Source organism: Paraburkholderia sp. BR10882 (genome assembly GCF_040948855.1).
Classification (GTDB): domain Bacteria; phylum Pseudomonadota; class Gammaproteobacteria; order Burkholderiales; family Burkholderiaceae; genus Paraburkholderia; species Paraburkholderia nodosa_A.
In genome coordinates, this window is record NZ_JBFPKP010000019.1 from 1 (window position 1) to 57,671 (window position 57,671).

Below are 57,671 nucleotides of genomic sequence, written 5' to 3' on the forward strand. Positions count from 1 at the left end.
CAGCAAATTCCATCAGGGACCGTCGGCGAGTGCCGTGCGAAGTCCGAATGCATGGCTGCAATCTTGACCTATAACCTGTCACGAACTGAGCGCTTGGCAAACTGGGGGCGTCCATGCATGGATCAAGGGCGCGAAAAACCCAGACAGGTATCTCATTCGTGATTGAGTTAGCGCGTCGGGGGGTATTCGTCCTTTCCGTGCATTTTCTGGCGGTTTGCACGAGAAAACGATTTCAGATCAACCAGTTGAAAAACCGTCAAGTTGCAAAAGCGTGTGAGGCCGCTCAGCCTAGCTACCAGCGGCTTCTAACGCCGTTACCGCCAGAAAATACACGAAAAGGACGAATACCCCGACGAGGCGCTCTCGTCGGTCGACGCGGAAAACGAAGCCATCATCCAGAAGGCGCTCGACCGGCTGACGCGTGGACGCACGACGCTGATCAGCGAGCAACAGATTCGCGACGCGCTGGAAGCGCTCATGGCGCAGCGCACGTCGATCATCATCGCGCACCGGCTCTCGACCATCCGCAATGCAGACACGATCCTCGTCGTCGAACAGGGCAGGATCGTCGAGGCCGGGCCGCATGGCGAATTGCTGATGCGGCAGGGGGCCTATGCGCGGCTCGTCGCGCATCAGGCGGGAGCGTTTGCGGCATGATGCAAGCGTGGTGCCGCCGTCATGTTGCACGGCACACGAGTACAGGACCGCTGCGCGCCCCGTGACCGACGAGGCGGCACAGGATTGCAAGGAGCCTATATGACGCTCGCACTGTTTACCGATTTCGGGGCCGACGACATCTATGTCGGGCAGGTCAGGGTCGCGTTGCTGCAACACGCAGCAACCGGCACCTCAATTATCGACGTGCTGCATGATGCCCCGAACTATGACGCGCAGGCAGGCGCGCATCTACTCGCGGCGCTGGCGCCGTGGTATCCACCGGATTGTGTCTTCCTGGCCGTGGTCGATCCGGGCGTGGGTAGCGAGCGGGATGCAGTCGTGCTGCAAGCTGACGGGCAGTGGTTCGTCGGGCCGGACAACGGGCTGCTCTCGGTCGTTGCGGCGCGTGCGGCTCGCACCCAGACCTGGCGCATCACATGGCGTCCCGCCGCGCTCTCCGCCTCATTTCATGGTCGCGATCTGTTCGCCCCGATGGCGGCATGGCTCAGCCGCGGCGAGTTACCTGCCGACAAGCTTGTTGAGACGACAGGGTTGCGCGTGCAACTGGCTGCGGGCAATGTAGCCGAAGTGATTTACGTCGATCACTACGGCAATGCGCTGACTGGGTTGCGGGCTGGCACTGTGCCGAGGTCCGCACGGCTGGACATAGCGGATGCCGTTGTCGACTATGCCCGCGTCTTTTCCGAAGCAATGGCCGGTCAGGCCTTCTGGTACGAGAACTCGATCGGGCTCGTCGAGATCGCCGTGAATCGCGGCAGCGCTGCGGCACAGCTTGGCGTACGCGTTAGAGATCCCGTCCGGGTGACCGCGGGCGATGAAACGGCAACATAGCGCCGGGAATCATGCGGGTGTCTTGTACGCTGAAATGCTGTTTGACCGTGAGTTACCCTTTCGCCGTGCAAACGCATCCGGTTGTCCACGCGTTGTCCGGATCGGTTGCAAGTGCTTTCTCCGTTTCTCCAGAAACGCTCCGCGTGCAATTTGCTGCTGGCGACGCAGCCGTCACAACCTCCGAGTCTTGTCTTCGGGTCGGAACCGCTTTCGGCTCCACCGCTCATGTCTGGAAATGCGAATAAAAACAAGCGCGTAGGGTAAATGAGAAAAATGGCATAAGCATTTGAAAACTTGATGGTAGGGAGGGTTGGAGGCGGCTTCGTAAACTGTGTATCAGACAACAACCTCTGTAGCAGAGGTTGCCGATACAACGTTTATTCAAGCAACTTGCCTCGCGCAGTGTCGACGCTGCGGGCCGATGGGTGTTGGTCTCATCGTGTTCCGCCGACCCTGCGCCGCAGCGCCTCAACGAGGGCCTCCCATGTCTCAATCCATCAATCTGGTTGTCGTCAGCGGCAGTCCTTATCGTCCTTCGCGCACCGGGACTTTGCTCGCCGCGCTGGGTGATTCTTTGGCCGGTGCACTTTCCGTGCGTACGCGTGTCATCGAAGTCGCCGACCTGGTGTCCGACATCGGCACGGCGCTGTCGCGCGACCAGCTATCCCCGCAGGCTGACAACGCATTGCGCGCAATCGAGCAAGCCGACGTGCTGCTGGTCGGCGCGCCGGTCTTTCGCGGCTCCGTCCCGGGACTCTTCAAGCATCTATTCGATCTTGTCGCGGTCGACGCGCTCATCGGCAAGCCGGTGCTGCTGGCGGCAACGGGCGGAAGCGCGAGGCATGCACTCGTGATCGATCATCAATTGCGCCCCCTGTTCAGTTTCTTCCAGTCGCTCGTGTTGCCCACTGGCGTCTACGCATGCACGGATGACTTCACCGACTACCAGATCACGGACCCGGCGCTGAAAGCGCGCATTGCGCTGGTGGTCGGGCAGGCGTTGCCCATCATCGCGGGGCTCTTTCCGCAGGCGAGTCTCGGGGCGCCCGAGAGTCTCGCTGCCTGACGCGTTCGGTCGATCCCATCATGTTAGCGAATACTGAATCCTTTTCCACGACCGCTTCGCAGTCAGTGCAGGAGTTGACGCAGCTTCTTGCGGCAAGCGCAATCGAGCGCGACGAACAGGGTGGAACGCCCAAAGCCGAGCGCGAAGCGATTCGCCGCAGCGGCCTGCTCGCACTCTCGATTCCCACGCAGTACGGTGGTCAGGGCGCAGACTGGGCGGCGACACTGGACGTCGTGAGGACGTTCGCGCGCGTCGATAGCTCGATTGCCCACGTGTTCGGGTTTCATCACTTGTTGCTCGCGACCGTGCGCCTCTTTGGCCGGCCGGAGCAGTGGGAGCGCTGGTTCGAGCAGACCGCCCGGAAGAACTGGTTCTGGGGCAACGCGCTCAATCCGCTCGATACACGCACCGTCGTCCAGCGGTTCGATGACTGGTACGAATTCTCGGGGAAGAAGAGCTTTTGCTCCGGCGCCATCGATTCGGAAATGCTCGTGGCCTCGGGCCTCGACGCACAGAGCCACAAGCTGCTGATCGGCGCGATTCCGACGTCGCGTTCGGGCATTACGCTTCACCACGACTGGAACAGTTTTGGACAGCGCCAGACGGACAGTGGCAGCGCGTTGTTCGAAAGGGTGCGAGTGGAGGAAAGCGAGCTTCTGCTCGAACCCGGGCCGTTGAGCACGCCTTTTGCCTGTCTCCGTCCGTTGCTCGCGCAACTGATTTTCGCGCACCTGTTCCTCGGTATCGGCGAGGGGGTGTTTGCCGAGATGAAACACTACACGCGGCACGAATCTCGCCCGTGGTTCCGGTCGCCCGCGCACGAGGCGGGCAAGGACCCGCATACGCTGCGGCACTACGGTGAAGCGTGGGTCGGGCTGGAGAGCGTCCGGTTGCTGGTGGAACAGGCCGTACGGTTGTTTGACGAGGCATGGTCGCGCGGTGACGCCCTCGATGCGAACGCGCGCGGCCGGGTAGCGGTCGCGGTTGCGACGGCGAAGGTCGCCGCGACCCGCGTCGGGCTCGATCTGAGCAGCGGGCTGTTCGAGGTTGCAGGGGCGCGCGCCACGCATGGCGCGCTACGGCTCGACCGGTTCTGGCGCAATCTGCGCACGCAGACGTTGCACGACCCGGTCGACTACAAGCTGCAAGAACTGGGCGACTGGGCCGTCAACGACGAGATCCCTGCACCTTCCTTCTATTCCTGAGTGGGCGCAATGCAAATCCTGTCGCATTGGCCGGGGGAGCCGGAAAGCAAGTCCGCACTGGTGGACTGGATCTTCGAGGACCCGCGCTCGAAAGCATTGCTGGCCGAAATCGAGCAGGTCGCGCCAAGTGAGGCGAGCGTATTGATCAGCGGCGAACCGGGTACAGGAAAAGAGCTGGTCGCGCGTTACATTCATAGCCGCAGTCTGCGTCGGCACGGCCCCTTCCTGACCGTGAGCTGCGGAGCATTTTCCGAAGCGCTGGTGGACGCCGAGTTATTCGGCCATGAAAGCGGCGCCTTCGCGGGCGCGTTCGGCACGCAGAGCGGGCGCTTCGAACAGGCGGACGGCGGCACGCTGTTTCTGGACGAGATCGACGACTTGCCGATGCTTGTGCAGACGAAGCTGCTGCGGGCGCTAAAAGACCGCGAGGTGATTCGTCACGGCGGTAGCAAGGGCATTCCCGTCGACGTTCGCATGCTGGCTTCCACTACGGCCAGGTTCGAGGAGCGTATCGCCGCGGGCCAGTTCCGGGCGGATCTCTACTATCGGCTCAATGTCGTCAACATGGAGGTCTTGCCCTTGAGCGAGCGGCGCGGCGATATCGTGCCGCTCGCGCGTTACTTCATCAAGGAATACAGCCGGCAGCTCAATTACTCGGGCGCGTCGCTTACACAAGACGCCGAACGCGTGTTGACCGATTTTGCGTGGCGCGGCAACGTTCGCGAACTCGAGAACGTCGTGCATCGCACATTGCTGATGTCGAACGGCGGCGAAATCGGCGCCGATGACCTGCGCTTCCCGGCGCGCCACAGCGGCACGCGTGCCGGGCACGCGCCGGGCGCCGCGCCCGAAGTCAGCTCACCCGCGCCCGCAACGCCGGCCTCGGGGCTCGACGCGCTGCGCGCGGCAGTGCGCCGGCTCTGCGACGAGGGCACCGGAAACCTTCATCAGGTGATCGAAGAGGCCGTGTTCAGCGAGGTGTTCCGTTATGGCCACCATAGCCAGAGCGAAGCCGCGCGTTTGCTGGGAATCAGCCGCAACGTGGTCCGGGCCCGTCTCGTACGATCCGGCGACATTGGCGAACCGCGGCGCGTCGCGCCTCAGTCAGAACCGGCATTGAAGAAGAGCGATGCATGAACCTCGAGATGTTCTGGTTCCTGCCAGCGCCCGGCGCGACACGCTATCCGGGGACGGCGCGTAGCCGCACAACACCTATCCAGGGAAACAGATTATGAGCCAACCTGCCAAAGCAGGACCGACGTTGTCGCACACCGGCCATCGCGTCATCGACATGCGTTGCCGGCCGGCGTATCTCCATGATTTTTTCGGCGCCACACCGGGCAGAGTGGAGAACGAGACTGCCCGATGGCTCAATTCCCGCGTGGGAACGCGCGGTGATCTGGAGCATTACGCGGCGTCGCGTACGCCCGAAGGCTTTCTGCAGCAGGTACGGGCCGCGGGCCTGGCGCACGCGGTGGTGGTTGGCCGCCACACGCCGGCTCAGCATCTGCCGAATGACCGGATTCACGAAATCGTGCATGGGCATGAGGAGCTGATCGGTATCGGATCGGTCGATCCTGTGTTGCAAGGCGAAACGCAGGCGCTCGAGGAGGTCGAACGCGCGGTCCGGATACTCGGGCTCGCGGGCATCGACATCGAGCCGGGCTTTGGCGAACCGGCGCGCTTTGCCGACGATCATGCATATTTCCCGATCTACGAACGGTGCAGCGAACTCGGCGTGCCGGTCTTTCTGATGACCGGGCCCACCACGCCCGACCCGCGCTTCAACGATCCAGGCCCCGTCGCGGCGGTGGCTCGCGCATTTCCACAACTTCGCATCGTGTGCTACCACGGATTCTGGCCCAACGTGCAGCAGGCGCTCGGATTGGCATTTCGCTATCCGAATGTTTTCCTCGTGCCGGACATGTACCTTTTCGTGGCGGGCAGCACGGCGTACGTGGAAGCGGCCAATGGCTTCCTGGGCGATCAGTTGCTGTTTGGATCGTCCTACCCATTCCGGCCGATTGACCAAAGCATTGAGGATTTTCTCGCAATCGGCTTTCGCGAAGATCGGCTCGAACGACTGCTCTATACGAATGCGTCGCAGCTACTGAAGGCTGGCTGAATCGATGTCGTTTGAGTGCTGAATAGCATACAAGAATTTGTTGCTTTGCTATCTCGTACTCCTGATTTATTAAAGAATCATCCAGGCCGGATTGTCGATCCGGCCGCTTTATCTAGGCTTGAAGAAAAATGACTACGGACACTCTCGAACCCACTCTGAAGGCGCAGGAACACAAGACGGTTCCGGTCATTGGTTCCGACGCTGAGGCGCTCGCCGTTGCGCGTGAGGTCGCCATCAAGCTCAAGGAGAATGCGGCATTGCGCGATCGCGATCGCAAGCTTCCGCACGACGAAATCGAACTCTTTTCCTCGACAGGACTCTGGGCGATTACGGCGCCAAAGGAATACGGCGGCGCCGAAGTATCGAACGTCACGCTCGCGCAGGTGATTGCGATCATTTCCGAAGCCGATCCTTCGATCGGACAGATTCCGCAAAATCACTTCTGCCTGATCGAAGACATCCGTCTCGAAGGCAGCGAAGCCCAAAAACGCTTCTTCTTCGACCTGGTGCTCAAGGGGACACGCTACGGCAACGCGTTTTCCGAGGCTGGCGGCAAAAACGTGCTCGATATCCAGACGAGAGTTCGCCGCGACGGAGACGACTACGTACTGAACGGCCGCAAGTTTTATTCGACCGGCACGATCTTCGCGCACTGGATTCCGGTGCTCGCGCTCGACGAGCAGGACCAGGCGGTGCTGGTTTTCGTGAAGCAGGGAGCCCAGGGCCTCACCGTCGTGGACGACTGGAGCGGTTTTGGTCAGCGCACGACGGCAAGCGGCACCGTGATCGCGGAGAACGTGCGTGTCAGCCCGTTCGAGATCTTCCATACGCAGCGCTCCTACGATCGTCCGACGCTGGCCGGACCGTTCGCCCAGATCACGACGGCCGCGATCGATCTCGGCATTGCACGCGCCGCGCTCCAGGACACGATCGAGTTCGTCCAGCAACATGCGCGCCCGTGGATCGACAGCGGTGTCGAGCGCGCGTCGCAGGATCCGCTGACGGTCGCGCAGATCGGCGACATCGTCTGGCGGGTGCATGCCGCCGAAGCGTTGCTCGAACGCTCGGGGCGCTTCGTCGATATCGCGAAGCGCGATCCCAACGAGGAAACGGTCGCGCAGGCGGCCATAGCAGTAGGTGAAGCGAAGATCGCGACAACCGAGGTGTCGCTGCTCGCCGCGAGCAAGTTGTTCGAACTCGGTGGCAGCAAATCCACGCTGGCCAAATACAACTTCGACCGCCACTGGCGCAACGCGCGCGTGCATACGCTCCACGACCCGGTGCGCTGGAAGTATCACGCGATCGGCAACTACTACCTCAATGACATCAGGCCTGCACGTCACTCCTGGAATTGAAGCGGATGAGCAAGGAAATCAGGCTCAACGCCTTTACGATCAATAGTCCGGGCCATCTTTCCGCAGGCCTGTGGCGACACCCTGAAGACCAGTCGCACCGTTACACGGACTTGCGTTACTGGGTCGAACTGGCGAGCACGCTCGAACGCGGCCTGTTCGACGGGGTGTTCATCGCCGACGTGCTCGGTGTGTACGACGTGTATGGCCGAAGCCCCGACGCGGCCCTGCTCAACGCGGCCCAGGTGCCGATCAACGATCCGCTGCAACTGGTTTCGGCCATGGCGGCGGCCACGCGCCATCTGGGTTTCGGTGTGACCGCGTCGGTATCGTTCGAGCATCCCTATCCGTTCGCACGCCGTATGTCAACCGCCGACCACCTGAGCGGAGGGCGCATCGGCTGGAACATCGTGACCTCCTATCTGGAAAGCGGCGCGCGCAATCTGGGGCAGGCGGCGCAGTTGACACATAACAACCGCTACGAGCTGGCGGACGAATACCTGGAGGTTTGCTACAAGCTCTGGGAAGGGAGCTGGGAACGCGGTGCCGTGAAGCGGGATGCTGAGCGCAGCATGTATGTGGATCCCCGGCAGGTTCACGAGATCGGACACGAGGGCAAGTTCTTCACGGTGCCCGGTTTCCATCTGAGCGAGCCTTCCCCGCAGCGCACGCCGGTGCTCTTTCAAGCGGGCGCGTCCGCGCGCGGCAAGCAATTTGCCGCGCGTCACGGCGAATGTATCTTCGTCGCAGCGCCAACGCGCGCCATCCTGCGCAGTCAGGTGGCGTCGCTGCGGGCGGAAACCGTGCGACAGGGCCGTCGCGCAGACGACATTCTGGTTTTCAACCAGATCACGGTGGTGCTCGCGCCGACCGATGGCGAGGCGCGCGCGAAGTTCGACGACTATCGGCGCCATATCAGCCGGGACGGCTCACTGACTCTGATGTCGGGGTGGACGGGCATCGACCTGAGCGGCTTCGATCCTGAACAGACGCTGGAGCACGTAGAGAGCAATGCGATCCAGTCTGCCGTGGAGGCGTTCACCACCGCAGACCCCGGGCGGACATGGACCGTCAACGAGATCGCCGACTACTGCGGGATTGGCGGCGACGGGCCCGTTATCGGCTCGCCCGCCACGGTGGCGGACGCTTTGCAGGCGTGGATCGAGGAGACCGATGCCGATGGCTTCAACATCGCGGCCGTCGTCAATCCTGGCAGCTTCACCGACATCACCGACCTGCTGGTTCCCGAACTGCAGAGACGAGGCGTGTACAAGCGCGCCTACCGCGAAGGGACGTTGCGCGAGAAGCTGTTTGGCCGCGAGGCTGGGCTAGCGGAAAGCCACTACGGCTCACGATTCCGTATCTGAAACCACACTCATTATCGTTCGTACAGGGAGCCTACCCATGACTTTTGAAGCGATCAACGCGCCGGCAACGCAACTGCCGGCCGACGGGCCACACACTGCCGGACTGCGGCGCAACTACCTGAATCTGCCCGAACTGATCGCGCAGTCTATCGGCCTCGTGGGGGTATCGGGCGGCATCGGCGTGCTGATTCCCGCTGTCTACACCACCGCCGGGAACGGCACCTGGCTTGCCTACCTGTTCGCCATCGTGGCTTTGCTGTTCTCCTCGTGGAGCATCTCGATCTTTGCGCGCGATTCCGCCTCGCCGGGTTCGTTGTATTCCTATGTGTCAGTTGGCATCGGTCCAATCTGGGGGGCGATTTGCGGATGGTCGCTGCTGATCGCGTATGCGGTTGCGGCAGCGGGCATCCTGCAAGGCACCATCAGCGCGTTCCTCGTGCTGGGTCGTGAGGTGGGCCTGCTTGGCAGCACGACCGCGCTCGCCACGACACTCGGTCTCACCGTCGTTACCGCATTCGCCGCGTGGTACATCACGTTTCGTGACATCCGACTGTCAACACGCTTTACGCTGCTGGTCGAGCTCGCAACGCTCGTGTTGATCGCGGGCGTCGTGATCGGCACGATCGCCATCAGCCACCATCCCGTGGATCAGGCTCAGGTCACGCTGCAAGGTGTGAAACCGGCTCAATTGCAGCTCGGCATGGTGCTGGCGTTTTTCAGCTTCACCGGATTCGAGAGCGCGACCGTGCTTGGCGCAGAGGCGAAGAACCCGTTCAAGGCGATTCCGCGCGCGGTGCTCATCAGTGTGGTCGGGCCGGCGATTTTCTTCGTGGTGGGCGCATACGGACTCGTCAGCGCGTTCCAGGGGCAGACACCGGCGCTCGATCACGTCGACGGTCCGCTGGCGGTGCTCGCGCACAGGCTCGGCGCAGGCTGGATCGGCGTGCTGATCGATGCCGGCGTGGCGCTGAGCTTTTTCGCCGCGTTCTTCTCGTCGATCAATGCGGCGGCACGCATCATCTATACGTTTGGCCGTCAGGGCGTGTTGCACAAGGTAACGGGGCGCGCGCATCAGACCAACGCCACGCCGCATATCGCGGTCGCGCTCGTTGCGCTGCTGTCGCTGGCGACGGCGCTGGTGTTTACGGCTCACGGCACCGCGCTGCTGGATTCGTATGGCTATCTGAGCTCGATTGCGACCTACGGGTGGTTGCTCGCCTATGTGCTGGTCGCCATCGGCGCTCCCTTGCATCTGCGTCGTCGGGGCAAGCTGAAGGCCGTGCACGTGCTCATCAGCATCGTCGCGGTGGTGCTGCTGGCGATTCCGCTCGCAGGCAGCGTGTACCCGGTGCCGGATGGCGTCTATGCGTCGCTTCCCTACGTGTTTCTCGCTCTGCTGGCCCTTGGGCTTGCCTGGTTCCTCGTGTTGCGCGCCCGTTATCCCGGGCGTTTGAGTGAGCTGGAAGACGACCTGCTGACGAAGTAAGGTTGCCGATCGACTTGGCCGGCGGCGTTGGGGTGCTTGCCAACGCCGGCCACGCCGCTCGGTTTCGCTATTACTGCATGCCGAACCACCGATAGAGACGCCGCGCGGCAGCGTCAAGCAAGAAGCCCAGCGCGCCGATCACGAGCACCACGGCCATCAGCTCCGAATAGGCGAGCCGATCGCGTGTATCGAGAATCAGATACCCGAGGCCCGAACTCACGCCCAGCATTTCGGCGGGGACGAGCACGATCCACAGCACGCCGATGGCGACGCGCACGCCGGTCAGTACATTGGCCGCGATGCCCGGCACGTAGATGTGCCAGAGCATTTCGGCGCGCGTTGCCGCGAGACTTTCACCGAGCTGCACCCAGCGCGCATCGATTTGCTGGACACCGGAAGCGGTGGCCATGACGATCGGCCATACCGCAGCGAAGGCGAGCAGAAAGTACACCGGAGGATCGCCCACACCGAGCGACATGACCGCGATCGGCATCCATGAGAGCGGCGAGATCATGCGCAGGAACTGCAGCGCGGGCGAAAGCGCCGTTTCGAGCGTCCTGACCCGGCCAATCAGAAAGCCGAGAGGCGCGCCGATCGCCAGCGCGAAGGCAAGGCCCACGCCAATGCGGCGCAGGCTCGCACCGATGTGCGTGAGCAGGCGGTCTTCGGTGACGAGTGCGGGCAGCGTCTGCACGGCGGCAATCGGCCCGAACTGGGCGGCGAGCGGATTGTGGCGCGCGAGCGCCGCGACGCCGAGCCACCAAAGCACGAGAATGGCCGCCAGGCCCGCAACGCCAAGCAATACGCTCGCGAGACGGCGCCGACCGCGCACGCCCTCCACGGGCTCGTTCGGCTCGCGGGTGCGGCCCGCTGAGCGGGCTGAGGCGGGCAGGCTAGACAACGATGGTCTCCGAGCGTGCGTAGGTTTCCGGCAATCCGAAGACCTTCATGCCGCCGACGCTCTGGATGCTCTTCTTCACGAAGCGGTCGTCCACGAGATCGCGCGCCACGAACGCCGGGTCAAGCGCGTTGAGGAATTTGCCGTCGCCTTCGACCTGCGTCGCCTTTAAACGGCGCACGAGCTCCTCCGAATAGGCGGGATACGGATACGGCTGAAAGTCGATGCGCCTTTCGTGCCAGTCCGCGTGAATGACCGCGCGGTCGGCGAGGTAACGCGCGTCGTCGGCTGGCGAGGGCGCCAGCACACTTTGCAGGAGGCCGGGGGCATGCGGCGTGTAGTGATTCGCGCCGCTCTTCGAGAGCAGTTGCGCCGCTTCCTCCGGATGGGCGCGCGTCCACACCTGGGCCTGCACGATTGCATCGACCACCTTTTGCGACCATGCGGGTCGTTCGTTCAGGTCGCGCTCATGCATGAACACAACACAGCACGCGTGATCGCGCCACACGTCGCCGGTAAAGCGCAGGATCCTGCCGACCTTGAGCGCCTCCGCCGCCGCATTGAACGGCTCCGCGACGATGAACCCGGCGATCTGCCGCGCGGCCAGTGCGGGTGGCATGTCCGATGGCGCCATCACGACAAGACGCACCTCGTTTGCCTTGAGTGCACCGTCCCTGGCGAGCACCGGTACAAGTCCCTGCGCGCGCAGCATGTCCTGAAGGACGACGTTATGGATCGAATACCAGAAAGGCACGGCCACCGTTTTGCCGCCAAGGTCGGTAAGCTTGTCGATCTCGGGGGTGACCGTGAGCGCCGAGCCGTTCACGTGGTTCCAGGCCACCACCTTTGCGGGGGCGTGGCTGCCGTAGCGCGCCCAGATCGCCATCGGCGAGAGAAGATGGACGACGTTGACCTGCCCCGAGAGAAAGGCTTCGACGAGTTGCGCCCAACTGCGCAGCAGCGTCGGCTTTTCGACCTGAAGGCCTGCCCGCGCGAAATAGCCGTTGTTGTGGGCGACCAGCAGCGGGGCGGCGTCGGTGATCGGCAGATAGCCGATGCGCAGCGGCGCGTCCGCCTCGGTTGCCGCACGCGCGTTGAGCGCGCCGAGCAGCGGCGCCGCGCCCGCTACGGTAAACAGGGAGGCGAGCTTGAGCCACTCGCGGCGGGTCATGGGAAGCTGGCACATGCGATGGGTGTCCTCGTCGGTAGGGCCGGGGTTCAGGGTGTTGGCGCGAGCGTGCGCGCCATCGATTCGTGCAGCGCCGTGACGAGGCGTACGCGCAGCGCGCCGAGCGCTTGCACTTGTCGCTCGCGTGGCCGGGGAACCTCGATCGCGAGATTGAGCGCGATGCCGCCGCGTCCGAGCACGACGACCCGGTCGGAAACGAGCAACGCCTCGTCGATGTCGTGCGTGACGAGCAACGTGGCGGCCTGCGTGTCGCGCACCACCTGCACGAGCAGGCGTTGCATCTCGGCGCGCGTGACCTCGTCGAGCGCACCGAACGGCTCGTCGAGCAATAGCGTGCGCGGTTCGCGAGCCAGCGCGCGAGCCAGCGCCGCGCGCTGTGCCATGCCGCCGGAGAGCGCACGTGGCGCGAAATGGGCGGCGTGCGTGAGGCCCACGGCTCGCAGTGCGGCGTCGACACGCGCCTCTCGCACGCTGCGCGTGAGCTTGGGCTGACGGCGAAAGCCAAGTCCAAACGCGACGTTGCGTTCGACAGAGAGCCAGGGCAGCAGGCACGGGTCCTGGAATGCGAGCGCCACGTCCGGGCGCGTGCCGGTGAGCCGTGCGCCGTCCACATGCACTTCGCCTGCAACAGGCTCGATCAGCCCCGCGGCGATGCGCAGGAGCGTAGACTTGCCCGCGCCGCTCGCGCCGAGAATCGACACCAGTTCGCCTGGCCACACGGCGAGATCGACGCCGTCGAGCACGTTGCGCTGCTGCCAGCCCATGCGGATGCCACGCAGTACGATGCGCGGCGCGGACGAGCCGTTCTGGCGGGTGAACGCCTCGCCGTTGCGTGCCGTGGCCACGTCGTTCATGCGGCCTCGCTGCGACGGTGCTCGGCGAGCTGGTTCTTCAATTGCACGAGCGTTGGCGTGACGATTGGCACGAACGAGGCTTCGCGGTTGCGTCGCGCGGTGTCGTTGGCGGCAGGCCAGGTGTCGTGCGAGCGCAGATAGCCACGACCACCCGCCGCCTGCACGTCGAGTTGCGCCGCCGCCGCGACGATTTCCGCGAGGCCGATTCGCACTTCGAACTGTGCAGCGGGCCGCGCAATGAAGGCTCCGCTCGCCACACCTTCATAGAGGCGCGCGGTCAGCGCATCCAGTTCACGACGCAGCGCGGCGGCGGCGTCCGCGAGCGCGGCACGCACGGCGGGACCGCTCGCCTCCACGGCGTGGAGCGAGCGGCGCGCAAGCCCGATCGACATGCCGCATTGCAGGCCGAGAAACGCGGGCCGCGCGCGCACAAGAAATGCGCGCGCATCGGCGGCGATCATCCAGCTGGCGTCGATCTCGGTGCCGGCAAGCGTGAGTGCGGCCGTGTTGCTGCCGCGTAGGGCGATCAGATCAAGGTCCTCGCTGCGCTTCACGCCGGGCGCATCGTGCGGCACGGCGAAGATCGCGGGTGGCGTGTTGTCCGGGCGGTCGAACGCGGCGGCCACCACAAAGCCTTGCGGACGCAGATTCGTGATCCACGGCAGGGCGCCGTCGAGCCTGAAACGCGTCGCCCCGGCATCGAGCGGCGCAGCATGCATCTGTAGCGGCTCGAGCGCCGAAAGATACTTCATGGCGTTGGAGAGTCCGCTCGCGCCCGCCTGCTCGCCGGCAAGCAGCGCCGACAGGCAGCGCTCGCGCAAGCCACCGTTCTCGCTCTGTAGCAGATACTCGATGAACGTGCGCTGGCCCCAGAACACAAACGCGCTGGCAAGTGAATGACGGGCAACCGCTGCGATTGCCTCGATCGCGTTGACGGTCGTGCCGCCCGAGCCGCCGGATTCGCGCTCCACGCCGATGCGGAAGAGTCCCGCTTGCGCGAGCTGCGGCACGACTTCACTTGCGTGCTCCGCACCGGTGTCAAGCGCTTGTGCGTGCGCGTCGAGCCAGGACACGAGGTCCGGCGGCAACGCCTGCGCCTGCAGGGTCGTCATGCCGCGCGCGCGCCCGCTTCCCAGCGGTATGCGGCCAATTGAGGATTCAGCTCGTTTTGCGCGAGATTGTTCGCGAAGTTGCACAGCGTCGCGAGGCTCACGCCCAGCACGACTTCGAGCGCGTTGGCCTGCGCGAAACCGGCGGCGCGAAACGCGGCGAGGGCGGAATCAGACACGGCGCCGCGCTTGGCGATCACTTCGCGCGCCAATGCAGCGACAGCATCGATACGCACATCGCCGCTGGCGCGCCCTTCGCGCAGCGCATTGACGACTGCCTCGGGCAGTTGTGCTTTCTTGAGCGCCACGGCAGTGTGACCCGCCACGCAGAAACCGCAGCCGTGGATCGCCGCGGCGGTGATCTGCACGGCTTCACGTTCGGCGAGCGTGAGTCCGCTGCGCGCGTTGATTTCGCCAACGCTCAGGTACGCTTCGAGCGCGGTGGGGGCATTCGCAAGCGACGCGACGAGATTGGGCAGGAAGCCGTTCGCCGCCTGCGATCGTTCCAGGAACGGGCGGCTCGCTTCAGGCGCACTTTCGACGGTATGCAGCGGCAGACGGCTCATGGCGGTTCCTCACAAAATCAAAAAGATGCATCGATTATGGTGAGGCGCACCGCTAGCCGGCAATGCGAGCCCGTCTGCCATTCATGCGGATTTGTCTCACGCCGCGTTCAATGGAGCGCACCATGCGCGGCCGGCTCGGCATTCTTGCCCGAAATACGGCGCCACGCGCCGGGCTGTACCCCGGTCACGCGCTTGAAGGCCTGCGCGAAGGCCGATTCGGACTGATAGCCGACCTGCTCGGCGGCCTCGGGCGTGCTCACGCCAGTGCTCAACATCGATGCCGCGCGCTTCATGCGCACGAGCGTCACGAATTGTGCGGGCGGTTGCCCCGAGAGTTCGGCAAACAGCTTGCAGAATCGCGCGCGCGACATGTGACTGAATTCCGCCATGCTTGCCGTGGTCCAGCGCTTGCCGGGTTCCGCGACGATGGCGGCGACGAGCGGCGCGAGCGCGGGGCGGCGCATCAGCGCCCAGAAACAGGGCGCCAGTTCTTCATTACCGTCGAGCGAGCGCAACGTGTAGACGAAAAGCAGCCCGGTCAGACGCGCAATGAGCGGCGAGGGCGCTTGCGGATCGTGCAGCGCCTCGGCGCGAATCAGCTCGAAGATCTGGCGCGCGCCATGCTGCGCGGGCTGATCGTGACGCGCAATTACGTGGTCGGGCAGCAGACCGAGCATCAGATCGTCGAGTCCCGATTTGAACTCGAAGAATCCACATGCGAGGCCGAGGCTGCCGGGCGCTTCGCGACCGCTCGTATCGAGCGGCGTCATCGTGCCCTCGCGCGCGCTTTCGCGCCCGCGCTCGGGCGGCAAAGGGTCAGGTGAAAGGCAATGCGGTTGGTCGGCGAGCAGGAAAACGGCGTCGCCGGCACTGAGTGCCACGCTGCGCGCCGCTCGCCCGGGCCGCGCGGGGAGATGAAGCCAGCACTCTCCGTGCAGAACGACATGGAAGCTTGCGCGGCGATGCCCGCTCGTCGAGGCCTGCCAGTTGCCGCAATATTGGCCGACATGAAAGAGCGTGCTCTTTAGCTCGAGGTCATCGAGCAGCCACGCGGAGAATGCATCGACTTGGGATGGCATACATTACACAATGCTGGGAAGGTGCTCGTACGATGGGCACGGCCCCTCACCATAGTCCGTTCTGGTGACGATGCAACGAAGATATTGTCAGATGCTTATCTCGGCGCGCCATAGTTTCCGCAAGCCTTTGCGACAACGGATTTGAGAAAAGGGCAACACTGCACCAATCTTTCTTTTCGCCTTTCCCGCACGCGTTCGCCGGGTTACTTTCCTCCTTTTAGCGCGGAGTTCACGCAATGCGAACGTTCGACCGGCACGGGCTCGTCGATGTGCCCCGTTATCCGGATCACGGCTATGCGCTGCTGGCCGACCGCATCAAAGGCTTGCTGGGCACATCTGCCGATGTTGTGTTCGTTCAGGCCGAGGCGGTGCTCGCGCTTGAAGCCGTTGCCGCAAGTATCGCGAGGCACGGTGTCGTAGCCGTCAACGTCGTGACGAGTGCCTATGGAAGGTGGTTTGGCCACTGGTTGCGGCGGGGCGGGGCGACCGTCCACGATGTGGCGGTGGCAATGGGACAACCCGTCGATTCATCCGCCGTCGCGAGCTGTCTCGAGATGCTGGAACATGTCGATATCGTAGCGGCCGTTCACGCGGAATCGTCCAACGGCGCATTGAATCCGCTCGCGGAGCTGGCGGCGCTCGCAAAATCGCGCAATGCTCTTTTCGCTGTCGACGCCGTTGCGTCAATCGGTGGGCATGTCATCGACGTGGATAGAATCGGGATCGATATCGCGGTAATTGGTCCGCAAAAGGCGCTTGCCGGTCCCGCTGGTGTGTCGGCGGTTGTACTCGGTCAGCGCGCCTGGGACCACATCGCCGCGCTGCCCGACTTTGCGCCTTCGAGCCTGTCCTTGGCGGCGCTCAAGCGAGACTGGCTGGACTGTGGAAGGCCCGCTTTGCCGGGAACGCCGTCGGCGCTGGAATTCTGGGCTCTCGAAGCGGCGATCGACCGTATCGAAGCCGAGGGAATGGAGCGCGTGATCGAGCGCCATCAGCAGGCTTCGCGCGCGACCCGGTCGGCACTGCGGGCGCTCGGCGTATCGCCGTGGATCGCGCGCGATGACGCCGCTTCGGCGCTTGTCACGTCGGCCTCGGTGCCGCGGGGCGTCGACGGACCGGATCTGATCGCGCAAGCTTCGCGTTATGGCGCCGAACTCGCGCCCGGGATCGGCGATGTCGCCGGGCACATCGTGCGGCTCAATCACACGGGCCTGAACGCGAACGCGGCTTCGGTCCGCTCGAACGTCGTGGCTTTGGGGCGAGCGCTCGAGCAATTGCGTTTCTCTGTGGATCTTGATGCGGCCTTGAGGGCGGTTGCGAATGCATACGAACGCAGCACCGGTTCAAATGCCGGCGAATCAGTTCGATAACCTTGTCAATCGCAAGGCGAGGATCAGGGTTGCAAAATAGGGGGACCAGATTGAGTGTGCTTTACGACGACAGACCGGTCAGTTCGCTGGCGTCGGGCGGCACAGGGGCCGCGGACCGTGTGCTCAGATTTGCCTCTGCTTGAGTTTGTTTTGATGACGCAATTCTTACGATACGAAAATTATCCCAAAAGTTCCGTATCAGCCGCACTGCGAGCAAGACGAAGCCAGCGACGCTCCTTGCGGTGTTCGTGGTCGACACGGGAGACAAGCCACTGACCACCCTTGTTAAATTGTCCATAGCATAGGCGCGACCCCTCAACGAGTGCGTTTGTCTTTCATCTGCTCCGAGAGCCATGCGGCAAGCCGTTGCGCGCCCTCAGGCTGATCGGTGTCGAGGCGGCGGCACAGGTAATAGTGGCGGCCGTCGTCCAGTTCCTGGTCGAATAGCTTCACCAGGTCGCCCGATTCCAGTTCGCGCGCAATCAACGGCGCGCGTAGCAGCGCCGCGCCGAGGCTCGCGCGCGTGGCGCTCAACGTCAACTGACCATCTTCGAACAGCGGCCCGACGAGGCGCGCCACGTGCCGCACGCCCGCGCTTTGCAGCCAGTTGGCCCACGTGCTGCGGTCCTCGTCGTGCACGAGCGGCACCGACGCAAGATCGGCGGGCTTTCTGAACGGCCCGTAACGACGCCGGAACGGCACGCTGCACACCGGAACGACCGCGCCTGACATCAGGCGCTCGCTCGCGTAGCCGGGCCACTCGCCGGTACCGAAGCGGATCGACAGATCGGCTGCGTCGCTCCGATAGTTTCGATGGTTCGCGTACAGCACGGTGACGTCGACGTCGTCGTTCGCGGCGAGGAAGTCGTGCAGCCGCGGAATGAACCAACCCATGCCGAACAGCGGAATCAGGCTGATGGTGATCTGCCGGCGCGACGAGCGGTCACGCACGAACCCAGTTGCACTCCGCAGCACCGAGAATGCGGTGCTGATCGAACGATAGTAGTCGCGGCCCTCGTCCGTCAGGGCAAGCGCACGTCCTGCGCGCGCGGTTAGCGGCGTTTGCAGGAACGACTCCAGCAACTGCAACTGATGGCTCACCGCGGATGGCGTAATGTCGAGTTCGGCGGCTGCCGCTGTCACCGACGCGTGCCTCGCAAAGGCTTCAAAAGCGCGCAGCGCGCGCAGCGGCGGATCGTTGAATCGTTCGATATTTTTCATGTATCAAATTATATCGAAGTTTGCGGTGCCCTTCATTGATTCGCAAAACCCAGCCTGCATAGGGGTTAAAGGCACTATCGCCGCATTGAGGCATAAGCATCTGACGTTTCGCTATTTAGCCGGTTCGGAGCAACTGCTTAGTATTATTCATGTCTCTGATTGTTACGAATTCACGATACCCACCGCTTCCCACCTTCGGCCAACGTCATGAAAAACCGCCATTCCGCGCTATTCGCCGCGCTCACTCTCGCTTTCACGCTCGGCTCGAACGAGGCCGCCCACGCACAGAACGAGCACGTCGTGCTGATCGGTCTTGCCGGCCCGCTCACGGGTCCCTCGGCCCGCACCGGCAAGGACCTGCAGAACGGTGCACAACTCGCGCTCGATGACGCCAACAGCAAGCACCCGACCATCGACGGCAAATCGGTCGTCTACAAACTCGTTACCGCCGATGACCAGGCCGATCCGCGCACGGCAGTCACCGTGGCCCAGGACCTGGTGGACCGTCACGTGATCGGCGTGGTCGGTCACTGGAATACGGGCTGCAGCGTGCCGGCATCGAAGGTCTATCACGATGCCGGCATTCCTGAAATCGCACCGGTATCGACCGGACACCAGTACACCTTGCAGGGCTACAACAACACGTTCCGCATTATTGGGCACGACGACATTGGCGGCGCGTACACGGGGGCATACGCGGTGAACACGCTGAAGGCGAAGCGCATCGCCGTGATCGACGATCGCACAGCATTCGGCTCGGGGCTGGCGACGCAGTTCATCAAGGGTGTGCAGAACAACGGCGGCACGGTCGTCGATCATCAATATGTCGACGATAAGACCACTGATTTCAGCGGCGTGCTTACCGAGATCAAGTCGAAGAATCCGGATCTGATCTTTCTTGGTGGCGTTGACGTGGAAGCGGCGCCGCTCGTGCGCCGCATGCATCAACTACAGATTCACGCGACGCTGCTCGGCGCTGGCGGCTTCGTGAGTCCGACCTTCCTGAAACTGGCGGGCGCGGACGGCGACGGCGTGACCGCACTCGATCCTGGCCGCCCGCTGCGCGGTATGCCTGGCGGCGAGGCGTTCGACAAGCAATATGAGGCGCGTTATCACCAGCCGATCGAACTGTACGCGCCCTTCGCCTACGATGCAGCCGCAACGCTGATCGCCGCGACGCAACAGGCGAATTCTACCGATCCCGCCAAGCTCGTCATCGCGCTGCATTCAATCCATCGCGATGGCGTGACCGGTCTGATCTCGTTCGACGATCAAGGCAACCTGAACAACCCCGCCTATACGATCTATCAGGTGCACAAGGGCGCATGGGCGGTGGTCGACGTCATCGGCAACAGCCAGCAGACCGCGGCAAAGTGATCGGGAGAAGCACAATGGAAGGCAAGTCGCCGCAATCGCCACAAGCGCCGGAAGCGTTCGAAAATCAACTCGGGATTCTCGCTCGGCGCCGAATCGAAGCCGAGATCATCAAGCCGATCTACGAGATCCTGAAGCGCGACCTGGGTATCGAGCGGGCCCAGGCGGTGATCGGCGAGGCGGTGCGCGGCGCGGCCGTCGACGCCGGCCGACAGTTTGCCGCGCGCGAGCCGAATGGCGCCAGCGTCGAGTCTTTCGTTGCGTTGCAGGCGCTGTGGGAGAAGGATGATGCGCTATTCGTCGACGTGCTGCGCTCCGATCTCGAGCGCTATGACTATGACGTGAAGCGCTGCCGGTACGCAGAGATGTATCACGCGATGGGCCTGGGCGAGATCGGCCATCTGCTCAGTTGCGCGCGCGACAGCCATTTCATCGATGGCTATCTGCCGCGCCTGCATCTGACGCGCACGACCACGATCATGCAAGGCGGCAGTCACTGCGACTTCCGCTACGCGCTGCAGCACAATCAGACGGAAGAACATCGTGATGAATGAAGCAACCGGCACGCTCGTCGTGCCACGCGTCAACGGCACGCGACTTTGGGACTCGCTCGAGCGGATGGCGCGGATCGGCGCAACGCCCAAAGGCGGCGTGTGCCGCCTCGCGCTGACCGAGATCGACCGTGAATCGCGTGATCTGATTGTCGAATGGGCGCATGCTGCCGGATGCAGCGTGCGGGTTGACCGCATGGGCAATATTTTCGCGCGCCGCGCCGGCCGTCGTGCGGATGCGGCCCCCGTGCTCACTGGCTCGCATGCTGACTCGCAGCCCACCGGCGGACGCTACGACGGCATCTACGGCGTACTCGGCGCGCTCGAAGTGGTGCGCGCACTGAACGAAGCGCACGTCGTCACCGAGCATCCGGTCGATATCGTCGTGTGGACCAACGAGGAAGGCTCTCGCTTCGCGCCTGCGATGATCGGCTCGGGTGTGTTCACAGGCGCGTATTCGCTCGACTACGGCCTGTCGCGTGCGGATGCAGCGGGCGTGACGATCGGCGAGGCGCTCGCGCAGACCGGTTATGCGGGCGAGCAAGACGTCGGCGGCCACCCGGTGCATGCCGCGTACGAACTGCATATCGAGCAGGGTGCGATTCTCGAGCGCGGCGGTCACACGATCGGCGTCGTCACCGGGGGCCAGGGCCAGCGTTGGTACGAGGTGACGCTCGAGGGCACCGATGCGCATGCGGGCACCACGCCAATGGATCTGCGGCGCGACGCGCTGGCAGGCGCGGCTCGGTTGATCCTGTTCGTGGAATCGCTGGGACGCAGCCATGCGCCGCACGGGCGTGCGACCGTCGGCATGATCGAGGCGCGGCCGAATTCGCGCAATACGGTGCCAGGCGGATGCTTCTTTACGGTCGAGTTCCGTCATCCGGACACCGCGGCTCTGGAGCGGATGGACTCGGCGCTGCGCGACGAAGTGTCGAGCGTTTCAGAAAAGAGCGGATTGCAGGCGCGCGTCGAACAGATTTTCGACTACGCACCGGTGAATTTCGATGCTGGATGCGTCGGCGCGGTGCGGCGTGCTGCAGAGGCGCTCGGACTACCTCATGCAGACATCGTGTCGGGCGCTGGCCACGACGCATGCCATCTCGCGCGCATATTCCCCACCGGTATGATCTTCATTCCGTGCGTGGATGGCATCAGCCATAACGAAACCGAAGCGATTACGCCCGAATGGGCCGAGGCGGGCGCGAACGTACTGCTGCACGCGGTGTTGGAGAGCGCCGTCGCGACAGGTATCTGCGGATGAGCACGGCAAACACGATGCGCGCTCACCTGCAAGCCCGCTGCGAGTAGCGGCAAGGTAAGCACTTGTGCCCTGAAGCGTATAAGTGCTTGCCTTGTTCGCCCCCGATTGCGCTCGCGCGCATGCGTAGCCAGGCGGCGCCGGTCGCGCCCGGATGGTCGAGATAGCGGGAAACCGCCTCTCGCGCGTTGATGTCCGCATACCGGCCGCGCAATGCTGCAAGGTCGACCTCCCCCGGCAAGGTGGCGTAAGCAGCATGAGGCAGGCGTTTTCATGGCGACGACTTTGCTGCGTCCTTTGCGCGGGGGCGAATCGCATACCTGTCAGCCTGGTGCCTTTCTACCCGGAATGAACTTGGAAAACGACCCGGCTGGCTGGGCGGCAGGAAACGGCCACGCACTACCATCATCGTCGCACTCCTCAACACTCCACGATAACCGCCCGGGGCCAAACCGCCACTGATTGCTCCTGTCACGTTGGGGCCGCTCCCACCTGGCTTGAGCGGGCGCGACTGCTGGCACTGTGCATTGCGCTGCGGGGCACGCCCAGGATCCAGGCGCGATAGGTTTGGAGACCGAGGGGCGCTCGTTCACTCAAAACTTACTGTAGCGCGCCGCTACACCGCACACCCACCCGTTCGAGGAGTGTGCGGGTTACCCGCATAAGCGAGTGTTCGAACTTTGGCGGATGACAAGGCAATCTAGCGCAACGCCTTCACGGCCTATCTGACTCGCAGGGGAGGTGAGCCGATGTGGGCTACCGACCGTGCATCGAAGCGGTGCGTCGCGCTCGACGCGTCCTTCAATCCGGGGGATTCGCTATTAGGGACAAACGCAGAAGACGTTTCGCGACAACCCCTATGCGATTCATGCGAGGACTACGACAGGTCGCAACCCGGGATGTCCATTTGCGCTGCGTCCGGGGCGGCGAGCTGTCGGTCATGTCTGAACGAGTTCGCGAACCAGCTTGACGACTGCGCAGATAACGTCCAATGAGCAACGCGAGAATATTTATTCCGCTTCTTACGTTCTGAGCGATTCTTGGTTCCGTATCGCGGTTGTGTTTCCTATGCTGGCAGGCTCGACGAGTCTGCTGCATGCTACAACCGCCCCCGCTACTGCGAGGACCCCGCCGGACTCGCCTGCGCCGTGTGCTGCTCGATCGCCCGGAAAGTTCCGTTAGCTGGCCGCGGGAACCCGGCGAACGCAGCTGCTTTTGGAGACAGATTTCATCATGCCCGAGGAATATCGCTTCGATGTCTTTGGCCGGGCTATTGCCGTCGCACGCAAAGCTGAGGTGTGGACGGTCTTTGATATTGGCGAGGAAGGCAAACGTCGCCGAGCCGACATCCAGATCCCAGCCTTCATCGCTGCGGATGAATTGCTGCAATATCTCGACGACATCTTTCACGAAAGCGCGACCCCAGCGCGACCGTGTGTAAGGGTGCTTCCTGACGGGAGACGGGATCTGCCGCCCTCCGCGGAGTGAAGTAGTCGCCGCCATAACGTCCATTCGCCCACGCGCCACGGAGCATTACGCATGGTCAATCCGATTCGCAGCGAAATCGATCTCGAGGCGCAAGGCCTTCATGTTGGCTATCTGCGACTGCCGCATTCTGTTCATCGCTCGGCGTACGGCTGGATTCCGATACCAATCGGTTCCGTGCGCAACGGCGAAGGGCCCGTCGTGCTGCTCATGGCCGGCAATCACGGGGACGAGTACGAGGGACAGGTGCTCGTTTCGCAATTGCTGCGCGAAATCGACCCACAATGGGTACATGGACAACTCATTTTCCTGCCGATGGCCAACTTTCCAGCAGCCGAGGCTGGAACACGCACGTCGCCGCTAGACGGCGGCAACCTGAACCGCACGTTCCCGGGCAATCCACTAGGTACGCCGACCGAGATGATCGCCGACTACATCGAGAACACCTTGCTCGCGCGTGCGCAATATCTCGTGGATCTGCATTCAGGCGGTAGTTCGTTGCGCTATCACGGTGCGAATATGCTCGCGATCGAGCCGCGCGACGAAGAAGAAGGCCGGCAGTTGCGGGCACTCCTTGGCGCATTTGGCTTGCCGCGCGCCTTTCTTCACGCGCCCAATCCGCTCCATTCGGCGACGGCTGCACGCCGCCAGGGTGCCGTGTCGATCGTCACCGAGCTTGGTGGTGCCGGCGTCGTTCAGCGGGGCCTCCTGCACGAAGCGCGGCAAGGGCTGCTGCACCTGCTTGGCGCGATTGGCGTGCTGGCCGGGCCGCTCGTGCCGCCGCAACCGCCAGGCCAAACGCGGTTTTATCGCGTGGCTGCGCAGCACTATGTCTACGCGTATGAACGCGGCGTGTACGAGCCGCTCGTGGACCTCGGCGAACACGTGCACGCGGGGCAGCCTGCGGCGCGTATTCACTTTCCCGAAACGCCTCTGCGCGAGCCGCTGACGGTGGCGTTTGCGGCCTCGGGCGAGGTGGTGTGTCAACGGGCGGTTGCCTCGGTGCAGCGCGGCGATTGCCTCTTTCATCTGGCCGAGCCCGACGAGCCGTGAAGCGGAGAAGCGAGACGCACGGGTCTGTGCTGGACGAACGAAAATGCCTCACAGACGCGATTCATCTGGATAACGATATTCGAATTGCTTGGTTATATGGCGCATGCGGTGGGGGTAATCTGGCAGCCGGATCTGCCGTCCCACGGGAACGCCGCAACGATGACCTACCGCATTATCGATACCTCGCCGCTCGAAGCCGTTGCAAAGCCGCTGATCGACGGCCTGCAATGGGAATATGCAACACGCTACCGCGATCACCGCGCCGACAGCGAGGCTTCGGCCGCGCAGGAGCTGGCGCGTTATCCGGCCGCGCTGTTCGCGCCGCCCGAGGGTGCCTTCATCGTGCTCGTGCGCGACGGCGAGACCGTTGGCGGCGGGGCCTTCAAGCGCTACGACGCTCAGACAGCGGAGTTCAAGCGTGTCTGGACACGCGCCGACCAGCGCCGCCAGGGTCTTGCACGCCGCATCGTCGAAGAACTCGAGGCGCGCGCGTTGAGCCAGGGGTATCGCCGTGTTTATCTCACCACCGGCTTCAAGCAGCCGGAAGCCTGGGGCTTATACATTGATTCAGGCTACGTCCCCTTGTTCGATCGCTCGATTGCGCCAGAAGTCCACGTGCGTCTGCCCTTCGCCAAGGACCTGCGGAAGCCGTTTTCCACGGATGCGCTCGACGACCTGCGCCCGCGTGAACCGCTAGGCGAGCATCGTTGATTGCGCGGCGGGCGGCGGCCACGCTTCGTTCGACGCCGCGTGTGCTGACTGCTTCATGCCACTCTGATGACCGGACACGAATATGACCCAGCGTAATCTCACTTTCGGCATCATGCTGCATGGCCCCGGCGGCCACATGAACGCATGGAAGCACCCAAGTAATCCGGTGGATGCCAGTGTCAACCTCGACTTCATTACCGGAATTGCCCAGAAGGCCGAGGCCAACGGCCTGGCGTTCGCCTTCGTGGCAGATGGCCTCTACATCAACGAAAAGTCGATCCCCCATTTTCTGAACCGCTTCGAGCCGATCTCCATGCTTTCGGCGCTGGCGACTGCGACATCGAAGATCGGGCTCGCAGGCACGATCTCGACTTCATACAGCCATCCGTTCACGGTGGCGCGGCAACTCGCCTCGCTCGACCTCATCAGCGGCGGCCGCGCGGGCTGGAATGTGGTGACGTCCCCGCTGGAGGGCTCGGCGAAGAACTATGGCGGCGAGCACCCCAATCACGCGCTGCGCTACGAGATTGCCGACGAATACCTGGACGTCGTGCAGGGGCTCTGGGATAGTTGGGACGACGACGCATTCGTGCGCGAGCGCGAAACCGGGCGCTTTTTCGATCGCGAGAAACTTCACACGCTCGACCACAAGGGCCGCTTCTTCGAAGTGGCCGGGCCGCTCAACATTCAGCGCTCGCCGCAGGGCCAGCCCGTGATTTTTCAGGCCGGCTCGTCGGACGCCGGCATCGATCTCGCCGGCAAATACGCCGACGCCGTGTTCACACATTCGCCCTCGCTCGAAGAGACACGCGAGTTCGCCGGGCGCGTGCGCCGCAGCGCCGTGGCACACGGGCGCGCCCCGAGCGATGTGAAGATCTTTCCCGGTATCGGCCCAATCGTCGCCACGACGCACGACGAAGCCGAAGAGAAGTACCGCCTGATCCGCGACTTGCTGAGCGTCGACGAGGCGCTCGCCTACCTTGGCCGCTACTTCGATCATCACGACTTCACGCAATATCCGCTCGATGCGTCGTTTCCGGAGCTTGGCGACCTCGGCAAGAACAGCTTTCGCTCGACCACGGACCGCATCAAGGCCGACGCGCGCCGCAACGGCTCGACGCTGCGCGAAGTCGCGCTGGCCGTCGCCACGCCAAAGACGCATTTCCTCGGCACAGGCGAGCAGGTTGCCGACGAACTGATCCGATGGCTGGACGCCGGCGCCGCCGATGGCTTCATCCTCGGTTTTCCGGTGCAGGCGGAGGGCCTCGACGACTTTGTCAGACACGTGATTCCGGTGCTCGAAGCACGTGGCCGATACAGCCGGCGCCTGAGCGGGGAGACGCTGCGAGACCACCTTGGCTTGCCGCGACGGATTAGCCGTTACGCGCTCGCCTCGACGCGCTGACTCAACGGCGCGGCTGGCTCGATTCATGGATGGCAGCCGCGCGCGGACGAACACGACAACCCTTGGACATTTTCCCTTTCAAAAGCGGAGCGTAAGTACACCATGAGTCGAGACTTGCTGCTGTTGCTGCAACCTGGCTTTACCGACCCTGCCCATCCCGGCGAGCGTTTCATCTGTCCGCACGGCGCGCCAATAGAAGGATTGCTTGCGAGCGACCCCGAGCGCGTCGCGCGCATCGACGTAAAGCGGCTGCCGTTCGCGCGCCCGCGTGCGGTGGTGATCGAGGTGCTCGACGAGGCACATCAGGGGCTGCCCGTGCTCGTGCTCGGCGATGAGCATGCGGTTCCCGAAGACGTGCAAACGGTGAACGGCCGTCACTTCGTGACCGACACGAACCGGATTCTCGCGCTGCTTGCCGAACGGCACGGCTTTCCCAAGGTGCATTGAGCGGCGTTCGAACAACACAACATCATGCCACTTCGTCTTTTTGCCGCCATCCCCTCGCGCACGCGGCGCCACGCGCTGGCTCTCGCCATATCGCTTTGCAACGCCGCGGCGCTGCTCCTTTTGCCTCATGCGGCGCAAGCCACGCCCAAAGGGACACTGGTTTTCTGCAGTGAAGGCAGCCCGGCGGGATTCGACCCGGGGCAGCACACCACCAGCACCGATTTCGATGCGAGCACGAATACGGTCTACAACGAGCTGGTGCAGTTCCGCAACGGCACACTCGATCTCGAGCCCGCGCTCGCAATAAGCTGGGAGAGTTCAGCGGATCAACGCACCTACACGTTTCATTTGCGCCACGGTGTGAAATTTCAGACGACCTCGTGGTTTCATCCCACGCGGGACTTCAACGCGGATGATGTGATTTTCACCTTCACGCGCATGCTCGATCCGCAGCTGCCGTTTCGCAAGGCGTATCCGACGAGTTTTCCCTATTTCAGCGATCTCGGGTTCGACAAGAATATCGCGCGCATCGAAAAAGTCGATGATTACACAGTGCGCTTCGACCTCAAGACGCCCGACGTGATCTTCGTGCGCAACCTTGCCATGAGCTTCGCGTCGATCCTCTCAGCCGAGTACGCCACCCAGCTGAGTGGGCAGCACCGCGAGGCCGATATCAACCAGTTGCCCGTGGGGACCGGTCCGTTCGCGTTCCGTTCGTACCAGAAGGACGCACTGATCCGCTACGACGCCAATCCCGACTATTGGCGAACGCAGGACGTCAAGCTCGCACACCTCGTGTTCGCCATCACGCCCGATCCGGCGACCCGCATCCAGAAGCTCACGAGCGGCGAGTGCCAGGTATCGGTGTTTCCGCGTCCGGCTGATCTGGAGGTCGTCAAGCGCAATCCGACGCTCAAGGTCGTTTCCGGCGTCGGCTTCAACGTGGGCTTTGTGGCGTACAACACGCAGCATCCGCCACTGGATCGCGTGGAAGTGCGCAGGGCGCTCGACATGGCGATCGACAAGCCCGCCATTATTCAGGCCGTGTTCGCAGGCAATGCGAAGATTGCGACGAACCCGATGCCGCCTGCCCAATGGTCCTACAACAATACGCTCAAGGACGCGCCGTATGATCCTGCGAAGGCACGCGCACTGCTTGCGCAGGCAGGGCTGGCGAATGGCTTCGAGATTACCCTTTGGGCCATGCCGGTGCAGCGCCCCTATAACCCGAACGCACAACTGATGGCGCAGCTCATCCAGCAGGACTGGGAGAAGATCGGCGTTCATGCGCGGATCGTGAGCTATGAGTGGGGCGAGTACAACCGCCGCGCCAAGCAGGACGGCGAACACGACGCGTTGCTCTACGGCTGGTCGGGTGACAACGGCGACCCGGACAATTGGCTAGGCGCGCTGCTCGGCTGCGATGCGGTGCATGGCAGCAACGTCTCGAAGTGGTGCGACCCGTCGTTCAACTCGCTCATCGAGAAGGCGCGTGCGGATGCGAATGTGAGCGAGCGTGCGGCGCTCTATGAGCGCGCCCAGGTCGTCTTCAAGGAACAGGTGCCATTTACGCCGATCGCGCACTCGATCGTCTCGCTGCCAGCTTCGAAGCGCGTTGACGGGCTCGTGTTCTCGCCGTTGGGCAGCCACCGTTTCGACGGCGTGTCGTTGCAATAGGTACTAGTGAGGGTGGCGAGTCGGCCGCGTGTCTTCGGTGGCCACAGACGAATGGCGCGACTCGCAGCGCCATTCGTCAATGCGTGTCTGAGCCCGCGGGCCAGAACAGAAGCGCGCGCAATTCGATACTGCGCCGCGCCGCCGCGTCCGCACGACTGGTGGGGTCCTCGAATGCGGTGTGAGCGGTGAGCCGCGCCGTGCCGTCCTCCAGAGAATCGTAGATTTTCAGCAGTAGTACTTCGTCGGGGCGCAGACGGGGAAAGAAGTACCAGCGATGCTGCGGGTTCGCGAGAAACGAATAGGTCTCGCCGGTCTTGTCGCGGTAGAGAAGGTCGGTCGGCACGAGATCGCCGGCCGCGATCGAGCGCGCGTCGCACAGCGCGAGCGGCAGTTGTTCCACCACGCTGAGCGGCCGCCACAGGTTGACGATCGCAAAGCGATGCCCCAGCCGCCGTTGCGCTTCTTCGGCATCGAGATGATCGCGCACCCGGCGCGGTCCGGACACGAAAGTCTGATCGTTATGCACGCGCCGCACGGGCTCGCGAAGTGTGGCGTTGCCGCGCGAACCGCTCGCGCTGTCACGCAGCGTGTGGTCGAAAATGACGACCTTTTCGGCTCCCGTGATGTCGCGCAGCAACGCCTCGGCCTCGGGGCGATACACGAGGCGGATCAGGCTTTCGTCGCTGTAGTCGCTCACTGCGCTCCGATGCGAAACGAGCTGAAAGCCATTGCGGTCGAGCGAGATTTCGCCGGCCTCTGCAAGCGGACGCGCGTTACGTATCGTCACGCGGCGCGGGTCGAGCGTGCCCGAACTCCATGCCGTTCCCTCCGGCGGCTCGAACGTGTAATTGACCGGCCGGGCGTTGCCCGGCGCGAGATAGTTGAGTTCCGCCTCGACGGCAGACGTTCGCGAAAGAGGCGAGGGGACCGATAGCACTGTGCTCATAAGTCATCCTGATCAAAACGGTTCGCGCCACGGGCGCAGATCCAGCTCTTGTGTCCAGGCGCTGCGGGCCTGGCGGTGCAACTGCCAATAGCTTTCGGCGATAGCTTCGGGTTGCAGCAGACCGTCCGGCCCTGCGTCTTGAGCGCGCTGGGGCGCGGCGCTTCGCAGCCGTTCGCCGTCGATCCCGCCGTCGATGACGACGTGCGCCACGTGCACGCCTCGCGGTCCGAATTCGCGCGCGAGACTTTGGGCCAGCGAGCGCAGGCCCGCTTTCGCCGCTGCGAACGCGGCGAACGGCGGCCGCCCGCGCAGCGACGCGGTCGCGCCGGTAAAGATGAGGCTGCCGGCGCCCGAGGGGTTCGTCGCGGCGTCCGGGGCGTCCAGCAGAAGGGGTAAGGCGGCGCGGGCAAACACGAAGCCACCTAGCACGTTTGTGCGCCACGCGGACTCGAACTGCGCGACTTCGAGTTCGAGCGTTGGCGCGCGTACGGCGTTGCCCGCGTTGAAAATCGCGCTGCGCAGAATTCCGTGACTCGTCAGAAGTTGCGCGATGCGCGCGAGATCCTGCTCGTTTGCCACGTCGCCGGGTGCTGCGTGGGCGCGGCCGCCTTGCGCGCGTATTTCCGCGGCGAGCGCTTCCACACGCGGCTCCGTGCGTCCGGTCAGCACGACCGTGTAACCTGCTCGGGCGAAGTGGCGCCCGAGCGCCGCGCCCAGGCCGGCGCTCGGGCCCACCCCGGCAATCCATGCGACCGAAGCAGGAAGAGAAGAGGAAACGTCGCTCATGATTCTTTCACGCTAGTCACCACGCGCGCTTTTGGAAAAGAATGAAACTTCATATGGTTATTCATGCGGTCAGCGCATAGCGGTTTACGGGATAGTCGAGCCCAAGATGCTCGCGCAGCGTCGTGCCTGCATAGTCGCGCCGGTAGGCACCACGCTCCTGCAGGATCGGCACCACCTTACGCGCGAATTCGGTGAACGCGAGCGGTGTACCGCCGCGCACGATGAAGCCATCGGTCGCGCGCGCTTCGACCCAGGCCTGCAAGCCATCGGCGACCTGTTCGGGCGTACCGAGAAAGCTGGGCCTGGGCGTTGCGGCTTCCAACGCGACCTCGCGCAGCGTCAGCCGGCGCTCGGCCGCGTTGCGCTTGATCGCGTCGGTCGTGCTGCGGAACTGGTTGCTGCCCAGTTCGCCGATGTCGGGAAATGGAGCGTCGAGCGGGTACTGCGAGAAATCGTGGTGATCGAAGTAGCGGCCAAGGTAGTCGAGCGCATTCTCGATCGTCACGAGCCGTGCGGTTTCGCGATACTGGTCCTCGGCCTGCACGGCCGAATCCGCCACGATCACGCTGATGCCCTGGAAGATCTTCAGGCTGCCGGCTGCGCGGCCGAGGGCGGCGAGCCGCTTCTGGACGTCGCCATAGAAGGCCTGTGCAAGCCCGATCGTTTCCTGGCGCGTGTAGATCGCGTCTGCATGGCTCGCCGCAACCGCCTTGCCGTCGTCGGAAGCGCCCGCCTGGAACAGGATCGGGCGGCCCTGGCGCGAGCGGCCGATATTCAGCGGGCCGGCCACCGAAAAGAACTCGCCCGCGTGATTGAGCACATGCAGCTTGTCCGGATCGAAGAACACGCCGCTCGCCTTGTCGCGAACGAAGGCGTCGTCCTCCCACGAATCCCACAACCCCTTCGTCACGTCCAGAAACTCGGAGGCGATCCGGTAGCGCAGTGCGTGTTCTGGGTGTTTGTCACGCGAGAAATTCTTCGCGGAGCCTTCCAGCGGCGAGGTCACCACATTCCAGCCCGCGCGGCCGTCGCTCAGGTGATCGAGGCTCGAAAACTGGCGCGCGACGGTGAACGGATCGCTGTACGAAGTCGAGAGCGTGCCAACGAGGCCGATGCGCGTGGTCGCGAACGCGAGCGCCGAAAGTAGCGTGAGCGGCTCGAAGCGGTTCAGGAAGTGGGGGATCGACTTCGCATTGATGTGCAGCCCGTCGGCGACGAACAGCAGATCGAATTTCGCGTTCTCGGCCTCGCGCGCCAGCTCGCGTACGAAGTCCACGTTGATGCTGGCATCGGCGATCGCATCGGGATGACGCCATGCGGACATGTTGCCCGAAGCGCCCTGGATGATCGCGCCGAGGTGAATCTGACGTTGGGGATTCGTGGTCGATTGGCTCATGGTGTGCAAGATAGAGGGCGTGTGGGAAGTCACGCGGAAGTGGCCGGCTGGCCCTGCTGCGCCGACTTGGGCAGCTTCAGCAGCGCATCGAGCAGCGAAGCGGTATAGGGATGCGTTGGCGCAGTGAATACCCGCTCGACAGGTCCGCTCTCGACCAGGCGGCCGCGCTGCATCACGAGCACGCGGTCGGCAACGTGATGAACCACGCCGAGGTCGTGCGAAATGAACAGCATGGCCGTGCCGTGCTCAGACTGCATGTCGGCGAGCAGGTCGAGCACCTGCGCCTGGATCGATACGTCGAGCGCGCTCACCGGTTCGTCGGCAACGAGCAGCGCCGGGTTCGGCGCGAATGCGCGCGCAATCGCCACGCGTTGGCGCTGGCCGCCGGAGAGTTCGCGCGGGTAGCGGTCGTAGCAGCCCGCCCCGAGCCGCACCTCGTCGAGCAGTTGCAGCACACGGCGTCGCCGCGCGTCGCCGCGAATGCCGACCGCGTCGAGGCTCTCGCCGATGAGCTGGCCGACCGTATAACGCGGGTCGAAGGAGCTATAGGGGTCCTGCGCAATGAGCTGCAGGCCGGCCCGCCGATGTCGCCGAGCGGATTCGGGCACGCCGCTCCAGGGCTGGCCGTCGAGCGTCACGCGGCCGCTGTCGGGAGTGGTCAGGCCCAGCACGATGCGCGCGACCGTCGACTTGCCCGAGCCGGATTCGCCGACGATGCCGAGCGTTTCGCCTTTGGCGAGCGAAAACGACACGTCGTCGACGGCGGGGGGCGCGCTGTCGTCGCCGCCGTAGCGCTTCGTGACCGCTTCGACTGAAAGCACACGGACATCGTCGACAATCTGCTTCGCCGGCAGCGCAACCCGTGCCTCGGCCGTGGCGGCGCCAGGTCCCGCGTCGCCCGAGAGCCGGTAGCCGCGCGACGCGGGCACGGGAATCGCGGCGAGCAGCTGCCGCGTATAAGGATGCGCTGGGCGCCCCAGCACGTCGCGCGTCGGCCCTTCTTCGACGATGCGGCCCGCACGCATGACGAGCACGCGGTCTGCCAGTTCCGCGACCACGGCGAGGTCGTGGCTGATGAGGAGCAGCGCGTCGCCGGCGTCGCGGCGGGCGCGCAGCAGCGATAGGATTTGACGCTGGACGGTCATGTCGAGCGCTGTGGTGGGCTCGTCGGCGATCAGCAGCGAAGCGCCGCCCGCGATGGCCGTGCCGATCAGTACGCGCTGCCGCAAGCCGCCCGACAGTTGATGCGGGTATTGCGGCAGCCGGCGCTCGGGTTCGTCGATGCCCACCGCCCGCAGGATCTCGACGCTGCGGTGGTGGATGTCGCGCGAGCGCACACTATGCAGCGATTCGGCTACGAGGTTGCGCACGCGCCATAGCGGATCGAGCGAGACCAGTGCGTCCTGGAGCGCGTAGCCGATGCGGCGGCCGCGTATGCCGCGCCAGTCGCGCTCGCGGTAGCGGCTTGCGTCCTCGCCCGCGATCTCGAAGCGCTCGGCCTGTGTTTGCGCCTTCGGGCCGTTCAGTCCGACGAGGCTGCGTGCGGTGACGGATTTGCCGGAGCCCGATTCGCCGACGAGCGCGACGCACTCGCCCGCATGCACGCTCAGGCTCAGTGATTCGACGGCGGCGCGCGCGGCGTGCCGCTCATGAAACGCGATGCTAAGGTTTTTGATACGCACGAGCGGTTCGCCCGGCGGCGCGGTGAACGGATGAATCACGGCGGGTAGCGGGACCGGCGCTGAGAGGCTGCCTTCCGTGGCAGACCCAACGCGCACGCGGGCGGCGAGATTGGCAGTGGCAGCGGCTGTCATGCGACCTCCCGGCGTTCGAAACGCGCCTGCCAGTAGCCGCCGAGCGCGTTCACAGCAATGACGGCGGCCGTGATCGCCACGCCGGGCCAGACCGCGATCCACCATGCGTTGTACAGATAGTTGCGGCCCTCGGCGAGCATCAGTCCCCACTCGGCCGTGGGCGGCTGCGGCCCCATGCCGAGAAAGCTCAGGCCCGATGTGCCGATGATCGCGGTGCCGAGGCCGATCGTGGCAAGTACGGGCACCTGGGCAATGGCGTGCGGCAACACGTGCCGCCAGACCAGCACGGCCGGCGCGAGACCGAACGTGCGCGCCTGCTCCACATACCCCGATTCGGCGACGACGAAGGTCTGCGCGCGCACAACGCGCGCAAAGCGCGGAATCGAGGCGACGCCAAGCGCGAAGACGAGATTGACGGCGCCGGGGCCCGTGAACGAGATCAGCATGAGCGCAAGCAGGAGGTCCGGAAAGGCGGACACCACGTCGAGAAAGCGCGTGATCAGCTCGTCGAGCCAGCCGCGCGCGAGGCCGGCGATCAGCCCAAGCACGGTGCCTGCGAGCGTCGCGATGGCGATCGCCGCCGCGCTGATCGAGAGCGAGTAGCGTGCGCCGTAGACGACGCGCGCAAAGATGTCGCGGCCCAGCTGGTCGGTGCCTAGCCAATGCTCGGCGCTGGCGCTGAGCTGCGCGGAGACTGGGTCCGCCACGAGCGGATCATAGCGGGTCAGCCATTCGGGCGCGGCGACGGCGATGACGTTGAGAAGGAGCCAGAGCGCCGCAAGCGCAAGGCCGGGATGACGCCATATCCAGCTGGCGGCACGCCAACCCGCGCGCGCCCGCAATGGCAGGTCGAGAGGAACTGACATCGTGAAGCCTCCGGTTCAGCGCCGCGCGCGCGGGTCGCGCAGGCGCGGATCGATCAAGAGATAGAGCAGGTCGACGGCGGTGCTCAGGACGACGTAGATCGCTGCGGAGAGGATCGCGATCGCGAGGATCACGGGCATGTCCTTCGCGAGCACGGCATCGACGGTCACCTTGCCGAGCCCTGGGCGCCCGAACACCTGCTCGGTGATGACCGCGCCGCTCAACAAGCCGCCCACGAGCCAGCCGGCGAGCGTGACTGCCGGCAACGCGGCGTGCCGCAGCGCATGGCGCAGGCGCAGCGCGAAGCCGCCAATGCCCCACGCGCGCACGGTCAGCGCGTACGGCTCGTCGAGCGCGCGCTCGATGCCCTTGCGCAATATGCGGCCAATCACCGCGCCTTGCGCGAGCCCCAGCGAGAGCGCCGGCAGCACGAGCGAGGAGAAGCCGCGGTCGCCGGCCACGGGGAAGAGCTTGAGCGTGAAACTGAACACGAAAAGCAGCATGATGCCGAGCCAGAATGAGGGCGTCGAAGCGAGCAGCAGCTCCACGCCTGAGGCGGCGCGGGCGCCGAAGCGGCGCCCCGCAGTCAGCACCGCGAGCCCCACGGCGAACACGACCGCGACGACCAGCGCGGCGCTGGTGAGCTTGAGCGTGGGCCAGAGCTGGCCGATCACGAGCGGGGCGACGTCCGTGTTCAGGACGTACGAGCGGCCGAAGTCGCCGTGCAACACACGCCACAGGTAGTGCAGGTATTGCAGGGATACGGGCTCGTCGAGGCCCCATTCCTTGCGGATCGCGGCTTCAATTTCGGGCGTGTTCAGTTGCTCGCCGATCAGGATGCTGACGATATCGCCGGGCGCGAGATGCACGGCGACGAACGACAGCGTGATCGCGGCCCACAGCACCAGCACGCCGGTCACGAGCCGCGTCGCGACCGGCGAGCGCAACCACGTGCGGCGCACGCGCGTGAGCGGCGCCGTCGGGCGGGGTACGCTCTCGTCGGGCAGCGGTAAGGGAGTCGGGTGGGTCATGGTCGAAAGTTCTCCTGCTGGCGAAGCCGGTGCGCGCCGCACGTCTCGCGTCAGCGCGAATCGAGGCAGACGTCGTAAGGCGCTTCCGGCATCTGCTTGAAGCTGCGGAACGCCAGGCCGCGCACGCGCGTGCTGGCGGCGATCTCGTCCTCGGGTTGATAGAGCGGAATTGCGTAGGCCTCGTCGACGATCACCGTGTGTTGCAGTCGCGCGTAGATGCGCTCGCGCGCCGCGTTGTCGCGCGTCTGCGCGGCTTCGTTCAGCCACGCGAGCAGGCGCGGGTCCGCCGTGCGGCTGTAATTGATCACGCCGCCGCGGTCGATGGGCAGGTAGTGGTTTTCTGTATCGATTCCGTCGGTATCGGTGTTCGAGTTGGGTATGGCGCCGAACTTGCCGGTCTTGCGCACGTCGGCATAGGTGCCCGCGTCGACATAGCGGATTTTCAGCTCGACGCCGAGCCGCTGGCGCGCCTGCGCCTGGAGTCCCTGCAACAGCACATCGCGCTGGTCGCGCACGGTGGCGATCGCCTGCACGACGTCGATCGACAGCCGCCGCCCGTCCTTCGTGCGGTAGCCGCCGGTGTCGCGCCCGGTCCAGCCCGCTTCGTCGAGCAGCGCGTTGGCAAGCTTCGGATTGTTGCCGTAGCTGTGCTCGATGCTGCGGTCATACAGCGGATCGACCGGCGAGGTGATGCCCCAGGCGCGTGTGCGCTTGCCGCGATAGATCGCGGCGACGAGAGTGTCGAGATCGAACGCCTGCAACAGCGCACGGCGCACCCGCACGTCCTGGGTGGGGCCGTAGGCCACGTTCAGATAGAGCGAGTACGGCGAGCCCGTGTTCAGCGCATGGAGGTAGCGCAGGTCCGGCTGCTTTTCGAGCAATGTGGCGTCGTTGCCCGAAATGCCCTCGATCACGTCGGCCTGGCCGGACAGCAGCGCGCCGGTGCGCACCGACGACTCGGGCAGGAAGCGGTAGACCACTCGGTCGAGGTATGCCGTGCCCTGATGGGTCGTCGTAGCCGGCGGCCATTTATAATCTGGATTCCGAACGAAATCGGCTTCCTGTCCCTTGCGCCAGGCCGTGAGAATAAACGGTCCGGTGCCCGCGACTTCGCGTCCGCCCGATTTCAGTTGCGGCGAGGCGTAGGCGGCGGGCGAGATGAGCTTGAGCCCAGCGGCGAATGAGAGGAACGGCACGTAGGGCTCGTTCAACGTGAGCTGAACGGTGCGCGCATCGACGGCACGCGCGCCGGCGAGGCGCGACGCGATTCCGCAATAGCTCGAACCGGCGCAGTAAGACGGGTCGCGCACCTCGAGAAAGTTCTTCGCGACCGCTGCGGCGTCGAGCGGCTGGCCGTCGGTGAACTTCACGCCGTCGCGCAGTGCAAACGTCAGCGTCTTGCCGTCCGGCGAGACCGTGTAGCCAGTCGCGAGCCATGGGACATAGGTGCCATCGGGCTTGCGCGCGAGCAGCGACTCGAAGCTCGCGCGCAGGATCAGTTCCGCTTTCGCCTGTCCGTTCAGTTGCGGATTGAGGGTCGTCGGCTCGGTCTCGATGCCCCACGTCAGCGTGCCGCACGAAGCGGGCGCGGCGCTGACGCCGCCAGTGGCCGTTGCCGCAATCGCGATTCCCCCGGCGGCGACCCTGCGCCGCCAGGGTGCGGACCTGGCCATGGCGAGAGGCGTTGACATCGACATCGTCATGGTTAGCGTTTGATCCACACGTCATAGGGGTTTTCGGGCATCTGCGCATACGAGCGGAAGCCGAGGCCCTGGACCGTCTTCGCGGCGGCGATCTGGTCTTCCGGCTCGTAGAGCGGCACGGCGAACGCCTGCTGGTCGATCGCGAAGTGCTGCAACTGGCCGTACAGCGCCTTGCGCTCGCCGGCGTTCTGCGTCTGCGCAGCGGCCTGCAGCCAGCGGCTCAGTTCCGGTGCCGACGCGCGGCTGTAATTGAGCGCGCCGCCGTGATCGACGGGCAGGTAGTGGCCTTCGATATCGATCCCGTCCGGCGGTGTGTTCGAGTTCGCGATCGAGCCGAACTTGCCGCTCTTGCGCGCATCCGCATAGGTGCCGTCGTCGACGTACTGCACCTTCAGATCGACGCCGAGCCGCTGACGCGCCTGCGCCTGCAACGCCTGCAGCAGCACGTCGCGCTGGTCGCGCACGGTCGCCTGTGCCTGGATTACCGCGATGGTGAGACGCTCGCCGTTTTTCGCGCGGTAGCCGGCGCTGTCGCGCGCGGTCCAGCCCGCTGCGTCCAGCAGCGCATTGGCGAGCTTCGGATTGTTGCCGTAGCTCTTTTCGATGCTGTGGTCGTAGAGCGGATCGATCGGCGAGGTGATGCCCCATGCGCGCGTGCGTTCGCCGCGGTAGACCGACTGGACGATGCCGCTTACGTCGAGTCCTTCGAGCAACGCGCGGCGCACATTGGCGTCCTGCGCCGCGCCGTAGGTGACGTTCAGGAACAGCGAGTAGGGCGTCCCGGTGTTCAGCGCATGCTGATACGTGAGGTCGGGATTGCTGCGGATCAGCCCCGCGTCGTTGCCCGACACGCCTTCGATCACGTCGACCTGCCCGGACAGCAGCGCGCCCGTTCGAACCGACGATTCAGGCAGGAAGCGATAAACCACGCGGTCAAGATACGCCGGCCCCTGATGGCCGCTGGTTGTCGGCGCCCATCGATAATCTGGATTCCTGTCGAACTCGATCTCCTGCCCCTTCACGTAGCGGCGCAGGATGAATGGGCCCGTTCCTGCGATGTCGGTGCCGCCCGACTTGAGGCTCGACTTGTCGAACGCGTTCGGCGAGAGGAGCGGGAGGGAGCCGGCAAAGGTCAGGAACGGCGCGTACGGCGCGTCGAGCGTGATCTCGACCGTGTGCGCGTCGGGTGTCTTGACGTCGGCAACGTGCGAAATCAGGCGCGCGAGGTTGCTGCCGCCGGAGTAGGAGAGGTCGCGAGCATAGAGGAAGTTGCGGGCCACGGCCTTCGAGTCGAACGGTGCGCCGTCCGTGAACTTGACACCGTCGCGCAGCGTGAAGGTATAAGTCTTGCCGTCGGGCGAGACCTTGTAGCCGGCGGCGAGCCACGGCACGAAGCTGCCGTCGGGCTTTTGCGCCAGCAGGCTTTCGTAAGCGTTGCGCAGCAGCAGCACGACCTTGTCCTGGCCGTTCAGTTGAGGATTGAGCGTGCGCGGCTCGGTTTCCACGCCCCACGTCAGCGTGCCGCCGGTGACCGGCTGGCCTGCCGCGAGCGTCGGATGCGGCAGCGCGAGGGCGAGCAGGACCGCCGCCGCCGCGGTTCGGCGCGAGGTGCAAGAGGCTTGCGCCGGGAATGAAAACGTCATCGGTGAGTACCTTGAGCAGTGGGTCGGTCGATCAGGGGAAGGCGGTTGCGCGCGGGCTATCATGCGGCTTGGGGATCGCGTGCGCCGGCTGCAACCGGCTCGCTGTAAAGCTCGGGAATAAGGATCTTGCGCAGCCAGACCAGCGGCGTGCCGAGCGCGTTGGTCGAGCGATGAAAAGGTTCATAGCCGTGACGCTCGTAAAACGGGGCGAGCCAGGGGTGATTGACGGCGGTCGCGAGCCACGTTGCGGGCGCCTTGACCTGCGCGCGCAGAAACTGCGTTTCGACATGATCGAGCAGCACGTTGCCAAGGCCCTGGCGCTTGAACGCGGGCGCGACGGCAAACCAGTGCAGGAACGGCCAGGGTGCGAGCCGGTTGCCTTCGGGCGACCAGGGAAAGCGCACGGTCAGCGTCGCGGCAAGCGCTGTGCCGCCGCCGACCACTTCGCGCTCGAGCACGAACGTCGTCTGGCTTGCGACCGCCTGCGCCACGCGCCCGACCGGTGAGCGCGTGATCGTGAAGTGAACGCCTTCGCGCGCAAGCGGTGCGTAGGCCTGCTGTAGCAGGTCGTAGAGGGCCGGCACATCGTCCTGGCCCGCAATGCGGATCTTGTCGGTCATTGTTCTGTCACGGCGAGCGAAGGGTGAATGCCGGGGGCGGAGGATGGGCGCGCGTGTGGAAGAGGAATGTTGCCGTCTGCAAGCAGTCCGAGCGACGCTATGCGGCGTGTAGCGTCGATGATCGGCGTGTCCACGACGAATTCGTCAATGCCATGGCGGCGATGCAGTGCGTCGAGTTCGCGCAGCACGTCCTCGCGCGTGCCGTGCACGATGCGCGTTTCGCGTTGTTCAATGCGGTGCGCACCGCCGCCCGATTGGCGCACGAATGCGTGCGCCTGCTCGAGGCTCGCGACGTTGACCGCGGCACCCTCGCCAACCTGCACACGAAAGCGCTGGAAGCCGCTTGCGAGCTGCGCGGCGTCGGCCGCCGTTTCGGCCACGACGATCGAAATCGCGAGCAGCGGCGCACGGCCGCCCGATAGCGAGCGGTAAGCGTCGAATGCGCGCTCGAGATCGCTGGTCGCCGCGTTGATATGCGCAGCGTAGACAAAGTCCCAGCCAAGGCGAGCCGCGAGCGTCGCGCTTTCGGCGCTCGCGCCGAGCAAGAAGGGTTGCACGGGAGCGGGCGGCAATGGCGTCGCGCGCAGCGCTTTCTCGTCGCTCTCGCCATTCGCCTCATCGGCTTCGCCCGAAGCCAGTGCCTTGGCATCGAACAGATACCGCTTGAGTTCGAAAGCAAGTTCGGCGAAATCCGGGCGGCGGCCTGCATCGAAGGCGTGTTGCAGTGCGCGCGTCGACAAGGGCAGTCCACCGGGCGCCTTGCCAATGCCGAGGTCGACACGGCCTGGTGCAAGCGAAGCCAGCAGGTTGAAATTTTCCGCGATCTTGTACGGGCTGTAATGCTGCAGCATCACGCCGCCCGATCCAACGCGGATGCGGCGCGTCTGCGCGAGCACATAAGCCACGAGGATTTCGGGCGACGGGCACGCAAGTCCCGCGGAGTTGTGATGCTCGGCGAGCCAGTAACGGTGATAGCCCCACGCCTCGGCGGCTTGTGCCAGAAAGACGCTGCGCGCGAGCGCCTCGGCGGCGGTTTCGCCGGCCGCAATCGGGCTCTTGTCGAGAACGCTCAGGCGGAAAGCGGATTCGCGCTGTGCAGGATCGGAGTGGCTCGTGGGTAGTGTCATGCTGAGGGAGAGGGGCATCGATCGCAGCCGCCCGGTCAATTTCGGTGCACAAAATTATTTTTCTTCGCAAACCGAACGGTCAAACAATGAAGAGGAATATGGAAAGCCGAAAATATTTGTTCGATTGGATGGGGGTGATTGCACACTATGTCCGATCGCCGCGTGACGGACATCGGTGCACATAGGTGTCGTAGGGTGTCGTCGCGCCGGCGCGAAACATCAATCGATCGGATAGACAGGACGGCATCATGAGCGGGGCGCGTAGACGGCTGAAGACATTGGTGGGCGCGGCGAGCGTGCTATATGCGAGCAGCGATACCGACGCGGCACAGGGCATACGTCGTGCAGCCGCGCTTGCGCGGAAGGCGGAAGAGCACAAGGTCACGGGCCTCTTTACGGCCGACCTGTTGCAGGCGGATGCGGCCGGTCTAGCCGGCATCACCGGCAGCCAGGAACCGATCGTCGCGCTCGCGGCATTGAGCCAGGCCACCTCGCGGATCGGCCTCGTCGCAACGGTCTCGACGACCTACCATCATCCCTACAACCTCGCGCGGCTGATCGGCACACTCGATCACGTGAGCGGCGGCCGCGCGGCGTGGAATGCCGTGACGTCGTCGGTGGGCGAAGAAAATTTCGGCGACGGCGCGCTGCCCGACCCCGAGCGCCGCTATGCGCGCGCCACCGAATTCGTCGAAGTGGTTCAGGCTCTGTTCGATGCGAACCATCCTGGGGCGACGCGGCGTTCGGCAAGTGGCGGCGTGGCTGTCGATCCTGCCAGGCTGGGTCCGATCCACTATCGCGGAACATACTTCCAGGTGGAAGGGCCGCTTAACGTTCCGCCTCCTCCCCAGCGCATTCCGGTCCAGTTTCAGGCGGGTCAGTCGGCGAGCGGCGTCACGCTCGGCGCGCGCTATGCCGAGGTGGTCTACACGTCGCAACCGACGCTCGACGATGCGCGTGCTTTCGTCACCGAACTGCGCCGTCAGGCGATTGGTTTTGGGCGTGCGAACCGGCTGCCGTTCGTGATGAACTCATTTCATTCGGTGATCGGCGAATCGGATGCGGACGTCGCGCGACGGCTGCGCGACAAGCACGAGCGCATCGACTACGAGCAGGGACGGCTCAAGCTCGCCGACATGCTTGGCGGCGGCATCGATCTCCGCGATCTGCCGCTCGACGAGCCGCTGCCGGAGTCCTTGCTGCCGACGATCGACAGCGTGCATCGGCGGCGAGGGCGGGTTGCGATCTTCCTGGCTTACGCGCGGCAGCGGCTCAGCTTGCGCGAGCTGATCATCCGCGCGCAGGAAACCGGCCACTGGTTCGTTGCCGGGACGCCCGAACAGCTCGCCGACGCGATCGAAGAGCGCTATCGTGCCGGCTTCGTCGATGTGCTCTCGTTGCATGGTCTTGGCCAGCCGGATCAGGAGGACCTGTTGCTCAACGGGCTGCTGCCGGAGTTGCGCCGGCGCGAACTGATCGATGCCGACTATGTGGGCGAAGACTTCCGCTCGAATCTGGAATTGCCGCCGCTGCAGGCATGGTCCGGCGGAAACGGCCTGCGGGCGGCGAACGAAGGCTAACCAGCGTTTCGTCATTCCTCGTTGTGCTAAGCATCCCAGAATTTCTTCTATAGCCTGGCCTGTCCCTTCTTTGTAATTCGGCGGGGGAAACACTACTACAGTGAAAGATGCCGTTTGCATTCTCCCACCCAAAGGAGCCAGGCCATGTCCATCCGCATAGGCGACGAAGCCCCCGATTTCACTGCACAAACGACTGAAGGACCGATCCGCTTCCACGAGTGGATCGGAGGCCAGTGGGCGATCCTGTTTTCGCACCCGAAAGATTTCACGCCGGTATGCACAACCGAGCTGGGCTATATGGCCAAGCTCAAGCCCGAGTTCGACAAGCGCGGGACCAAGGTGATCGGGCTCAGTATCGATCCGGTCGACGACCACCACAAATGGGCGAAGGATATCGAAGAGACGCAGGGCACCGCGGTCAACTATCCGATGATTGGCGACGCGGACCTCGCAGTTGCAAAGCTCTACGACATGATCCATCCCAACGCGAGCGGCGGCCCGCGCACCGCGGTCGACAATGCGACCATCCGCGCCGTGTTTATCGTTGGACCAGACAAGAAGATCAAGGCGACGTTCACCTACCCGATGAGCGCCGGGCGCAACTTCGACGAGGTTTTGCGGCTGCTCGACGCCCTCCAGCTCAACGCGAAGCATACGGTCGCCACCCCGGTGAACTGGAAGCCGGGCGATGATGTGATCATTCCCACCTCCGTCTCGGATGAGGATGCAAAGAAAAAATATCCAGAGGGCTTCAAGACGCTGAAGCCCTGGCTGCGGACGGTCGCGCAGCCCAAATAGGTACGCTTCGGCGCCACGGGCAGGAGGTATTGCGGCGGCGTGGCTCGTCACGGCGCCGGTACCAGCTTGCGCCGTGACTCACGATGCGCGAACGTATGCGAACCTGCATTGTCGGCTCCGCACGATGCAATGTTTTTGACAGCACTTGAGAATTCTCGAAGGTTCTCGCATAGTCGATTCTGTCGTCTAAAGACTGCAGCAACATCGCCGCAGCAAGAAGTCCGCTCAATCCCGTTGCCTCGTCTGCGCCCAACGCGCAAATTCGCATTTCGCATGAGGGGGACGCCGTGACCGCATTCGGAGTCGAGGACGTTGTTCAAGGGCTGCAAGCCGTGCGGAAGCGCTGGAGGGAAGGGCAGCACCGCTCGCTGGACCAGGGAGAACGCGAATTACCCGATCGCGAGGCGCTCGCCGATATCGTCGGCACGCTCAAGGGCGTGCTCTTCCCGATGCGTCTCGGTCCGCCCAATCTGCGCCAGGAGACCGAGAACTTCTATATCGGCCATGCGCTCGATGCCTCGCTCCACGCGCTTCTCGCGCAGGCGCGGCTCGAATTCCATCACAAGGCGCGGCACGAGCCGCGCGATCACGAAGCCATTGAAACGCGCGCGCTTGCCGTCATGCGGGCCTTCGCGGCGCAACTGCCCGGGATCCGTTCGCAGCTCGACACGGATGTGCTCGCCGCGTGGCAAGGCGATCCGGCGGCGGGTAGCGTCGACGAGGTCCTGCTCTGCTATCCCGGCATCCAGGCCATGATTCACCACCGGCTCGCGCATGCGCTTTACCGGCTCGAGTTGCCGCTGCTGGCGCGCGTGATCGCCGAGCTCGCACACGCGCAAACCGGCATCGATATCCATCCGGGGGCGCAGATCGGCGGGTCGTTCTTCATCGACCACGGCACAGGCGTCGTGATCGGCGAGACTTCGGTGATCGGCGAGCGCGTGCGTATTTACCAGGCCGTGACGCTCGGCGCGAAGCGCTTCCCGCGTGATGCGAATGGCCACCTCGAGAAAGGCGGCGCGCGCCACCCCATCGTCGAAGATGACGTGGTGATTTACGCCGGCGCGACCATACTCGGGCGCGTGACGATAGGCCGTGGTGCCGTGATCGGCGGCAATGTCTGGATCACGCAGGATGTGCCGGCCGGTGTGCGCGTGATGCAGGCCGAGTCCCGCAACGAGGCGGTCGCCCCACCAGGAGTTTCCCCATGAGGACGCTGGTCAAAGACTTCGGGTTGTACGTGCGGCAACTGCGCGAGGCGCATGCATGGTCACAGGAACAACTCGCGGAGCTTGCGGGCTTGAGCCGCTCTTACGTCAGTGAAGTCGAGCGCGGCACCGTGATCGCATCGCTCATTACGCTCGACAAGCTCGCGTGCGCGTTCGGCCTGACGGCAGCGGCACTCCTCACGCCGCGCGAGGCCACGCCGCGAAGGTCGCAAGCTGTGCGCGATGCCGCCCCGCAAACCACGCCCGGTTCGTGCGATGAAGGGGTGGCACAGGAGGCTTGTCGTCTATAGCACGTTGCGCTGGTCAGAGGCGCTACCCATAATGACCCTTCGTCATATGCATTTCTCTATTCGTTCTAAAGAACCGGGAGTCATCTATGTCGACGATTACGGGCGGGCCGACAGCGCTCGGGGACAACGCGGCGAGACAGCTTGCCAATGCGACCAAAACCGTTCCCCAGCTCTCCACCATCACACCACGCTGGCTCGTTCACCTGCTTCAGTGGGTGCCGGTCGAGGCGGGCATTTACCGGTTGAACCAGGTGAAGGATCCGGAGGCCGTCCACGCGGCGTGCACCGCGCGCGAGGACGAGGGCGTGTTGCCGACAACCTTCGTACCGTATGAGGAGCAGCCGCGGGAGTACTTCCTGAATGCCGTGAGTACGATCGTCGACGTGCATACGCGTATTTCCGACCTGTACAGCAGCCCGCACGACCAGATCAAGGAGCAGCTGCGCCTCGCGATCGAGACGATCAAGGAGATGCAGGAAGGCCAGCTCATCAACAATCCCGACTATGGCCTGCTGGCGAACGTCGACGAAGACCAGCGCATCTTTCCGTTGACCGGCTCGCCCACTCCCGACGATCTCGACGAGCTGCTCACCAAGGTCTGGAAGGAGCCGGCGTTCTTCCTCACGCATCCGCTCGCGATCGCCGCGTTCGGCCGCGAATGCACGCGGCGCGGCGTGCCGCCGCCCACGGTCAGCCTGTTCGGCTCGCAGTTCGTCACGTGGCGTGGCATCCCGCTCATTCCTTCCAACAAGGTGCCGGTGGACGACGGCAAGACCAAGATCCTCCTGCTGCGCGTGGGCGACAAGCGCCAGGGCGTGGTGGGCCTGTACCAGCCGGGCGTGGCGGGCGAGCAGGGCCCGGGGCTCTCGGTGCGCTTCATGGGCATCAACAACCAGGCGATCGCGTCCTACCTGATCTCGCTGTATTGCTCGCTGGCCGTCCATACGCCGGATGCGCTGGCGGTCCTCGATGAAGTGGAAATCGGCAAGTACCACGACTATGCCGACACCTATCGCTGATTCAACGGGCGCCGGCGCATTGCCCGACGTGCCGGTGCCCGTCGTGCCCGCCGGTTTGCCGGATCCGGCGCAGCTCGCGCGCCTCGCGAACGAGTTCTTCTCGGCACTGCCGGGCAGCGCCGCAGCCCCCGACGTTTCCGCCGGCAGCGGTGCGGTGGGCGGACTCGCTTCCGGGTTGCCCGCGGCGGCTCCGCTGCTTTCTTCCGTGAGCAATCCGGCACCCGCTGGTTCGCCGCTGGCGGGACCGGGAGGTACCGGCACGGGCGTGCCCGGTTTGGCTCCGCCGCAAGGCTATGTTCCCGGCGCCAATCTGCTGCCTGGGGCACCGACGCACGTGCTCTCGCTCGGCAACCGAGCGCCCGCCCTGCTGCCGCATGCGGCCGCGCAGGACGGCATTCCCGACAACGTGCAGGCTATCGCGCCAGCGCTCGAACCACGGGCGGGCGGCGCCGTACTCGGCGTGCCGCAGGCGAACGGGCTCGGCACGCGGCCCGCTGCGGCCGTACCCGCCGCGGGACAGGCGGCGTCGCCGTTCTACTTCGTCGATGCCGCAACCTTTGCCAGGCACGGCGACGCGCCGGGCATCGTTGCCCCGCCCCACGATCTCGCCGACCCTCGTGCGTTCGGTTTGCCCGCCGAAAGCGATCTGCTCGACCTCGTGTCGTGGCAGCGACGCGGGTCCGAAGTGCAAGGCGAGCCAGCGGGCACCGGGCAGCATACGCACTACGTGTTCGAGAACGCACGGCAACGCGCCCCGGCGGACGCGCAGTACGGTGCGACGCCGCTCGCGCCGTCCGCGCATCCGCCGTTCGAGGTGAACGCGGTACGGCGCGATTTTCCGATCCTGCAGGAGCGCGTGAACGGCAAGCAGCTGATCTGGTTCGACAATGCGGCGACGACCCACAAGCCACAAGCCGTGATCGACCGGCTTGCCTGGTTCTACGCCCACGAAAATTCCAATATCCACCGGGCCGCGCATACGCTGGCGGGCCGCGCGACCGATGCCTATGAAGAGGCGCGCGAGACCGTGCGGCGCTTTATCGGTGCGTCATCGGCCGAGGAGATCATTTTTGTGCGGGGCACGACCGAGGCCATCAATCTCGTCGCGAAGTCGTGGGGCGTGCAGAACGTCGGGGCCGGCGACGAAATCGTGCTGTCCCATCTGGAGCATCACGCGAATATCGTGCCGTGGCAGCAACTGGCGTCGGACAAAGGCGCGACGCTGCGCGTGATTCCCGTCGACGACTCCGGCCAGGTGTTACTGGAGGAATATCGCAAGCTGCTCAGCGACCGCACGAAGATCGTGGCGGTGACGCAAGTGTCGAATGCGCTGGGAACGGTAGTGCCGGTCAAGGAGATCGTCGAGATGGCGCACGGCGTGGGCGCGAAGGCGCTGGTGGACGGCGCGCAATCGGTTTCGCACATGCGCGTGGACGTGCAGGCAATGGACGCCGACTTCTTCGTGTTCTCGGGCCACAAGATCTACGGGCCGACGGGCATCGGCGTCGTGTATGCCAAACGCGCGCTTCTCGAGGACATGCCGCCGTGGCAGGGCGGCGGCAACATGATCTCCGACGTCACGTTCGAACGCACGCTGTTCCAGCCGCCGCCAGGCCGCTTCGAGGCGGGCACCGGCAATATCGCGGATGCCGTTGGCCTCGGCGCGGCGCTCAACTACCTGACGCGGCTCGGCATCGAGAATGTGGCGCGCTACGAGCACGATCTGCTCGCCTATGCCACGCATGCGCTCTCGCGCATTCCCGGGGTGAGACCGATCGGCACCGCGGCCGAAAAGGCGAGCGTGCTGTCGTTCGTGATGAAAGGCTACAGCCCGGAAGAGGTCGGTCAGGCGCTCAACGAAGAGGGCATCGCGGTGCGCGCCGGACATCACTGCGCCCAGCCTATCCTGCGACGGTACGGACTGGAGGCCACGGTGCGGCCCTCGCTGGCGTTCTACAACACCTGTGACGAAGTGGACTCGATGATGTCAGTCCTCAGACGGCTGGCCACGCGCCGTTAGCAAGGCCGGGCGCACCCCGAGCCGCTCCGGGCCCACCTTTTGGTGGGCCCTTTGTTTTCTATCGTCCGAAAGGGAGCCACCGGCGTTCCTTTGGATAGCAGAACAAATTCGTTCCATCCCGATCACGGGGCAAATGACAATGCGATGAAGCCATGGACTATCAGATCGCAGTGCGGCCGATCACAAGGAATCGCGATGAGACCACCACCGTGGTTGAATCTCGCCACCATCGCGGGCGTCGTCGTGGCGGTTCCGCTGATCGCCGTCCGGAACGTAAGCGGCAATACATCCTATGAAATTCTCACGTTTCGTATGATCCCATCCGCGAGTTTTACGACAGTCTCGATGCACCGTTCGCCGAAGCGTATTCGCGCGAAACCGGCGCTCATATCCGCGCTAAGCAGTCACATGGTGGTTCGTCGCGCCAGGCGCGTGCGGTGCTAAGTGGCGAACAGCCAGCGGACGTCGCCAAGCTTCCCCTGTATTCGGCATCGATGCGCTGAGCAAACAGGGGCTCATCGCGCCGAACTGGGCGCTTTCGACAGGCACGGATCTGGCGCCGTTCATGTCGATCATCCGCGATCCAGTCATCTACGATCGTTTCGAGAGGGTGATCCTCACGCACACGTGTCGTCTGCAAGGCGAACTCGCCTACATGGACTACATCAAACACGATCTGCCCGCCCATGAGCACCTCGAGCTCATCTTCTATTCCACGCTTACACGCGAAGAATTCGAAAACGAAGGGCGCATTACTGATCTGATTGCCTCGCGAAAACTGTTTTCTGACCTGGAAGTCGCACCGATTTTCGCCCCAAGGAGATTGCGTGCTGTTGTGTGGCAGCGTGGTCATGCTTGCCGATACGACGGAACTGCTGAAGCAGGCGGGTCTTGTGGAGGGCAAGAGCAGTGCGCCGGGGCATTACGTGATCGAGCGTGCTTTTGCGGATTAGACGTCTGGGTTGTCGAGCCATTAGTTCCAGTCGCGCGAGTGGTGCGACTGTCAGCCATATTCCTTTGCAAGTGGTTCAATGGCCCTTGTGTCGCAAGCACCCAGTGAAGTCCTCCTGAAGTCGACAAAGGTGTTTGGGCCAATAAGGCCCCGTCATGCCTACCTGTTTGCCAATCGGCACTCGACGCGTTAGCGACGTGAGCCATGGCGATTGCTATCCCACACGAGCACCTTGATCGCGAAGCAGGTCCACAAAATTGCTCACGACAGACTCGATCCCGGTTGTCCGCCACACCACGCCCACATCCCATCCGGCATCCTCATCGTTGATCGGCAGGCACACCACTCTCTCGCCGGGCGAATGCAAGGCGGATTCGTGCATGATCGATACGCCGACTCCCGCCGCTACCAGAGAAAGGATGGTGAGGGATTCATTCGCGAGTTGAATGACGCGCGGTTCGAACTCACGCGATGCGCAGAAGCGCTGTATATGGTCATAGAGGCCAGGCGCGCGTGCGCGCTGCAGCATTAGAAACGGCAGATCGCGGATGACCTCAATATCAAAGCGGTCGATCTTGTCCGCCATCGTTCGTGGAATGACCAGCGCGAGACGATCAGACAGGATGCGCCGATGCATCAGACCATCCTGCGCGGGCAGCCGCACGAATCCCGCTTGCAGCGTCCCCTCCAGCAGGCGATGCATCTGCTCGGCCGAAGAAAGGTCGTGCAATGTCACCGCGACATCAGGAAACTTCGCCCGAAACTGCGGAAGTACCCGCGAAACGATTTCAACCGTAGAAAAGCTGAATCCAATCCCGAGTTGCCCAACCTCGCCACGTGCCGCCCGGCGCGCCTGTTGATAGACGTGTTCCGCGTCGACGACGAGCGGACGAACCTGGCCAAGAAAGTAGCGGCCAAACTCCGTGAGCGCCGTGCCATGTCGGTCGCGACGAAAGAGGGGGGCGCCGAGATCATCTTCCAGTCGCTTGATCTGCTTGGTCAATGCCGGTTGCGAAAGATTCAGTTCCTGCGACGCGGATCCGAAATGCAGCGAATCGGCGAGCGTCATGAAGGATTTAAGCAGGTGGAAGTTCATTTCCGCGCGTTATCACCACCGGTAAAACATGTCATTAGACGGAAAGAACGTACGTATGTTCGAATCCGGATTCGCGAGTATAGCCACGCTTTTCGGTTGGAGTGCCATATGCGTGCAAGGGTCATTTGCTTATTCCATTACGTCGTTATGAATTGTCCGTAAATGGAAATTCGGCGCGGTAACGACGCAGTCATCGGATTGAATTGAAAAGTGAAAAAAAGAAGATCGACACAGGGGTCGTCGGGGAAGTTGCTCAAAGCGCCTGTTCTGTACAGGCGGTTGGGATTCGGTATCGGAATGACGCTGGTGGCGGCCCAGGCGGCCGCGCAGGCCGCGGACGTGCCGGTTTCGGCTTCGGATACGGCGGCCGCGTCGAACGCTACGGTGTTGCCTACCGTGACCGTGACGGGACAGAACGGCAATTCATGGCGCGCGCGGACTTCATCCGTGACGGGGTATGACGCCCCCTTGCGTGATACGCCTGCCTCTGTGACCGTCGTGACGCGCGCCCAGCTCGACGATCAACAGGCGAAGCGACTTAGCGATGTCGTGAAGAACGACGCAGCGGTCAACAACGACTATGCGCCCGTTGGCTTCTACGAGGGCTTTTCGATTCGCGGTTTTCCGATCGATCCCGCTAGCGCAATCCAGATCGACGGGTTGACGATATCGGGCGAACAAAATGTGCCGCTCGAAAACAAGGAGCGGGTCGAAATCCTGAAAGGCATGGCCGCGATCGATAGCGGCGTCGTGACGCCTGCAGGGCAGATCAACTTCGTCACGAAGCGGCCGGAGAACGTGGCAAGCGTCACCGCGGGCGTTGACAGCCGGGGGTCGACCTCCGCCGCCGTGGACCTCGGGCGGCGCTTTGGGGTGGACGACCAGTTCGGCATACGCATCAACGCGGCGAAGGAAAACATGCATTCGTACATCGACGGCACGAACGGGCGGCGTACCTTCGGGTCGATCGCTGCCGACTGGGACATTAGCCCGCGTGCGAGCCTGCAACTGAATGCCGAATTCCAGCAATGGATTCAGCGGTCCGCTTCTGGCTATCAGTTGCTCGGGGGCACGGTCGTACCGTCCGCTGTGTCGACGTCCAAACTGCTTGGCGCGCAGTCGTGGGCCAAGCCGGTGACGACCGAGGCATTGAATCTGAACGGCAGCTTCAATTACCGCTTCAACGACAATTGGCAAGGGTCGATAGTCGCGAGCCGCAGCCGCACCATGATCGACGATAACGTGGCATTCGCGTACGGCTGTTACTACGTCTCCAGCTGCGGGGCGGGCGGTACCGCGCCCTGGTTCTTCAGTTCGAATGGCGACTATGACGTCTACGACTATCGCAGTCCTGGCGAGTATCGCCGTAACGACGAAGTTCAAGGCGAGATAAAGGGGAAGTTCGAGACGGGGGTGTTCGGTCACGAACTGCTGTTCGGCACAAACGTTCAGCGGCGCGTGGTTCACATGGCGGATGCGGTGTACGACTACGTGGGCAGCGAAAACATTTACGGTCCCGACCAGACGTTTGCGCCGTCGCCGAACGTGGCTGGGCCGTCGTATCCGAGGCTGGATGCCTGGCAGTATTCGATCTTCGGCATCGACCGGGTCAGCTTCGGCGAGCACTGGCAGGTGCTGGCCGGGGGGCGTGAGGTATTGCTGCGGCAGAGGTCGTGGAGCAGCCTGGGCGGCCCGCAGACCGATACGGACAAGACGGCATTCCTGCCGATGGTTGCGTTCGTCTGCAAGCCAGTCGAGCCGCTCTCGCTCTATGCGTCGTACAGCAAGGCGCTCTCCCTCGGCGACCAGGCGCCGGTGCGCGCGAGCAACGCCTACGACTTCCTGCCGCCAGTGCAGTCCCATCAGATCGAGCTGGGAGCGAAGTATGACTGGCTGAACCGGCTGAGTCTGACGGCAGCGTTGTTTTCGATCAGCAAGCCATTCGAATATGCGCAGCCGGATTCATCGAGTACGGGATACACGTTCGTCCAGCATGGTACCGAGCGGCACGACGGCATCGAGTTGAGCGCCGCCGGACGCGTGACCACGCGCCTTTCGCTCACGGCCAGCTTCGCGGCGATCCGGGCGCGTGCCTACGACTCCGGGACGCCCGCATACGAAGGGCACCAGGTCATCAATGTGCCGCCAGTCCGTGCTGCGCTCAATGCCGGCTACGCGGTACCTGGCATCGCGGGGTTTGAGCTGCTCGGAGGGGTCGAATACAGCTCGTGGCGCAATGCGAATGAAGAGGGGACGGCGCGCGTGCCTGGCTGGTTCGTCTTCAACGCCGGAGCGCGCTACACGACAAAGATCGGCGGGCACAAGACGGTTGTGCGGCTGTGGGTCGACAACCTCTTCAATAAATACTACTGGCGGGACGCCGGCGAGCTTCAGGGCGATGCCTACCTGTTCCTCGGGGCGCCGCGCACCGCTCGCCTCACCGTGACCTACGACTTTTGATGAAGCAGACCAACGCGAGCAAACATTGGAGTTTTCGAGTATGACCCGAGTGACCATCATGCTGGAGTATTTCCATCCGTGGACCAATGCTGCCGGGTTTTATCTGGCCCGCGACGAAGGATGGTTCGCGGAGCTGGACCTCGACGTCGAGATCATCGTGCCGGATCCGGCGCGAGGTGATGCTCTCGCGCACCTGGCCCGTCACGAAGTCGATTTCGGCGTGTTTCCGGCCAACCGTCTGCTTGTGCAGCGCGAGCTCGGTAAACCGCTGGTCGGCATCGCCGCGGTCAACCATCGCGCGATGGAAACGATCCAGACGGTTCGCTCCACCGGCATTGCACGGCCACGCGATCTCGAGGGGCGGCGTGTTGCGCTCAACCCGACGCCTCGCGGGCTCGCGATGCTACGGCACCTCGTTGCGCATGACGGGGGGGATCCGGACCAGATCCGGATCGTCGACAGCGGCGTGCGAGAGCTCCCGCCGGAGAGCTTCGAGAATGGCGAGGCCGATGCGTCGTTCGGCAGTTACTGGGCCTGGGACACGCTGTTCGATTCGCGCGTGCCGCAATCCGAACGCCTCATCTGGCCAGTGGACGAAATCGGTGCGCCGGCCTATCACAGTTACCAGCTTGGCGCACATGAAGACACCCTCGAAACGCGTGGCGATGTCGTGCGCCGGTTTCTCGCGGCGGCACGCCGGGGCTATCTGGCCGTCAGTGCGGAACCGGCGCGCGCGCTGCCCTCGCTGGAGCGGGTGATCCCATACTTCCCTCGCGATCTGATCGCGCGGTCGTTGCCACTCATCGCCGCCACGTGGACGCACGAGGGCGAGTGGGGTTGGCAGCGCGACGAGCTGCTGCATCCCTACGCGCGGTGGCTTCAGTCATACGGTGTGTTGCGTGACGCGTCAAAGAGCATACACGCCGCGACCAACGCGTTCCTGCCGGATGGCAGCCGCTGGTGACGCAACCAGCCACGGTCTAGACAGGAGAATAAAAAACCATGTCCTTCCTCGAAATTTCTGGTGTCGTCGTGAGCGCACTCGCGATCTGGCTCACCGCGCGGCGACGCGTATTGTGCTGGCCGGTCAGCCTTGCTTCCGTGGTGCTGTACGCATGGATCTTCTTCGATGCGAAACTCTATTCCGACATGCTGCTGCAGGGCGCCTTCGCTGTGCTGCAAATCTACGGCTGGTGGCGTTGGGCCGCACAGCGTGACCCGCGCGATGACGCCGGTCGAAATGCGGTGGCTCCAGTAACCGGCGTCGGGCTCAGGCGATTGACCCCCGATCTGTTGGTGGCGGTGGTGATCAGCGCGGCACTCGGCAGTGCGATGGCGCGGTGGACCGACGCGGCGCTGCCTTACGTTGACGCCTCGCTGACCGCGTTCAGCCTCGTCGCTCAATACTGGACCGCGCGGCGCTTCATTGCGTCGTGGTGGCTGTGGAGCGCGGTCAATATCGTGTATCTCGGCATGTTCATCTTCAAGGGCCTCTATCTCACCTCCGGGCTTTATGCGCTCTTCCTCGCCCTTGCCGTGATCGGCTGGCGGGAGTGGGCGCGTACGGCCGCAAGCGCGGCCGCCGCGGAACCACAACAGGATTTGCTGCCGGTGCATGGGCAGCAATAGCGCGAGCCCTGACCCGATCCTGAAGGAAACGACTCCATGACCAATGCATACGCGCCAACCGGGCAACGAGAGCCGGCCGACGTCACTGTCGCCGCGCCACCCCAATTCACTGTCGATGGCGAAAAGGCCGAGCGTGACTGGCCACTACACACGCGTGACGAAATCACGGCGCTACTGGCGCGCTATCCGCAGATCGACCCGGTCGCAAGACTGTCGTGGCACAGCCCCCGGCCATTTTCCGCTGGCGTGCTGGTGCAGACCATCGGCGACGCGGCGCTCTTCGTCAAGCGGCATCACGTGAGCATCCGCAATGTTGCCGGCCTCGAAGAAGAGCACCGTTTCATTGCGCATTTGCGCAGCCGCGGGCTTGCCGTCGCGGATGTGCTGGAAAATCGCGACGGCGCCACGGCGGTCACGACCGGCGAATGGACCTACGAGGTTCATGCGGTCGCGCCGGGTGTCGATGCGTACCGGGGCGTCATGTCGTGGAAGCCTTTCTTTCATCCGTCGCATGGCTATGCCGCGGGACGCGCGCTGGCGCGTCTGCACCGGGCCGCGTCGGATTACACTGCGCCAGCGCGCGCCGTGCGGCCGCTGCTATCGAGCTTTCGCGTGGTCGGGTCCGCGGATCTGTCCCGCGCGCTGGAGCAATGGGTTGGCGCGCAGCCATTGCTTTTGCAGGCGTTGGGCACGCGCAACTGGCGCGACGATGTCGCGCAGGCCGTCGGCCCGTGGCACGAACGTCTCGCCCCGTTGTTGCCTTCGCTGCGTTCGTTGTGGACGCATGGCGACTGGCACAGTTCCAACCTGCTCTGGACCGATGCGGCGACTGGCGCTCAGGTCCGCACGGTGCTCGATTTTGGCCTGTCTGACCGCACCTGTGCGGTCTATGACGTGGCGCTCGCGATCGAGCGCAATGCAATCGACTGGCTCGCGCCGCCGGACGAGCGTCGTGTCGCGTTCGACGACATCGACATGCTGCTGGAAGGCTACGAATCGCTCCAGCCATTGAGCGACGACGAGTACGCGGCGCTTGCTGCGTTGTTGCCGATCGTGCATACGGAGTTTGCGCTCTCCGAGGTGGCGTATTTCGACGGCATTCTCGCTGCGCCTGAACTTGCGAACATCGCCTACGACGGCTACCTGCTGGGACACGCACGATGGTTTGCTTCGGCGCCCGCCGGTCAGCGCCTGATCGAGTGGCTCGGGGAGCGCCGTAGCACCCGCAGGGGGGGCGTATGAGGGCGATGCATGGCAGCACGGGCGACGACCAGCGTGCGCGCTATCTGATCGAACCCGGTGAACTGGCGCGTCGTCTGGGGGAGCCTTCGCTAGCCGTGCTTGACGCACATGTCGATCTGCCCGCGCCGCGCTTCGACGGCGACTATCGGGCGCAAAGCGGTCAAGCGGGCTGGCTGGCCCAGCGCATTCCGGGTTCGGTGCATGCCGATCTGGTCGGTGCACTGTCCGATCCTCATGCGCAGTTGTCGTTCATGCGCCCTTCAGCGCGGACGCTGGCTCGGGAACTCGGCTCGCTGGGAGTGGGCGCAGACTCGGATGTCGTCATCTACGACCGGGCCGAAGGCTTCTGGGCCGCGCGCCTGTGGTGGATGCTGCGCTGGATCGGCGTCAATGCGCGGGTGCTCGATGGCGGCTGGCGCGTGTGGCAGGCGGAGGGCTTGCCGGTCGAAACGGGCGAGCCGGGCGAGGTGCGCCGGGCTCGCGTGGTGGCGCGCGAACGCGACGGGTTGTGGGCCGACCGTGAGGACGTCGAAGCGGTTACTGCCGGACAGGTGGCGCGCACGCTGGTATGTGCGCTCTCCGAGCCCGTGTTTTCCGGGCGCGCTGCAAGCCGCTATGCGCGGCGAGGCCACATTCCCGGCAGTCTGAACGTGCCTGCGCGTGACCTCTTCGACGCAACGGGACGGTACCGACCGATCGCGGAGCTGCATGCGCGCTTCGCCTCGCTCGATCAGACAGTGCCGGTATGCGTATATTGCGGCGGCGGTATTTCGGCGGCCGTCGACGCGCTGGCATTGACGCTGATCGGGCGAGACGATGTCAGCATCTACGACGGTTCCTTGCAGGAATGGGCAGCGGACCCGCAATTGGCGATGGAGGGCGAGGCATGACGCGCAGTGCGGCACCGAAATCCGGCCTCGGAGCCCGGCGCATGCGCCTGAACGGATTCAAGCAATCGACCGTCAGCCAGTCAGCGGTCGGGCTATGGCGCAATCCCGACAGTCAGGCGCACCGCTACCGCGAGCTGGAATACTGGATCGAAACCGCGCGCACGCTTGAGCGCGGAAAATTCGACGCCCTTTTCATCGCTGACGCGCTTGGACCACTGGATGTGTATCAGGGGCGCATTGACGCGACGCTCAAACAAGGTGTGCAGACGCCTTCCGATGACCCTCTCCTCGTCGTCTCCGCCATGGCGGCCGCGACGCGCAGACTCGGTTTTGCGGTCACGCTGTCGACGGCGTTCGAGCAGCCTTACCTGCTCGCGCGAAAGATGACGACGCTCGATCATCTGACGCGTGGGCGCATTGGATGGAACATCGTGAATTCGGCGCTCGACAGTGCCGCACGCAACTGCGGCCTCGGCCAGCAGTTGCCGCACGACGAGCGTTATGACGTTGCCGACGAATTCATGGAAGTCGTCTACAAGCTATGGGAGGGAAGCTGGGAGGACGACGCGATTGTATTCGATCGCGCCGCCGGTGTGTTCGCTGCGCCGTCAAAGGTGCATGCGATCGGGCATAGCGGCCGTTATTTCGACGTTCCGGATGTCTTCCTCTGCGAGCCGTCTGTTCAGCGCACGCCCGCACTGTTTCAGGCCGGCACGTCCTCGCGCGGGAGGTTGTTCGCGGCGACGCACGCCGAGGGCGTGTTCATCAGTGCCCGCAGTCCGGCTGCGGCAAGGCAGCTCGTGTACGACATCAGAACGCTCGCTGCGCAGGCCGGGCGCGATCCGGCCAGTTTGCGCTTTTACGGTCACGTCACGGTGATCGCAGCCGCCACGGACGCCGACGCCACGGCAAAACACGCGGACTACCTGCGCTGGCTGAGCGAGGAGGGCAATCTCGCGCGCCATTGCGCATTGATCCAGCTGGATCTGTCGAAACTCGACCCGGACGAGCCACTCGAGTATGTCCAGACCGAGGGCATTCGCAGTGTGTTGGCGTCGTTCACCCGGGCTGATCCGGAAAGGCGCTGGACTGTGCGCGAGATGAGCCGTTATCTCGCGACATCGATGGGCGGCGTGACGATTGTCGGTGCGCCCGCGAAGGTTGCCGATGAACTCGAACGGTGGATGCGAGAAGCCGATCTCGACGGGTTCAACGTGACCGACCCGATGCCGCTCGCGTCCTACGACGAATTTATCGAGTATGTGCGGCCTGAACTGCTGCGTCGCGGACTCGTCTGGGAGGACTACGAGGGTGAAACGCTGCGCGAGTATATCGCGGGACGAGGCGAGGTTAGGGCGCCGGCGCATCATCCAGCCGCGCGGTGGCGGCCTGGCGGTCCGGTTTGACCCGCCGCTACCCGGGGCGGCCGCGCGCGGGTCGGTCGCTTCGGGCGTCGTGTGCAGTGCTTCCTGCTTATATATTGATTCGTCTAAAGCTTCGTAGCGTCTCGCAGGTCCCTGAGTCAGAATGCCCACGGGCGTCACGAGTGTTCGTGATGCCGCGTTGGCAACTGGCGCGACAAGGAACACCATGACCAACCCCATTCGCAGTGAAATCAATTTTGAAGCGCAAGGCCGCCATGTCGGCTATCTGCGATTGCCGCATTCCGTTCATCGCTCGGCGTATGGCTGGATTCCGATACCGATTGGTTCCGTGCGCAACGGCACCGGCCCGGTCGTGCTGCTCATGGCCGGCAATCATGGCGACGAGTACGAAGGGCAAATCCTCGTTTCGCAATTGCTGCGCGAAATCGAGCCGCAGTGGGTAAGCGGCCAGATCATCTTTTTGCCGATGGCGAATTTTCCTGCAGCCGAAGCGGGACTCCGCACGTCGCCGCTTGATGGCGGCAATCTGAACCGCAGCTTTCCGGGCAACCCGCAGGGCACACCAACCGAAATCATCGCTGATTACATCGAGCACACATTGCTCGCCCGCGCGCAGTACCTCGTCGATCTTCATTCCGGCGGCAGCTCGCTGCTCTATCACGGAGCGAATATGCTCGCCATCGAGCCTCGCGATGATGCGGAAAACTACCGGCTGCGCACGTTGCTCACCGCGTTCGGATTGCCGCGCGCATACCTCCATGCGCCGAATCCCCTGCATTCTGCGACCGCGG

Annotated in this window: 49 protein-coding genes and 3 pseudogenes (1 of these 52 running past the window's edge); 34 read left to right on the forward strand and 18 right to left on the reverse strand. The window is 64.1% G+C overall.

Features of this window, described 5'->3' with window-relative positions:
• Positions 1-432 precede the first annotated feature (432 nt).
• The 9 genes and pseudogenes from AB3X99_RS32570 to AB3X99_RS32610 all read left to right on the forward strand — a co-directional run.
• Positions 433-657, forward strand: a pseudogene (locus tag AB3X99_RS32570) (lipid ABC transporter permease/ATP-binding protein); the annotation flags it as partial.
• 99 nt (positions 658-756) lie between these two features.
• Positions 757-1,509: an S-adenosyl-l-methionine hydroxide adenosyltransferase family protein gene (locus tag AB3X99_RS32575; protein WP_368619252.1), complete on the forward strand. Its 753-nt coding sequence runs from the start codon at positions 757-759 to the stop codon at positions 1,507-1,509.
• A gap of 484 nt (positions 1,510-1,993) precedes the next feature.
• Positions 1,994-2,575, forward strand: a complete 582-nt coding sequence (gene msuE, locus AB3X99_RS32580) for an FMN reductase (RefSeq protein ID WP_342924176.1) — start codon at positions 1,994-1,996, stop codon at positions 2,573-2,575.
• Positions 2,576-2,595: 20 nt separating this feature from the next.
• A complete protein-coding gene (locus AB3X99_RS32585) occupies positions 2,596-3,780 on the forward strand; it encodes an acyl-CoA dehydrogenase family protein (RefSeq protein ID WP_368619253.1) in 1,185 nt (394 codons plus the stop codon).
• Positions 3,781-3,789: 9 nt separating this feature from the next.
• Entirely contained in the window at positions 3,790-4,917 is a 1,128-nt protein-coding gene (locus tag AB3X99_RS32590) for a sigma 54-interacting transcriptional regulator (protein ID WP_368619254.1), read from the forward strand.
• A gap of 244 nt (positions 4,918-5,161) precedes the next feature.
• A complete protein-coding gene (locus tag AB3X99_RS32595; protein ID WP_368619255.1) occupies positions 5,162-5,905 on the forward strand; it encodes an amidohydrolase family protein in 744 nt (247 codons plus the stop codon).
• A 128-nt stretch (positions 5,906-6,033) separates the two neighbouring features.
• The gene (locus AB3X99_RS32600) at positions 6,034-7,260 is read left to right on the forward strand and encodes an SfnB family sulfur acquisition oxidoreductase (protein ID WP_368619256.1); all 1,227 of its coding nucleotides are present in this window, start codon (positions 6,034-6,036) and stop codon (positions 7,258-7,260) included.
• A gap of 5 nt (positions 7,261-7,265) precedes the next feature.
• The gene (locus tag AB3X99_RS32605) at positions 7,266-8,624 is read left to right on the forward strand and encodes an LLM class flavin-dependent oxidoreductase (protein ID WP_368619257.1); all 1,359 of its coding nucleotides are present in this window, start codon (positions 7,266-7,268) and stop codon (positions 8,622-8,624) included.
• Between the two features lie 37 nt (positions 8,625-8,661).
• Positions 8,662-10,110, forward strand: coding sequence for an APC family permease (locus AB3X99_RS32610; protein WP_368619258.1), 1,449 nt, complete (start codon positions 8,662-8,664; stop codon positions 10,108-10,110).
• 70 nt (positions 10,111-10,180) lie between these two features.
• On the opposite strand, the gene AB3X99_RS32615 is transcribed toward AB3X99_RS32610, so the two are convergent.
• From AB3X99_RS32615 to AB3X99_RS32640, 6 genes are all read right to left on the reverse strand, one after another.
• Positions 10,181-10,942, reverse strand: a complete 762-nt coding sequence (locus AB3X99_RS32615) for an ABC transporter permease (protein WP_368619347.1) — start codon at positions 10,940-10,942, stop codon at positions 10,181-10,183.
• Positions 10,943-11,003: 61 nt separating this feature from the next.
• Entirely contained in the window at positions 11,004-12,194 is a 1,191-nt protein-coding gene (locus AB3X99_RS32620; RefSeq protein ID WP_368619259.1) for an ABC transporter substrate-binding protein, read from the reverse strand.
• A 32-nt stretch (positions 12,195-12,226) separates the two neighbouring features.
• Complete coding sequence (locus tag AB3X99_RS32625) at positions 12,227-12,961, reverse strand: ATP-binding cassette domain-containing protein (RefSeq protein ID WP_342924224.1); 735 nt, start codon at positions 12,959-12,961, stop codon at positions 12,227-12,229.
• Positions 12,962-13,047: 86 nt separating this feature from the next.
• Positions 13,048-14,163 (reverse strand): acyl-CoA dehydrogenase family protein, encoded by a 1,116-nt coding sequence (locus AB3X99_RS32630; protein WP_368619260.1) that lies wholly within the window; start codon positions 14,161-14,163, stop codon positions 13,048-13,050.
• The gene (locus tag AB3X99_RS32635; RefSeq protein ID WP_342924185.1) at positions 14,160-14,726 is read right to left on the reverse strand and encodes a carboxymuconolactone decarboxylase family protein; all 567 of its coding nucleotides are present in this window, start codon (positions 14,724-14,726) and stop codon (positions 14,160-14,162) included. Before AB3X99_RS32635 ends, AB3X99_RS32630 begins: the two co-directional genes overlap by 4 nt.
• 107 nt (positions 14,727-14,833) lie before the next feature.
• Positions 14,834-15,805 (reverse strand): AraC family transcriptional regulator, encoded by a 972-nt coding sequence (locus AB3X99_RS32640; protein ID WP_342924186.1) that lies wholly within the window; start codon positions 15,803-15,805, stop codon positions 14,834-14,836.
• 236 nt (positions 15,806-16,041) lie between these two features.
• Here AB3X99_RS32640 and AB3X99_RS32645 point away from each other — a divergent pair, with 236 nt between their 5' ends.
• The gene (locus AB3X99_RS32645; RefSeq protein ID WP_342924187.1) at positions 16,042-17,175 is read left to right on the forward strand and encodes an aminotransferase class V-fold PLP-dependent enzyme; all 1,134 of its coding nucleotides are present in this window, start codon (positions 16,042-16,044) and stop codon (positions 17,173-17,175) included.
• A gap of 197 nt (positions 17,176-17,372) precedes the next feature.
• A pseudogene (locus AB3X99_RS32650) lies at positions 17,373-17,480 on the forward strand (cupin domain-containing protein); the annotation flags it as partial.
• 10 nt (positions 17,481-17,490) lie between these two features.
• Here the strand turns inward: AB3X99_RS32650 and AB3X99_RS32655 are convergent.
• On the reverse strand, positions 17,491-18,396 hold the full coding sequence (locus tag AB3X99_RS32655; protein WP_342924188.1) for a LysR substrate-binding domain-containing protein: 906 nt from the start codon (positions 18,394-18,396) through the stop codon (positions 17,491-17,493).
• A gap of 207 nt (positions 18,397-18,603) precedes the next feature.
• Here AB3X99_RS32655 and AB3X99_RS32660 point away from each other — a divergent pair, with 207 nt between their 5' ends.
• From AB3X99_RS32660 to AB3X99_RS32700, 9 genes are all read left to right on the forward strand, one after another.
• On the forward strand, positions 18,604-19,773 hold the full coding sequence (locus AB3X99_RS32660) for a branched-chain amino acid ABC transporter substrate-binding protein (RefSeq protein WP_368619261.1): 1,170 nt from the start codon (positions 18,604-18,606) through the stop codon (positions 19,771-19,773).
• Positions 19,774-19,787: 14 nt separating this feature from the next.
• Entirely contained in the window at positions 19,788-20,324 is a 537-nt protein-coding gene (locus AB3X99_RS32665) for an L-2-amino-thiazoline-4-carboxylic acid hydrolase (protein WP_368619262.1), read from the forward strand.
• Positions 20,317-21,585: a Zn-dependent hydrolase gene (locus tag AB3X99_RS32670; RefSeq protein WP_368619263.1), complete on the forward strand. Its 1,269-nt coding sequence runs from the start codon at positions 20,317-20,319 to the stop codon at positions 21,583-21,585. The genes AB3X99_RS32665 and AB3X99_RS32670 overlap by 8 nt, the downstream gene beginning before the upstream one ends.
• Before the next feature lie 1,230 nt (positions 21,586-22,815).
• Positions 22,816-23,070 (forward strand): hypothetical protein, encoded by a 255-nt coding sequence (locus AB3X99_RS32675; RefSeq protein ID WP_069261832.1) that lies wholly within the window; start codon positions 22,816-22,818, stop codon positions 23,068-23,070.
• 51 nt (positions 23,071-23,121) lie between these two features.
• Complete coding sequence (locus tag AB3X99_RS32680) at positions 23,122-24,120, forward strand: succinylglutamate desuccinylase/aspartoacylase family protein (protein ID WP_069261307.1); 999 nt, start codon at positions 23,122-23,124, stop codon at positions 24,118-24,120.
• Positions 24,121-24,279: 159 nt separating this feature from the next.
• A complete protein-coding gene (locus tag AB3X99_RS32685; protein ID WP_133190555.1) occupies positions 24,280-24,831 on the forward strand; it encodes a GNAT family N-acetyltransferase in 552 nt (183 codons plus the stop codon).
• Between the two features lie 82 nt (positions 24,832-24,913).
• Entirely contained in the window at positions 24,914-26,236 is a 1,323-nt protein-coding gene (locus AB3X99_RS32690; RefSeq protein WP_368619264.1) for an LLM class flavin-dependent oxidoreductase, read from the forward strand.
• A 102-nt stretch (positions 26,237-26,338) separates the two neighbouring features.
• Positions 26,339-26,683 (forward strand): DUF3088 domain-containing protein, encoded by a 345-nt coding sequence (locus tag AB3X99_RS32695; protein ID WP_342924195.1) that lies wholly within the window; start codon positions 26,339-26,341, stop codon positions 26,681-26,683.
• A gap of 24 nt (positions 26,684-26,707) precedes the next feature.
• Positions 26,708-28,360 (forward strand): ABC transporter substrate-binding protein, encoded by a 1,653-nt coding sequence (locus tag AB3X99_RS32700; RefSeq protein WP_368619265.1) that lies wholly within the window; start codon positions 26,708-26,710, stop codon positions 28,358-28,360.
• A gap of 76 nt (positions 28,361-28,436) precedes the next feature.
• Here the strand turns inward: AB3X99_RS32700 and AB3X99_RS32705 are convergent, their stop codons facing one another.
• The 10 genes from AB3X99_RS32705 to AB3X99_RS32750 form a co-directional block, all read right to left on the reverse strand.
• Entirely contained in the window at positions 28,437-29,306 is an 870-nt protein-coding gene (locus tag AB3X99_RS32705; protein WP_342947023.1) for a CmcJ/NvfI family oxidoreductase, read from the reverse strand.
• 12 nt (positions 29,307-29,318) lie between these two features.
• The gene (locus AB3X99_RS32710; RefSeq protein WP_368619266.1) at positions 29,319-30,092 is read right to left on the reverse strand and encodes an SDR family NAD(P)-dependent oxidoreductase; all 774 of its coding nucleotides are present in this window, start codon (positions 30,090-30,092) and stop codon (positions 29,319-29,321) included.
• 61 nt (positions 30,093-30,153) lie between these two features.
• Entirely contained in the window at positions 30,154-31,488 is a 1,335-nt protein-coding gene (locus AB3X99_RS32715; protein ID WP_368619267.1) for an LLM class flavin-dependent oxidoreductase, read from the reverse strand.
• Positions 31,489-31,517: 29 nt separating this feature from the next.
• A complete protein-coding gene (locus AB3X99_RS32720) occupies positions 31,518-33,302 on the reverse strand; it encodes a dipeptide ABC transporter ATP-binding protein (RefSeq protein ID WP_368619268.1) in 1,785 nt (594 codons plus the stop codon).
• Complete coding sequence (locus AB3X99_RS32725) at positions 33,299-34,168, reverse strand: ABC transporter permease (RefSeq protein WP_368619269.1); 870 nt, start codon at positions 34,166-34,168, stop codon at positions 33,299-33,301. The genes AB3X99_RS32720 and AB3X99_RS32725 overlap by 4 nt, the downstream gene beginning before the upstream one ends.
• Before the next feature lie 15 nt (positions 34,169-34,183).
• A complete protein-coding gene (locus AB3X99_RS32730; RefSeq protein WP_069261301.1) occupies positions 34,184-35,197 on the reverse strand; it encodes an ABC transporter permease in 1,014 nt (337 codons plus the stop codon).
• Positions 35,198-35,247: 50 nt separating this feature from the next.
• Entirely contained in the window at positions 35,248-36,888 is a 1,641-nt protein-coding gene (locus AB3X99_RS32735) for an ABC transporter substrate-binding protein (RefSeq protein ID WP_368619270.1), read from the reverse strand.
• 14 nt (positions 36,889-36,902) lie between these two features.
• Positions 36,903-38,543, reverse strand: coding sequence for an ABC transporter substrate-binding protein (locus AB3X99_RS32740; RefSeq protein ID WP_342947030.1), 1,641 nt, complete (start codon positions 38,541-38,543; stop codon positions 36,903-36,905).
• Between the two features lie 59 nt (positions 38,544-38,602).
• Positions 38,603-39,163, reverse strand: a complete 561-nt coding sequence (locus tag AB3X99_RS32745; RefSeq protein WP_069261299.1) for a GNAT family N-acetyltransferase — start codon at positions 39,161-39,163, stop codon at positions 38,603-38,605.
• Complete coding sequence (locus tag AB3X99_RS32750; RefSeq protein ID WP_368619348.1) at positions 39,160-40,290, reverse strand: LLM class flavin-dependent oxidoreductase; 1,131 nt, start codon at positions 40,288-40,290, stop codon at positions 39,160-39,162. The genes AB3X99_RS32745 and AB3X99_RS32750 overlap by 4 nt, the downstream gene beginning before the upstream one ends.
• A gap of 248 nt (positions 40,291-40,538) precedes the next feature.
• Here AB3X99_RS32750 and AB3X99_RS32755 point away from each other — a divergent pair, with 248 nt between their 5' ends.
• From AB3X99_RS32755 to AB3X99_RS32785, 7 genes and pseudogenes are all read left to right on the forward strand, one after another.
• Positions 40,539-41,870, forward strand: coding sequence for an NtaA/DmoA family FMN-dependent monooxygenase (locus AB3X99_RS32755; protein WP_368619271.1), 1,332 nt, complete (start codon positions 40,539-40,541; stop codon positions 41,868-41,870).
• Between the two features lie 144 nt (positions 41,871-42,014).
• Positions 42,015-42,668, forward strand: a complete 654-nt coding sequence (locus AB3X99_RS32760) for a peroxiredoxin (protein WP_069261297.1) — start codon at positions 42,015-42,017, stop codon at positions 42,666-42,668.
• A gap of 287 nt (positions 42,669-42,955) precedes the next feature.
• On the forward strand, positions 42,956-43,879 hold the full coding sequence (epsC, locus tag AB3X99_RS32765) for a serine O-acetyltransferase EpsC (RefSeq protein WP_368619272.1): 924 nt from the start codon (positions 42,956-42,958) through the stop codon (positions 43,877-43,879).
• Complete coding sequence (locus AB3X99_RS32770) at positions 43,876-44,187, forward strand: helix-turn-helix domain-containing protein (protein ID WP_368619273.1); 312 nt, start codon at positions 43,876-43,878, stop codon at positions 44,185-44,187. Before epsC ends, AB3X99_RS32770 begins: the two co-directional genes overlap by 4 nt.
• Before the next feature lie 86 nt (positions 44,188-44,273).
• Positions 44,274-45,206, forward strand: a complete 933-nt coding sequence (locus tag AB3X99_RS32775) for a family 2A encapsulin nanocompartment shell protein (protein WP_368619274.1) — start codon at positions 44,274-44,276, stop codon at positions 45,204-45,206.
• Complete coding sequence (locus AB3X99_RS32780; RefSeq protein WP_368619275.1) at positions 45,187-47,226, forward strand: family 2A encapsulin nanocompartment cargo protein cysteine desulfurase; 2,040 nt, start codon at positions 45,187-45,189, stop codon at positions 47,224-47,226. The genes AB3X99_RS32775 and AB3X99_RS32780 overlap by 20 nt, the downstream gene beginning before the upstream one ends.
• Before the next feature lie 535 nt (positions 47,227-47,761).
• Positions 47,762-48,179: pseudogene (locus tag AB3X99_RS32785) on the forward strand (ferredoxin--NADP reductase); the annotation flags it as partial.
• Positions 48,180-48,392: 213 nt separating this feature from the next.
• On the opposite strand, the gene AB3X99_RS32790 reads toward AB3X99_RS32785, so the two are convergent.
• Entirely contained in the window at positions 48,393-49,274 is an 882-nt protein-coding gene (locus tag AB3X99_RS32790; RefSeq protein WP_368619276.1) for a LysR family transcriptional regulator, read from the reverse strand.
• A 297-nt stretch (positions 49,275-49,571) separates the two neighbouring features.
• Here AB3X99_RS32790 and AB3X99_RS32795 point away from each other — a divergent pair, with 297 nt between their 5' ends.
• The 7 genes from AB3X99_RS32795 to AB3X99_RS32825 all read left to right on the forward strand — a co-directional run.
• A complete protein-coding gene (locus tag AB3X99_RS32795; RefSeq protein ID WP_368619277.1) occupies positions 49,572-51,734 on the forward strand; it encodes a TonB-dependent siderophore receptor in 2,163 nt (720 codons plus the stop codon).
• 40 nt (positions 51,735-51,774) lie between these two features.
• Complete coding sequence (locus AB3X99_RS32800) at positions 51,775-52,698, forward strand: ABC transporter substrate-binding protein (RefSeq protein ID WP_368619278.1); 924 nt, start codon at positions 51,775-51,777, stop codon at positions 52,696-52,698.
• Between the two features lie 38 nt (positions 52,699-52,736).
• Positions 52,737-53,363, forward strand: a complete 627-nt coding sequence (gene pnuC, locus AB3X99_RS32805; protein WP_368619279.1) for a nicotinamide riboside transporter PnuC — start codon at positions 52,737-52,739, stop codon at positions 53,361-53,363.
• 36 nt (positions 53,364-53,399) lie between these two features.
• Entirely contained in the window at positions 53,400-54,605 is a 1,206-nt protein-coding gene (locus tag AB3X99_RS32810; protein ID WP_368619280.1) for a phosphotransferase enzyme family protein, read from the forward strand.
• Positions 54,602-55,495, forward strand: coding sequence for a sulfurtransferase (locus AB3X99_RS32815; RefSeq protein WP_368619281.1), 894 nt, complete (start codon positions 54,602-54,604; stop codon positions 55,493-55,495). The genes AB3X99_RS32810 and AB3X99_RS32815 overlap by 4 nt, the downstream gene beginning before the upstream one ends.
• Entirely contained in the window at positions 55,492-56,901 is a 1,410-nt protein-coding gene (locus tag AB3X99_RS32820) for an LLM class flavin-dependent oxidoreductase (protein ID WP_368619282.1), read from the forward strand. The genes AB3X99_RS32815 and AB3X99_RS32820 overlap by 4 nt, the downstream gene beginning before the upstream one ends.
• Positions 56,902-57,085: 184 nt before the next feature.
• A protein-coding gene (locus tag AB3X99_RS32825; RefSeq protein ID WP_368619283.1) for a succinylglutamate desuccinylase/aspartoacylase family protein crosses the window boundary here: on the forward strand, positions 57,086-57,671 show its 5' portion. It continues 416 nt past the right edge of the window; 586 of the gene's 1,002 nt are visible here — the first part of the coding sequence; its start codon is at positions 57,086-57,088; its stop codon lies off the right edge, out of view.

Excerpts from the sequence above, each read along its gene's own strand:
- AB3X99_RS32575 (WP_368619252.1), top strand. The coding sequence starts at position 757 with ATGACGCTCGCACTGTTTACCGATTTCGGGGCCGACGACATCTATGTC.
- msuE (WP_342924176.1), top strand. The coding sequence starts at position 1,994 with ATGTCTCAATCCATCAATCTGGTTGTCGTCAGCGGCAGTCCTTATCGT.
- AB3X99_RS32585 (WP_368619253.1), top strand. The coding sequence starts at position 2,596 with ATGTTAGCGAATACTGAATCCTTTTCCACGACCGCTTCGCAGTCAGTG.
- AB3X99_RS32590 (WP_368619254.1), top strand. The coding sequence starts at position 3,790 with ATGCAAATCCTGTCGCATTGGCCGGGGGAGCCGGAAAGCAAGTCCGCA.
- AB3X99_RS32600 (WP_368619256.1), top strand. The coding sequence starts at position 6,034 with ATGACTACGGACACTCTCGAACCCACTCTGAAGGCGCAGGAACACAAG.
- AB3X99_RS32605 (WP_368619257.1), top strand. The coding sequence starts at position 7,266 with ATGAGCAAGGAAATCAGGCTCAACGCCTTTACGATCAATAGTCCGGGC.
- AB3X99_RS32610 (WP_368619258.1), top strand. The coding sequence starts at position 8,662 with ATGACTTTTGAAGCGATCAACGCGCCGGCAACGCAACTGCCGGCCGAC.
- AB3X99_RS32620 (WP_368619259.1), bottom strand. The coding sequence starts at position 12,194 with ATGTGCCAGCTTCCCATGACCCGCCGCGAGTGGCTCAAGCTCGCCTCC.
- AB3X99_RS32625 (WP_342924224.1), bottom strand. The coding sequence starts at position 12,961 with ATGGGCTGGCAGCAGCGCAACGTGCTCGACGGCGTCGATCTCGCCGTG.
- AB3X99_RS32630 (WP_368619260.1), bottom strand. The coding sequence starts at position 14,163 with ATGACGACCCTGCAGGCGCAGGCGTTGCCGCCGGACCTCGTGTCCTGG.
- AB3X99_RS32635 (WP_342924185.1), bottom strand. The coding sequence starts at position 14,726 with ATGAGCCGTCTGCCGCTGCATACCGTCGAAAGTGCGCCTGAAGCGAGC.
- AB3X99_RS32640 (WP_342924186.1), bottom strand. The coding sequence starts at position 15,805 with ATGCCATCCCAAGTCGATGCATTCTCCGCGTGGCTGCTCGATGACCTC.
- AB3X99_RS32645 (WP_342924187.1), top strand. The coding sequence starts at position 16,042 with ATGCGAACGTTCGACCGGCACGGGCTCGTCGATGTGCCCCGTTATCCG.
- AB3X99_RS32655 (WP_342924188.1), bottom strand. The coding sequence starts at position 18,396 with ATGAAAAATATCGAACGATTCAACGATCCGCCGCTGCGCGCGCTGCGC.
- AB3X99_RS32660 (WP_368619261.1), top strand. The coding sequence starts at position 18,604 with ATGAAAAACCGCCATTCCGCGCTATTCGCCGCGCTCACTCTCGCTTTC.
- AB3X99_RS32665 (WP_368619262.1), top strand. The coding sequence starts at position 19,788 with ATGGAAGGCAAGTCGCCGCAATCGCCACAAGCGCCGGAAGCGTTCGAA.
- AB3X99_RS32670 (WP_368619263.1), top strand. The coding sequence starts at position 20,317 with ATGAATGAAGCAACCGGCACGCTCGTCGTGCCACGCGTCAACGGCACG.
- AB3X99_RS32675 (WP_069261832.1), top strand. The coding sequence starts at position 22,816 with ATGCCCGAGGAATATCGCTTCGATGTCTTTGGCCGGGCTATTGCCGTC.
- AB3X99_RS32680 (WP_069261307.1), top strand. The coding sequence starts at position 23,122 with ATGGTCAATCCGATTCGCAGCGAAATCGATCTCGAGGCGCAAGGCCTT.
- AB3X99_RS32685 (WP_133190555.1), top strand. The coding sequence starts at position 24,280 with ATGACCTACCGCATTATCGATACCTCGCCGCTCGAAGCCGTTGCAAAG.
- AB3X99_RS32690 (WP_368619264.1), top strand. The coding sequence starts at position 24,914 with ATGACCCAGCGTAATCTCACTTTCGGCATCATGCTGCATGGCCCCGGC.
- AB3X99_RS32695 (WP_342924195.1), top strand. The coding sequence starts at position 26,339 with ATGAGTCGAGACTTGCTGCTGTTGCTGCAACCTGGCTTTACCGACCCT.
- AB3X99_RS32700 (WP_368619265.1), top strand. The coding sequence starts at position 26,708 with ATGCCACTTCGTCTTTTTGCCGCCATCCCCTCGCGCACGCGGCGCCAC.
- AB3X99_RS32705 (WP_342947023.1), bottom strand. The coding sequence starts at position 29,306 with ATGAGCACAGTGCTATCGGTCCCCTCGCCTCTTTCGCGAACGTCTGCC.
- AB3X99_RS32710 (WP_368619266.1), bottom strand. The coding sequence starts at position 30,092 with ATGAGCGACGTTTCCTCTTCTCTTCCTGCTTCGGTCGCATGGATTGCC.
- AB3X99_RS32715 (WP_368619267.1), bottom strand. The coding sequence starts at position 31,488 with ATGAGCCAATCGACCACGAATCCCCAACGTCAGATTCACCTCGGCGCG.
- AB3X99_RS32720 (WP_368619268.1), bottom strand. The coding sequence starts at position 33,302 with ATGACAGCCGCTGCCACTGCCAATCTCGCCGCCCGCGTGCGCGTTGGG.
- AB3X99_RS32725 (WP_368619269.1), bottom strand. The coding sequence starts at position 34,168 with ATGTCAGTTCCTCTCGACCTGCCATTGCGGGCGCGCGCGGGTTGGCGT.
- AB3X99_RS32730 (WP_069261301.1), bottom strand. The coding sequence starts at position 35,197 with ATGACCCACCCGACTCCCTTACCGCTGCCCGACGAGAGCGTACCCCGC.
- AB3X99_RS32735 (WP_368619270.1), bottom strand. The coding sequence starts at position 36,888 with ATGTCAACGCCTCTCGCCATGGCCAGGTCCGCACCCTGGCGGCGCAGG.
- AB3X99_RS32740 (WP_342947030.1), bottom strand. The coding sequence starts at position 38,543 with ATGACGTTTTCATTCCCGGCGCAAGCCTCTTGCACCTCGCGCCGAACC.
- AB3X99_RS32745 (WP_069261299.1), bottom strand. The coding sequence starts at position 39,163 with ATGACCGACAAGATCCGCATTGCGGGCCAGGACGATGTGCCGGCCCTC.
- AB3X99_RS32750 (WP_368619348.1), bottom strand. The coding sequence starts at position 40,290 with ATGACACTACCCACGAGCCACTCCGATCCTGCACAGCGCGAATCCGCT.
- AB3X99_RS32755 (WP_368619271.1), top strand. The coding sequence starts at position 40,539 with ATGAGCGGGGCGCGTAGACGGCTGAAGACATTGGTGGGCGCGGCGAGC.
- AB3X99_RS32760 (WP_069261297.1), top strand. The coding sequence starts at position 42,015 with ATGTCCATCCGCATAGGCGACGAAGCCCCCGATTTCACTGCACAAACG.
- AB3X99_RS32770 (WP_368619273.1), top strand. The coding sequence starts at position 43,876 with ATGAGGACGCTGGTCAAAGACTTCGGGTTGTACGTGCGGCAACTGCGC.
- AB3X99_RS32775 (WP_368619274.1), top strand. The coding sequence starts at position 44,274 with ATGTCGACGATTACGGGCGGGCCGACAGCGCTCGGGGACAACGCGGCG.
- AB3X99_RS32780 (WP_368619275.1), top strand. The coding sequence starts at position 45,187 with ATGCCGACACCTATCGCTGATTCAACGGGCGCCGGCGCATTGCCCGAC.
- AB3X99_RS32790 (WP_368619276.1), bottom strand. The coding sequence starts at position 49,274 with ATGAACTTCCACCTGCTTAAATCCTTCATGACGCTCGCCGATTCGCTG.
- AB3X99_RS32795 (WP_368619277.1), top strand. The coding sequence starts at position 49,572 with ATGACGCTGGTGGCGGCCCAGGCGGCCGCGCAGGCCGCGGACGTGCCG.
- AB3X99_RS32800 (WP_368619278.1), top strand. The coding sequence starts at position 51,775 with ATGACCCGAGTGACCATCATGCTGGAGTATTTCCATCCGTGGACCAAT.
- pnuC (WP_368619279.1), top strand. The coding sequence starts at position 52,737 with ATGTCCTTCCTCGAAATTTCTGGTGTCGTCGTGAGCGCACTCGCGATC.
- AB3X99_RS32810 (WP_368619280.1), top strand. The coding sequence starts at position 53,400 with ATGACCAATGCATACGCGCCAACCGGGCAACGAGAGCCGGCCGACGTC.
- AB3X99_RS32815 (WP_368619281.1), top strand. The coding sequence starts at position 54,602 with ATGAGGGCGATGCATGGCAGCACGGGCGACGACCAGCGTGCGCGCTAT.
- AB3X99_RS32820 (WP_368619282.1), top strand. The coding sequence starts at position 55,492 with ATGACGCGCAGTGCGGCACCGAAATCCGGCCTCGGAGCCCGGCGCATG.